The following is a 57,671-nucleotide window of genomic DNA, read 5'->3' as shown; positions in this document are numbered from 1 at the left end:
GACGAAGCCGGAGGAGCTGTACCGGGCGCTGCTCGAGGCGACGGCATACGGAACCCGTGCGATCGTCGAAGCGTTCGAGCGAAGCGGCGTGGAGATCGACGAGCTCTACGCGTGCGGCGGGCTGCCGCAGCGGAACCGGCTGCTGATGCAGATTTACGCGGATGTCACGGGGCGGGAAATCCGCATCGCCGCATCGACCCAGACGGCGGCGCTCGGAGCGGCGATGTTTGGGGCGGTGGCGGCGGGAGCGGAAGCCGGAGGCTTCGACTCGATCGTGGAAGCGGCGCGGCGAATGGCCAGAGTCCGAGACGAGACGTTCCGGCCGAATCCCGGGAACGCCGCGATCTACGATTCGCTCTACCGCGACTACAAGGAATTGCACGACTACTTCGGCAAAGGCGGCAGCGACGTCATGAAGCGGCTGAAGGCTTTCAAAGGCCGGTAAGCGACGAGACGAAAAGCCGATCAAGAAGAACATGGAACGATGAGCGTCGCAAACCTGCGAAAGAAGCGCAATGACGGGGAGCGACGCAAGCCTTCGAAAGAAACACGAAGACACCCAAGCGAGGCAAACCTGCAAAAATGCAGTTATTTTCGCTCGAAAGCGGCAGGTACGCATGAATTCCTGCAAAAGTGCAGGCTTTGGATGGCTGGACAGCCGAATTGGGGGCATGGAGCGGTAAAAGGATGTATATTTGCAGTTATTTGGCCCCGATAGCCGTCTCGCCCCTCCCAAACCTGCAAAATTGCAGGTTTCAGACAGACGGCCACCATTTAGCGGGCTGTGAACAGAAGGCAGTACCGCCCCGACCTAGGACTCGTAAAGCACAATCGTTTTCAACCATCTGCAATCGATTGCAGTTTTGTACATTTTTCGACAGCAAAGGAGCCTGACCATGAACCCAACCTCGACCTTAGCATCCCTGAGCCTGGCCAGAGCCGGCAAGCGCAAACGCGAATCGAGCTACGACCGAAGCGGCGGCAACAAAGACTACTTCTCGGTCCGTCCGGGCGACCTCGTCGATATCTGCCGGATCGAAGGCGCGGGCGCGATCACCCACATCTGGATGACGATGGCGACTGACGCGCCGCTGGAGGAACCGCATCTCCCCCGCAAAATCGTGCTCCGCATGTATTGGGACGGAGAGGCGGAACCGAGCGTCGAGGCTCCGATCGGCGATTTTTTCGGCATGGGCCACGGGTTGACCCGGAACTACGCGTCCGCCGCGCTGATGATGAGCCCGGAGGACGGGAAGGCGTTCAACAGCTTCTTCCGGATGCCGTTCGCGGAAGGGGCCCGCATCTCCGTGGAGAGCGAGGCGGAGCGGCCGATCAAGTTCTACTTCTACATCGACTATGAGCAGTACGATCGGCTTGCGGACGAAGAGCTGAGGTTCCATGCCCAGTGGAACCGGGAAAACCCGACCGACGGCATTCCCGAAGCCGGCACGGACAACGCGTTCTTCGAATTCGGCGGCAAAAACACGACCGGCGACGGCAATTACGTCATTCTCGACGCGGTCGGCCGCGGCCATTACGTCGGCTGCAACTTCAACGTTCACAACCTGCGGGAAACGCGCGAATGGAACTGGTACGGCGAAGGAGACGACATGATCTTCATCGACGGGGAGCCGTGGCCGCCGACGCTGCACGGCACCGGCATGGAGGATTACTTCAACACCGCCTGGTGCCCGCAGCAGGAAGTATGCACCCCGTATCACGGCATCATCCTGGGCGGCGGCCCGAACTGGAGCGGCAAAATCTCGACGTACCGCTACCACATTCTCGACCCGATCATGTTCGAGAAGAGCATTCGGGTGACGATCGAGCACGGGCACAACAACCATCGCAGCGACGACGTCTCGTCTACCGCCTATTGGTACCAGGCCGAGCCGCACCGCCCGTTCCCGGCTTTGCCGAAGGTGGGGAAGCGGCTGCCGCTGCCCGACGTCAAGCCATTCGATTCGGCATCCTTGGACCGGATTTTCGGTCATTCCAATCCATAATTCGAAGAAGCCAAGGAGGTCAACCATTGATTCGAAAAACGGCATGGCTCGCGGCGGGACTCGCGCTGCTGCTCGCCGGCTGTTCAGGGGGAGGCGGCAAGGTGAACCCGCAATTGGACGCAGAGGGCAAATCGTTCGTGCTCAAGGGAGTGTCGGCGGCCGAGAAGGTGTCCCAGATCACCGGCGCGGACTCGCCGAACAAGACGGACCGCTTCGCCGTCTACGGCACCGACCTCGGGTCGATGATCAACGACGGCGACAAGACGTACTTCGTGTTCGGCGATACGTTCGGCGAACGCGCGGCGGACCAGATCGGGGGCGGCGGCAGCTTCTGGCGGTCGAACACGATCGGCTACACGACCGACAGCAACCCGGCGGACGGTATCGCGCTGGACGGCATGATCGCCGACGACATCGGCCTGGCGAAGGAGCTGCTTCCTTCCAAAAAGGTCGACTATGACGAGATGACGAAAATTCCGACGTACGGCATCGCCGCGAACGGCGCGCTGTACTTGTACTACATGTCGGTGAACCACTGGGGCGATCCGGGCAAGTGGGACGCCAATTACGCCAGCGTCGCCAAGTCGACGGACGGCGGACAGAACTGGACGCTGCTGGACGGCGTGAAATGGCCGGGAGACAGCAACTTCATTCAGGTGAGCCCCTATAAGGTCCAGACCGGCGAAGACCAGGCCGACATTTATTTCTGGTGCATTCCGTCCGGGCGCTTCGGCGGCGTCCAGCTGATGAAGGTGGCGGAGTCGGACATCGAGAAGGCGGACGCTTACCGATACTTCGCGGGCATCGACGCGAAGGGGCAGCCGATCTGGAGCGCGGACCTCGCGCAGGCGAAGACGGTGGTGGACGATACGGTCGGCGAGCTGTCCGTCGTCTGGAACCCTTACCTCGAGAGATGGCTGATGACCTATCTCAAGGAAGGGGACGGCGTCGTCATCCGCGAGGGCTTGGCGCCTTGGGGGCCGTGGGGAGATCCCATCGACCTGGTGACGGCGGGCGAGCAGCCCGGCCTGTACGCTCCGTTCATGAACGAGCGGTATACCGAGGACGGCGGACGAACGATCTACTTCACGCTGTCGCTGTGGGACCCGTATAACGTCTATTGGTTCAAGACCTCGCTTGAGAAATGAAAGCGAATTCATCTCGGCGGTTCAGCCGCGTCTGAACGGCCCGGCCCTCGGTTTAAACGCGCAGCGTTTAAATAGTTTATCGAATAAAAAGGGAGGATTCCACATGCAAGCCAAAAGCAGAAAAAGCTTGACAGCCCTCGCGGCGGCCCCGATCATCCTGTCGCTCGCTCTGACGGGATGCGGAGGTTCGAACAATGGCGGCAACGCCGGCTCTTCGCAAAGCGCCGGCTCCTCGCCGAGCGCATCCGCCAGCCCATCGGGAAGCGCGAGCGCGAGCGCCGGCGCCTCGGCGTCTCCCAGCGCCGCCTCCGGGGCTCCGGTAACCATCGATGTCTGGGCCAACAAGTTCGAGGACACGACAACCACATGGTTCAAGAAGTGGACGGACGAGTTCAACAAATCGCAAAGCAACATCAAAGTAAACCTTACGATCGTGCCGGGAGACGCCTGGGATCAGAAGATGAAGGCCGCGCAGGCGGCCGGCAAGGCGCCCGACGTCTGGACGGTCAGCTACAATCAGGTGGCGAACGACGCCAAGCTGGGGCAGATCCAAGCGCTCAACGATCTGATGGACCCATCCGTATTTGACGACCTGTATCCGAACATGAAGGACTTCGTCGCGGTCGGCGACAAGTTTTACGCTTACCCGTGGCTGGTGGAGCCGTCCACCGTGCTGTATTACCGCAAGGACCTGTTTAAGGCGGCGGGCCTCGATCCGGAGAAGCCGCCGACCACATGGGACGAATTGCTCGCGGATGGCAAAGCGCTGACCAAGAAAGGGGTCTTCGGCTTCTCCACCGCGCAGGTTGCCGGCGATCTCGGCTGGTCGAGCTGGGGGCTGCAATATAACGCCGCCGGACACCTGCCGATTACCGACGACTGGTCCAAGGCCGATGTGCAGAACGACGGCTACAAGAAGCTGCTCACCTTCTATCAGCAAGCTTACCAATCCGGCATCATGCCGAAGCAGCAGTTGTCCGGCTACACCGACGCTGCCCCGTTCGGCCAAGGCAAGATTGCCATGGAGGCCAACGGCTCGTGGGCGATCGGCCAACTTCGCAACAGCTTCAAGGATATGGTGAATAACGTCGGCGTCGCGCCGATGCCGACGATTGACGGCAATCCGAACAACACGACCGCCACGCTTGGCGGCTGGGCGCTCGCCGTCGACGGCAAGTCGGAACATGCGAAGGAAGCGGCCGCTTATATCTCTTATATGCTCGCAGACGATCCGAACGTCGTGCTCGACTATTTCCGCGGGGCGCAGTTCTCCAAGTTCACGCCTCGCAAATCCGTCGACCAGGCGATGCAGAGCGATCCGGTCGCTTCGAAGGACGAAGTGCGGGCGATGATCGCCGAGAAGATCGTGCCGTATTCCAAGCCGGAGCCGATCTATCCGTGGGATATCAGCATGGCGTTCTCGACCGCGATCGAGTCGGCGATGAAGGGGACGGACGTGGACAAGGCGCTGTCCAAAGCGGAGAAAGACATCAACGACTATATCGCCAAGAACAAGCTGGCCGGCACCAATCCCAAGATGCAATGACCGGATGCGTTCCGGGGGCGGCGAGCCGCTCCCGGACGCTTATGCCGCATCCCCAAAAACGGAGATGAGCGAGAATGTTCAAGAAAAATTTCCGTCAGGACAACGCCACGGCGTACACGATGCTGCTTCCGATTCTGGTGCTGCTGACCGTGTTCGTGGTCATTCCTTTCGTCTACGCGATTCGCGTCAGCTTCTATAATTGGAGCTTCTACCAGGACTCGACGTTCGTCGGCTTCCGCAACTTCTACCTGGTGCTGACGGACCGCCTGTTCGGCAAGTCGGTCTGGATCGGAATCAAGTTCGCCCTCATGGTCGTCCCGACCACTTTGATTCTGGCTTTTCTGTTCGCCAACGTCGTCAAGAACATCAGCCCGAAGCTGTCCGGCTTCGTCAAGACGTCCATCTACATCCCGACGATTATCTCCGGCATCGTGGCTTCCGTCATCTTCGTGTTCATCTACGATTATACGGGCGGCCTTGCCAACTATGTGCTCGGGCTGTTCGGACAGGAGCCGAAAGCCTGGCTGGCCGAGGTCGGTTCGGCGCTGCCGAGCATCGCCGCCCCTGCCGTCTGGCTGGGCTTCGGCCTCACGGCGCTCATCATGCTGGCCGGATTGCACGACATTCCGGAGAGCTACTACGAAGCGGCCGACCTGGAGGGAGCGGGCGCGTTCCAGAAGATGTGGTACATCACGATCCCGCTTATGCGCAACGTCATCCTGTACCTGCTCGTCACCGGCTTCACGGCGCAGATCTCCCAGTACGAGCTGTCGCTGGTCATGACGAACGGAGGCCCGCTGAACGAGACGACGACGCCCAACCTGTACATCTTCCTTCACTTCCGCAACGACGTGATGGTCGGCAATTCGATCGCCGCTTCGCTGCTGTTGTTCGTCGTGCTGGGCGGCATTTCGGCGATCATCTTCAGGGTGCTCAATTCGGAAAAAGCGGTGGACGGCTGACCGAAGCCGCGAGGGAGGTTACGAATATGCGCAATAGAGGCTTGCTTACGCGCGCTGTGCTGGCCGTCGTCGGCGCGGCGGTGGCGGTAGTGGCGCTGTTCCCGCTGCTGTGGGTGGTCATCGCCGGATTCAAGGGCAAGACCGAGGTGCTGGCGACGCCGTTCAAGTTTTTTCCCAAGCAATGGCTTGTAGAAAATTATACCGACATCCTGGGCGATCCGTTGTTCCGCAAGACGATGCTGGTGACGTTCGGCGGCGCGATCCTGTTCGCCGTCCTCGCCCTGTTCGTCAATGCGAGCGCGGCTTACGTGTTCGCCCGGCTGGAGTTCCGCTTCAAGCGCATTCTGTGGGTGTACGTCATCATGACGATGTTCATTCCCGGGATGGCGATTCTGCTGACGTCCTTTATCGTCGTCAACAAGCTGGGCATGCTCGATACGCTCGCGGTGCTGGTGCTGCCGGGCGTCGCCTCCGCGGGAAGCATGTTCTTTATCCGGCAGTTCTACCTGAACATCCCGCTCGCGCTGGAGGAAGCGGCGCTGATCGACGGAGCGGGGCGCTTCCGGATCTTCACCGGCATCTTCGTGCCGATGTCGTTTCCGGTCTTCGTCATCGTCGGGATCGGCGCTTATCTGGGCTATTGGAACTCGTTCGTCTGGCCGACGATGACGATCACGAACCCGAACCTGTTCCAGATCATGCAGTATCTGTACAATTTCCGTTCCGAACGCTCGTCCGAGATGGGCATGCTGATGGCCGGCTCGGCGCTGGCCGCCGCGCCGACGCTGGTGCTGTTCCTCGTCTTCCAGAAGTACATCATCTCGGGCATCAAAATATCCGGCTTGAAGTAACGACGGCCAAACGGGGAGGCTGATAGAATGTTCGCGCTGGACAACGGGAGAATCCGGCTGGAGTGGAACGAGGCGGACGGCACGGTCCGCAGGCTTCGGGATGCGGGCAAGGACATCGACTTTATCGCGGAGCCGGACGGCGGCGAGCCGTTTCGGCTGGAGACGGATGCGGGCGTCTCCGGCGCGTTCGAGACGTTCGAATGGTCCGTGTCCGAAGAGCGGGACGGCCGGCCTGCGGAGGCGTCGCTTAGGTGGCGGACGGCGGCTGGTTTTACCGTGCGGGCGCGGGCGGCGCTGGACGAAGACGGGGTCTCGTTCCGCTGCGAGGCGGAGAACGGCTCGGGCGAACGGCTGCACAGCCTGGAATATCCGGTGTTCGCGGGCTTAAACGCGATTACGGACGAAGGGCGGGACGACTATCTGGCGCATCCGTTCGCGACGGGGGTTTTGGTCCGCCGGCCGTCGGAGCGATTCGCGGCGCCGGGTTCGGGCCTGCGGTACATGCCGTACCCGGAGAGCTTCTCGGGCGCCTCGATGCAGTTTTTCGCCTATTACGGCTTGAGCAGAGGCGGGCTTTATTTCGGCGCGGCGGACGGCGAAGGGCATCCGAAGTGGCTGAATTTCTATCGGAACGAGGGAGGGACCCTGGAGGCTTCGTTCATCCACGGCTGCGAGGACATCGGCCCCGGCAAAGGCTTGGCACCCTCATACCCGGTTAGGGTAGCGCTGCTCGAAGGACGAGGGTGGCACGAGGCGGCGGACCTCTACAAGGCATGGGCCGTGCGGCAAAAATGGTGCGCGAAAGGGCTCGCGTCGGATCGGGCGGCGGCGGAAGGGTTCCGGTGGCTGTACGAGGAGATGGGCGTCGCGACGTTCGGCATCAACGCCGGCTCCGACCGGACGCCGTGGCTGCGCGCCTATCACGACCACGTCGGAACGCCGATGTTCCACGTGCTCGGGCCCGACTGGACGAACGCGCCGCAGACTTTCGGCAGGGGCGTTCCCGGAGGCTTCGACGACTGGTTCCCGACGCGCTTCAACAAGGACAATCTGGCCTGCATGAAGGAGTACGGCGACCGGTTCGCGCCGTTCGAGTTCGACTATCTGTACAACTTCAAGGGCGCGGACGGAGAGCTCGGCCGCGCTGCCGCGCAGAAATTCCCCGACAACAAGAAGAGCGTCGACGCCTACAAATTCCCGTTCCTCTGCCCCGCCCACCCGTACGCGCACGATTTTCACGTCAAGCGGGACGAGGAGCTGGCGCGGACGGACGACGTGGACGCGATCTACTACGATATTTCGGCCAACAACATCCTGAAGGTGTGCATGGACGACTCGCACGGCCACCCGGTCGGCGCGGGGCGGCAGATCGAGGAGGCTTACCGCCGCAACTACGCCGACACGAAGGCGGCGATGGGCTCAGTTGCCGGCCGCTACGTGCCGATGGGCACGGAGATGATGAACGAGACGATGCTGGACGTCATCGACTTCTATCAGGCGCGCGCAGGCGGACAGCCGGCGGCGCCGCTGGAGCTGTGGCCGCTGCGCGACCTGCTGAAATCGGGGGAGGCGGAGCTGATCCCGCTGTTCGCCTACGTCTACCACGAATACGGAGCGCTGCGGATGGACGGCTGGGGCAAGCTGACCGAAGAGATCGGCAGCTTGTACTTCTACACGGTGGCGCGAACGTATTTGTGGGGCGGCTTGTACGAGCTCAATTACGAGTACAGCCCGATGGAGGCGCTGCCGCCGGACGGCCGCGAGAACGCTCCGGAGGAGCACTACTATACGTTCGAGCCGCGAGGCTATGCTTTCTCTCCCGAGCGCGCGGCCTACCTGGGCTTGTACGCGAAGCTGCGCATCGGGGCGGCGAACAAATATTGGGCGTACGGCCGGATGCTGCCGCCGCTCAAATTCGAGCGCGACCGGATGCGTGCCGAATGGTTCCACTACAACCACGGCAAGGAGACGCCGGAGTACAACGATTCCGGCGAGCTGGAGATCGATGCCGTGGTGCACAGCGCCTGGCAGAGCATGGACGGGAGCGTCGGGTTGTTTTTCGCCAACGCGAGCGATGCGCCGCAGCGCTTGCGGGTGCGGCTGGAGCCGGCGGTGCCGGGCAAGCTCGGCGTCGCTACGGGAGCCCTTTTGTTCGCAGCGGACGGCGCGGCGTCGACGCTTGCGCTCGGCCGATCGGAGACGGGCGAGACCGAATTCGAGCTGCCCGCCCGCAGCGTCGCGATGCTGGAGCTGCCGCCGCTTTAGCAGCACGGCTCCCCAGAGCCGGCAGCCAGCCGCACGCCCGAGTGCATAGCGGCACACGGTGCCGGCTGGCGGTGAGCCCGAGTGCATAGCGGCACACGATGCCGCTATGGGTGTCGGCTGGCGGTTCGCCCAAGTGCATAGCGGCACACGATGCCGCTATGGGCGCGAACGGACCGTTCTCCGTCTCTCTCCCCCTTTTCCATCTTGCACCCGGTCAGACAGACTCTGTTTGTTTTCAACCAAACATCCGGTCAGTCCTCCGCGATTCCAATCCCATTTGGCGAAGGATGGTGCTATGATGAAGAGGAATAAAATGTTAACGGCGATGCTTGCGGCAGCTCTGGCATTCGGAACGATGGAGCTCGGCGGCGCCGCGGCGCTGACGCCGACGGGAACGACGATGATCGCCCGCGTTACCGGAGCGACTCCGGCGGGCGAGACGCTGCCCAATCCGAACCAGACGGCCGTTAACTACAACGTAGGCGGGACGGATCTGGGCATTATCTGGGACAAGGGAGGCGGACAGTACTTCGTCGCTTTCGGCGATACGAACGACAGCGCGGGCAACTGGTCGCGCAGCAACGTGCTGGCGATCTCGTCGGACACGAACCTGGCGAACGGACTTTCTTTCGACACCATGATTCAGAGCTCGCCCGGCTACGCCAAGGAGATTCTGTCTTCCAAAAAAATCAACAACGACGAGATGACGGTCATTCCGACTGCAGGAGTGACGGTCGGCAGCCGCAGCTACATCCATTACATGTCGGTCAACCATTGGGGCTCGTCGGGCCGGTGGTACACGAACTATTCCGGCATCGCCTATTCGGACGACAACGGCCAGAACTGGACCAAGAGCCCGACGGTCAAATGGAACAACAACACGTCGACATGGGACAGTCATTTCCAGATGGCGGCGTTCCTGAAAGACAGCGGCTTCGTCTACATGTACGCGACGCCGAACGGCCGTTTCGGCGACGTTTACCTGGCCCGCGTGCCGGAGAACGGCATGCTGAACATCGGGGATTACCGGTATTGGGACGGCAACGGGTGGCAGGCGAGCGAATCCGCGGCGCGGCCGGTGTCGATCGGCGTGACGGGCGAGCTCTCGGTCGCTTACAATTCGTATTTTCATCGTTATATCATGACTTATCTGAACGAAGACCGCCAAGCGATCGTCATGCGAGACGCGGCGACGCCCGTCGGTCCGTGGAGCGGCGAGAAGATTCTCGTTCCGGGCAACTTCACCGGGCTGGGACAGTACAACGCCTTCATGCACCCGCTGTCGAACGGCGGGCCGGACTTGTATTTCATCATGTCGACGTGGTATCCCGATTACAACACGCATCTGATGAAGGCAACGCTGACGAGCGACATGCTCGGCGACAATCCGATCTCCGATCCGAGCTTCGAGACGCAGACCGCCACGCCGGTCATGGCGCCGTGGTATGTGACGGGCGAAGGCGGCATCGACCGGAATCTCGGCTACGCCCGCACGGGAGCGAACAACGGCTACGTTCGCAACGGCAGCGGCTGGAACGCGATCAAGCAGCGGATCGTCGTGCAGCCGAACACCAATTATACGCTCAAAGGCTGGGTCAAAACGTCCGCAAACAACACCGAAGGCTACTTCGGAGCCCGGCTGCCGAACGACGGCGCGGTCATCGGCGAGACACATTTCGCCAGCTTGTCCGGCTATACCGAGCTGGCCGTCCCGTTCAACTCGGGCAGCAATTCGGTCGTCGAACTGTACGCCGGCCTGTGGGCGAACGGGGGTACGTGGCTGCAGCTTGACGACGTCAGCGTGACGAGAGACGACAATCTCGTCGGCCATGCCGGGTTCGAATCGCAGCCGACCGCCAGCCTGACGTCGCCGTGGTACGCGAACGGCAACGCCGGGGTCGACCGCAATCTCGGATTCTCGCATACCGGCGCGAACAACGGATACGCACGCTACGACAGCGGTTGGAACGCGATCAAGCAAGAGGTTTTCGTCGAGCCGAACACCGACTACACGCTGACGGGGTGGGTCCGCACTTCCTCCAATAACAATGACGGCTACTTCGGGGCCAGGCTGCCGAACGGGGGAGCGGTTCTGAACGAGACGCATTTCGCCGGCCTGCCGAACTATACGCAGCTGACGGTCGCATTCAACTCGGGCAACCATCATAGCGTCGAGATTTACGCAGGGATGTGGGCGACGGGAGACACCTGGATTCAAGCGGACGACTTCCGGCTGACGAAGACTTGAGCACGGAGAATCCCCGCCCGAAGATGGCAGAAAACCTGCAAAAATGCATGTTTACAGGGACGCGATAGCGGAAAGTTCTCTATAACTTGCAAAAATGCAGGAATTTGAAGAGAATCGGGAGTACCATCCTGAAATTACTTTGAAAAAGATGTATTTTTGCAGGAATCTGCGCTTGCAGCCTGCGGTACGGGCTTAAAAGATGCAGAAACGCAGGTTTTCGCTGCCGGCACCGGTTGCTTCAACCGGCTTGCGCGTTGCCGGCGGCGGGAATGAGGATATTCATAACGGGAAAAAGAGGTGGAGCAGCATGAGAGCTCTGGTCATGGAGAAGCCGCGCCAAGCGGTCGTCAAGGAAGTGCCGGATCCGGTCCCCAAGCCGGGGGAGGTCGTCATCGAGGTCGAGCGGGTCGGCATCTGCGGGACGGACTTTCATATTTATGAAGGGGAGTTTCTGTCCCCTTATCCGATCATTCCGGGTCACGAGTTCTCGGGCACGATTCGCCGGCTCGGCGAAGGGGTAACGGACCTGAACGCCGGGGATCGCGTAACGGCCGATCCGTCGCTGTTCTGCGGAAGCTGCCGATATTGCCTGACGCATCGCGGGAATCAATGCGAGAAGTGGGGCGCGCTCGGCAACACGGTGGACGGAAGCATGGCCGAATACGTCGCCGTTCCGGCCCGCAACGTCGTGAAGATTCCGGACGGGATGACGTTCGGGACGGCCGCTTTTATCGAGCCGATGGCTTGCGTCGTGCATGCGATGAACCGGCTGCGTCCGCAGGCCGGCCAGTCGGCGCTGCTGTTCGGCGCCGGAGCGATGGGATTGCAGTTGGTCCAGTCGCTATCCCGGCTTGGCGTGTCCGCGCTCGCGGTCGTAGACGTGTCGGAGCGGAAGCTGGAGCTGGCCCGCGCGCTCGGCGCGACGGAGACGATACACGCGCGCAGCCCGGAACGGTTGGCCGGGCGGACGTTCGATATCGTCGTCGACGCCACGGGCATACCGGCCGTTATCGAGCAGGCGATGACGCATCTGGGAAAGACGGCCAAATACCTGCAATTCGGCGTTACGCCGACCGGCGCGCAAATCCGGTTGAACCCGTTCGATCTGTATCACAAGGATTGGACGATTCTGGGCTCGATGGCGATCAACTATACGTTCCTCCCGGCGTTCGAGTGGGTGCGGGAAGGCCGGATCGCGCTGGAGCCGCTCATCTCCAAAGTCATTCCGCTGGAAGAGGTGCCGGACTTTCTGGCGCGTCCGAAGGATCCGGAGCTGCTGAAGGTGCAGATTCAGATTCGTTGATCGAAGGGAAGCCGCGCGGCCGCCGATAGAAGACACGGGAGGTGACATGGCCGAATGAGAAAAGGAACGAGTGCGTCCGTCCTGCCGTCCGAGACGGAATCTCCGATCGGGGCACAACCGTCGGAGAAGCATACGATCTATCATATCGCCGAGCGGGTGGGCATGTCTCCTTCCACCGTATCGCGAGCGCTGTCCGGCCGGGGGTATTGCGGCGAGAAGACGAGGGCGAAGATTTTGAAGGCGGCCCAGGAGATGAATTACGCGCCCGACAGCGCCGCCAAAATGCTGAAGATGAGACGAACGAAGAAGATTCTGTTCGCGGTGCCCGACATTTGCAACCCTTTCTACTTTGATATGATCAACGGAATCAACCAAGTGCTGGAGGAGCACGGGTACTTGATGATCCTGTTTTATACGAAGCACAGCTTGAAGGAAGAACTGAAAGCGATCCAGAACCTGCGCGAAAAAGTCGCCGACGGCATGATTATGGTGTCGTTCCATTTCTGCGAGGAAAACATCCGGGCCATCAACGCGCTCAAGGCGCCCGTCGTGCTGACGAACCAGTACGTCTCCGCGGGAGGCCAGGACCGGTTCGACTATGTCTATGTCGATACGTACGAAGGCATCCGCCTGGGCACCGAGCATCTGGTCGGCCAGGGGATGAGAAGGATCGCCTATGTCGGCGGCAGCTTGGGCGAACAGACCGGACATCAACGCTTCTGCGGCTATCGCGACGCAATGGACGGAGCCGGCTTGCCGGTCGACGATCGCTGGATCGCCGAGTCGGATTACACGGAGCGGGGCGGCTGGCTGGCCGCCCGCAAGTGGCTGGAGAACGCGGAACGGCCCGAAGGAATCGTAGCGGCCAACGACCTGATGGCGATCGGCGTCATGAAGGCGTACGAGGAAGCGGGGCTGCGAATTCCCGATGACGTCGCCGTCGTCGGGATGGACAACCTGGATATCGCATCGCGGGTATACCCGAAGCTGACTTCCGTCGCCTTGAAGCAGGAAGACATCGGCACGCAGTCGGCGCAGCTTCTGATGAGCCGGCTGCTCGGCCGGCCGGTTCCGAATCGCGGAATCAAGCTGCTTCCGAGCCTGGTCGTGCGGAATTCCAGCTTGCGGGCGGTGCGGACATAGAACGGCATTGCGTTCGATCGCCCGAGGCTTCGGCCGCGGGCGATCGGTTTGTCGGGCGCAAACCGATCGTTTTGGGTTGACAGACACGCCGGTTCTCCCTTATCTTAAACGTGTAAACGATTACGTAAACGATTACAGCCAAGGGATTAAACGAATCGAAATTTGCGGGCCTATAGGCCCCATTCGCGGATCGGAGGAGAACGGAAGGATGGACGGGACGAATGCGGATCGGGCCGGCAGGCGCTATCTCGGTTCCGCCCGCGAAGCGGCGTTTCCGCTTGGCGGCATCGGAACCGGCAACGTTTCGGTCGGCAGCCGCGGCGAATGGAGAGACTGGGAGATTTTCAACGCGCCGGCCAAAGGAAACGCGATGCCGAACACCTTTTTCGCGGTGAGGGTTCAACCCGAAGGCGGCGAAGCGTCGGCGAAAGTTCTGGAATCGCGGTTGCAGCCGCCGTATTCGCTATCCCACGGCTTCCATCCGCTCACGGCGGGCGGGCTGCCGCGCATGGACCGCTCGGAGATGCAGGGCACTTACCCGATCGTCCGCGTGGCGCTAGAAGACGACCGATTGCCGATCCGCGCCGAATTGGAAGCGTTCACGCCGATGATTCCGCTCGACGCGGAGAACTCCGGCATTCCGGGCGCGTACTTGACCTACCGGATCACGAACACGGGCGACCGGCCGGCGGAAGTGGTCGTCGCCGGCTCGCTGATGAACCCGGTCGGGGGCATCGAGTACGACCGGTTCGGCAATTTGCGCGGCGACATGCCGTGCGGCCGGAACGTCAACGACTTCCGGCGGGAGGATGCGCTCTCCGGGCTTTACCTGCACTCATTCAAATGGAAGCCGGACGATCTGAAATACGGCAATGTCGCGCTGCTCACGACCGGCCGGAACGTCACGTACAAGAGAGCGTGGCTGCGGGGCGCCTGGTACGATTTCCTCCAGGAATTCTGGGACGACTTCACCGCCGACGGCCGTCTGACCGATCTCGGCTACGAGGAGCCTTCGGCGGAACACGCGACCGATACGGGTTCGATCGGCGTCATCGAGCGGCTGGAGCCGGGAGAGACGAAGGCGTTCGAGTTCGTGCTGGCGTGGTATTTTCCGAATCGGATCAACGGCTGGTACGACCGCGTCCGGGACACGAGGCCGGGCCGGGAGACGGTCCGCAACCGCTACGCGGTCCGGTTCGCCGACTCTTGGGAGGCGGGCGCTTATTTGGCGCGGAATCGGGATCGGCTGCGGGACGAGACGGTCCGTTTCCGGGACGCCCTCTTCGGAAGCACGCTGCCGGAACCGGTCGTCGACGCGCTGGCCGGCAACATGCCGGTTCTGCGAAGCACGACATGCTTCTGGCTGGAGGACGGGGCGTTCTTCGGCTACGAAGGGACGTTCGACGACCTCGGCTCATGCGAAGGCTCATGCACTCATGTCTGGAACTACGCGCAGACGCTTGCATTCCTCTACCCCGAGCTGGAACGAAGCATGAGGCGGATCGAGTTCCTGGAGGAGCTTGAAGACGACGGCAAAATGAACTTCCGGGCGATGAAGCGATTCGGCTGCGAATGGAGATGGGGCGGACAGATCGCGCCCGCGGCCGCAGACGGCCAGCTCGGGACGATCATGCGGCTGTACCGCGAGTGGAAGCTGTCCGGCGACGACGCGTTCTTGCGGGAGCTCTGGCCGCAGGCGAAGCTGGCGCTCGCTTATGCGTTCAAGGAATGGGACCGCGACGGGGACGGCGTTCTCGAAGGGAAGCAGCACAACACGTACGACATCGAATTTTACGGTCCGAACCCGCTGACCGGATTTATGCTGCTGGGCGCGCTGAAGGCCGCGTCCGAGATGGCCGCGTACTTGGGCGAGGAGGATGCGTCCCGGCGTTACGCCGATCAAGCGGCGGCAGGCGCGGAGAAGCTGAACGAGCTGACCTGGAACGGCGAGTATTACGTGCAGCGGCTGGACGATCCGGACGAGCACAAATACCAGCACGGGCTCGGCTGCCTGTCGGACCAGCTGCTCGGACAGGAGCTTGCCCACCTGTACGGCCTGGGCGATCTGACGGACCGGGAGAAGCTCGCTAGCGCGATTCGCTCCGTTTATCGTCATAATTTCCGGACGGACTTTTCCGATCATGCGAACTGTCAGCGGACGTACGCGCTCCACGACGAGAAAGGGCTGCTGCTCTGTTCCTGGCCGAACGGGGGGCGGCCGAAGCTGCCGTTCGTCTACTCGGACGAGGTGTGGACGGGGATCGAGTACCACGTGGCCGCCGAGCTGATTTACCAAGGGGCGGTTGACGAAGGGCTGGAGATCGTTCGGGCGGTGCGGGAGCGGCAGGACGGCTTCCGGCGCAATCCTTGGAACGAAGTGGAATGCGGGCACCATTACGCCCGGTCGATGTCGAGCTGGGGACTGCTCGTCGCGTTCAGCGGCTTCGGCTTCGATATGGCTCGCGGACGGATGAGCTTCGCTCCGGCGGTAAACCGGGAACGCTTCGCCTGCTTCTGGAGCACGGGCAAAGGCTGGGGCGTCTACCGCCAATGGAAAGATGAGGCTTCGGGCCGTTTGCAATTCGAAGTCGATGTGCTGCACGGCGACATGAGCGGCGTGGAAGTGCAGGCATGCGGCGATTCGATCATTTTGTAAGGCGATAACGTTATGAAAAGGAGAGGCTGCAGATGAACGGTTTTAACGGCTTGGATATGGGGCTCGGCAATCTGGCCCGACTGTCGGACGCGAAGACGAGGTCGATCAGCGCGGAGAACTTCGCCGGAGAGAAAGGCAAGGGCGGCATGGCGGCGGAAGGGACGGGCAAGTGGGCATCCCGCGACTTGGGCGTCGGCTGGAAAGTGTCCCCTTCCGTCGAGATCGAGCCGGGCGCTACGTTCACGATGGGCGAAATCCAGGGGCCGGGCGCGATTCAGCATATTTGGATGACGTGCTTCCCGACGTTTTGGCGGAATCTGATCTTCCGGATCTATTGGGACGGCGAGGAGCAGCCGTCCGTCGAAGTGCCGGTCGGAGACTTTTTCTGCAACGGCTGGCAGGAGAGGTGCAACGTCAATTCGCTCCCGATCGCCGTCAATCCGGCCGGGGGCATGAACAGCTACTGGCAGATGCCGTTTCGCCGGTCCGCCAAAGTGACGATGGAGAACCGCTCTCCCGACAAAGCCGTGCTGTACTACCAGATCGATTACACGCTGACGGAGGTGCCGGAAGACGCGGCTTACTTCCACGCCGGCTGGCGGCGGACGAACCCGGTGCCGTACAAGGACGTGTTCACGGTTCTGGACGGAGTAACCGGCAAAGGGCACTACGTCGGCACCTACCTGGCTTGGCAGGTGAACAACACCGGCTGGTGGGGCGAAGGAGAGATCAAGTTCTACCTGGACGGCGACCGCGATTATCCGACGATCTGCGGCACCGGAACCGAGGATTACTTCGGCGGCGCCTGGAACTGGGAGCAGCCGCAGGGTTCGTACGGCCTCTACTCGACGCCGTATCTCGGCATGCACCAGGTCATCAAGCCGGACGGGCTGTATCGGAGCCAGCAGCGGTTCGGCATGTACCGCTGGCATGTCATGGATCCGATCCGGTTCGAGACGGACCTGAGAGTGACGATTCAGGATCTCGGCTGGCGATCCGGCGGCCGCTACCTGCCGCAGCAAAGCGATATCGCCGCCACGGCTTACTGGTACCAATCGGAGCCTCATGCGCCGTTTCCCGCGCTTCCGGACAATGACGAGCGTGAGGTGATCTAGCGGCTTGTCCGGCTGAAAGCGGCATTTTTCTCCCGGTTATGTTATCATGGTAAAGAACTCGAGGGCGGACAGGGAGTCGGCGTTTGCGCTTGCCTGGCAACCGGTGCGATTAAAACCGTCCGCCGAACGACATGATGAACGGGAAGAGGGAGTGCAAGCCGCCCTTTCCGCAAAGGAGGGGAAGTCTTGTTCCTGGAAAATTTGCTGCTGCTGGCGGAGATTCTCCTCATTAATATCGTGCTGAGCGGGGACAATGCCGTCGTCATCGCCATGGCGAGCCGCAATCTGCCGGCGAGCTTGAGGAAACGGGCGATCTGGTGGGGAGCCGGAGGAGCGGTCGGGCTGCGAATCGTGTTGTCGATCGCGGCCGTCGCGCTGCTCGACATTCCCGCCGTCAAGATCGTGGGCGCGTTGCTGCTGCTCTATATTGCCGTGCATTTGCTGACCGAAGAAGGCGAGTCCAAGGAAGTGAAGGGCGTCGCTTCGCTCGGCAAGGCGGTCGGAATCATTCTGCTGTCGGACTTGATCATGAGCCTCGACAACGTGCTGGCCATCGCCTCCATCGCGGAGAGCAACCTTTGGCTGATGGCCGCGGGCATCGCGCTGAGCATCCCGCTCATCGTCTGGGGCAGCCAGCTCATTCTGAAGGTGCTGGAACGGTTCCCGATCGTCGTGTGGATCGGCTCGGCCATTCTCGGCTATACGTCCGGCGAGATGCTGGAGAGCGTACAGGCGGTCCGGAACTGGTTCCCGGACTGGGGAGATCTCGAAGACGACTGGATTCCGTTCTCGACTGCGCTGATCGTGCTTATTGCGGGCTTCGTCTGGCGCAAGCTGGCCGCCGCCGCGCGCCACGGAGAAGCGTCGCGGGGAACGAAGGGCGAGAGGTAGCCCGCCGGGAGCCGGAGGATCTGAACGGATTCATAGAACAGCCCGCGAGGAAGCGCCGCTTCCCGCGGGTTGTTCGCGTTTGAACGCGGCGACGAAGGAGGCAGTCCGATTGCGCGCAGAGGAAGAGCGAGCTGTAAGTGCTTGAAGCCGAGTTAGCGTTGCGGAAGACGGGGAATAGCGAGCTGTAAGTGCATGAAGTGGAGTTAGAGCATCGTAAGTCGGAGAAGAGCGAGACGTAAGTGCACGAAGTGAAGTCGGAGTGTCGGAAGTTGAAGAAGAGCGGGACGTAAGTGCACGAAGTGGAGTTAGAGCGCCGGAAGTCGAAGTAGTGCGAGCTGTAAGCGTACGAAGTGGAGTTAGCGTTGCGAAAGACGAGGAAGAGCGAGTAGTAAGTGCACGAAGTGAAGTTAGAGCGGCCCCCGATTCGGGCTGGGGGAAGAGACGACGAGGAAGAAGCCGCTCCGTCTCCGAAACGACAAAAGAAGCCATCCCGTTAAAAAAGGGATGGCTCGTTTGGATCCGCTATGTCATCAAACAGACGACTCTCCGTCGCGAGCGTGCCCGGACGCTTGCTCCTGCTCGCGGTGCCGGGTCATCTGCTGCCAGACGGAGCCGGCCGCCTCCTCGCCGCTGCGAATGCGGGCGACGGCCATCTCGGCCTGGAGCTTCACTTCGAATTCGGGCTCGGTAGCGGCGACGCGCTCGAGCGCCTCCAAGGCCGTATCGTCGCCGGCCTCGTAAAGAAAGCGGGCCGCTCGCCAGCGAACGAGCTTGTTCGCGTCCGCGAGCGCCTCCACCATCGGTCCGATCGCGGCGGGGTCGCCCAGATCGGACAGCGTGTCGCCGGCGGTACGCCGCACGGCCGGCGACGAATCCTTAAGCGCGCCGAACAGGTGCGGCAGCGCCTCCGGGATGCGCAGGTCGCCGAGGTACACCACGGCGAGCCTGCGCACCGATACGTGCGCGTCGCGCACGGCCAGCGCCAGCAGCGGGAGCTGCCCGGCGTCGGGCTTCATGCGCGCCAGCGCCGCGTAGCGCTCCTGCCAGTCGGGCGCGCGCAGCCGCTCTTCGAGCTCCTCGCGCGCCAGCGGCGCCGGCGCCTCCGGAGGCGCGGCCGCAGCCTCGCCTCCCGCCGCCGTCGCTTGCGCCTGCGCGACCAGCTCGCGCAGGCGCTCCTCGGTGTACGCGGCGTCCAGCTCGCGCGCCACCTCGTCCAAGATCTCCTGCGGCTCGCCGTACCGGACGCCGAGCTCCTCCAGCTTGCGCTCGCGGATCATCGTCGCTCCCGCCGCTTCGCTCACCGCGGCCGCGAACTTTTCCGGCAGCGCCGCGCGAGCCTCCTGGCTTCCCGTGCGCACCCGGATCTGCATCGGAATGCCCCGGAACATCTGCACGAGCACGAACGACTCCCCGTACCCTCCGGCTTCCACGCCGCCCGCCGCGGCGCCGGCCGCGCCGCCTTCTCCGAACAGCTCGCGGACGGCGCCCAGGATGACCGCCCAATCCTTGTTCGGACGGCGGTCGACGGCGGCGAAGTCGGCGGCGCGGAACACGCTTTTGACTCCGTCGATCTCCAGCAGCTTCCGATAAAAAGCCGGAGCCTGATCCTTGCGGTCCTGCGTATACGTATGACGCTCCCCGAGCGGCAGCTTCTCGTCCAAGTTCAGCTTCATCGAGTTCGGGCTCGGCGTCGGTTCGATCGACAACAGCTTCAACGTGATCCCCTCCCTTATGGTGTGAAGGCGTTTATCCTCACTTCTTACATTAACTCAACCGGAGCCGAAGTGCCAAATGTTCGGGAAGTTCTCGCGGTCCGAAGACCGCCGGATCCCGGATGGGCACGGTTTTCCGCGAATCGGGCTTCTCCATGCATTGGTACAATCGCTCGTTTCCTGCTATATTAGAGGGGAACACATCACCCGGAGGGATCTCATGCGCAAAAATCGCTTCGGCAACCTGGACTCCGCCGGAGCCGTCCGCGCGGGAAGGCACAGGTTCGCCCGGTGGCGGCAGGACCGACTAAGCAAGATGCGTTCGAAAGATTATGCCGATTGCATTCCGAATACGAGACCGGACCTGGCTTTTCTCCAACATAACCGCACCGAGCCGTCGATTACCTGGATCGGGCACTCCACGTTCCTGATTCAGATAGGCGGCCTGAATATTGTGACCGATCCGGTGTGGGCGCGCCGAATGGCGCTTCAGAAGCGGCTGGCCCCGCCCGGCGTCAAGCTCGCGGATATGCCGCCCGTCGATGTCGTCTTGGTCTCCCACTCCCATTACGATCATCTGCACGTCTCTTCCCTGCGCAGGCTGCGGGGGACCAAGAGGCTGATGGTGCCGGCGGGCCTTCGCAAGAAAATGCTGCTCAAAGGCTTCCGCCAAGTCGAAGAGAAGCACTGGTGGGAAGATTGCGTCTTCCACGGCGTCAAGTTCACCTTCGTCCCCGCCCAGCATTGGGCCCGGCGCAACCCCTGGGACATGAACAATTCCCACTGGGGAGGCTGGGTGATCGAATGCCGGCACGGCCCTACCGTCTACTTCGCCGGAGACAGCGGCTACTTCCGAGGCTTCGAGGAGATCGGACGCCGCTTCGAGATCGACGTGGCTTTGCTGCCGATCGGGGCCTATGACCCGGAATGGTTTATGGCCGAGGAGCACGTCAGTCCCGAGGAGGCGCTGCAGGCTTACCTCGACGTAGGAGCGAAGTATTTCGTGCCGATGCATTACGGCTCGTTCAAGCTGGCCGACGACACGCCGAAGGAGGCGCTCGAGCGGCTGGAGGCTGCGAGGCTGCGGATGGATATTCCCGAAGACAGGATGTTCCTGCTGCATCACGGCGAGACCATGCGGTTTCAAGCCCATGCGGCGACCGAATAACCAAAAGCAAAGGATGATCTTAATTCATGATTAGCGCAAGCGGCATCAGTCTCAGGTACGGCAAGCGTCCGTTGTTCGAGGACGTCAACATCAAGTTTACCCCCGGCAACTGCTACGGCTTGATCGGAGCGAACGGGGCGGGCAAATCGACGTTCCTCAAAATTTTGTCCGGCGAAGTGGAGCCCTCGTCGGGCGAAGTGCACATCACGCCGGGAGAGCGTCTCGCGGTGCTCAAGCAGAACCACTTCGAGTACGACGAATTCGGCGTGCTCGAGACGGTCATCATGGGTTACGACCGCCTGTACAAAGTGATGAAGGAAAAAGACGCGATCTACGCCAAGGCCGACTTCACCGACGAAGACGGCATGAGGGCCGGCGAGCTGGAAGCCGAATTCGCCGAGATGAACGGCTGGGAAGCCGAGAGCGACGCGGCGGAGATGCTGAACGGTCTCGGCATTACGACCGAGCTCCATGACAAGAAGATGGCGGAGCTCGGCGGCAACGAGAAAGTTCGCGTGCTGCTCGCCCAGGCGCTGTTCGGCCGTCCGAACATCCTTCTGCTCGACGAGCCGACGAACCACTTGGACATCGAGTCGATCAACTGGCTGGAAGATTTCCTGTCCGGCTACGAAGGCACCGTCATCGTCGTTTCCCACGACCGTCACTTCCTGAACCAGGTTTGTACCCATATCGCGGATATCGACTTCGGCAAGATCCAGCTGTATGTCGGCAACTACGATTTCTGGTACGAGTCGAGCCAGCTGGCGCTCCAGCTCGCGCGCGACCAGAACAAGAAGAAGGAAGACAAGATCAAGGAACTGCAGGCGTTCATCCAACGCTTCTCCGCGAACAAGTCGAAGGCGAAGCAAGCGACAAGCCGCCGCAAGATGCTCGATAAGATCAGTCTCGACGACATCCGGCCGTCGAACCGGAAGTATCCGTTCATCAACTTCAAGCCGGAGCGCGAGGCGGGCAAGCAGATCGTCACCGTCGACAACGTCTCTCTGACGATCGAAGGGGAGAAGGTGCTGGACGGCGTCTCGTTCGTCGTGAACAAGGGCGACAAGATCGCGCTCGTCGGTCCGAACGGCATCGCCAAGTCCGCGCTGTTCCAGGTGCTGGCCGGCGAGCTGACGCCGGATTCCGGCTCGGTCACTTGGGGCGTGACGATTACCCAGGCGTACTTCCCGAAAGACAATGCCGAATACTTCGAAGGCGTCGAGCTGTCGATCGTCGACTGGCTGCGCCAATACTCGAAGGACCAGGACGAATCGTTCATCCGCGGCTTCCTCGGACGGATGCTGTTCTCCGGCGACGAGGCGCTCAAGAAGGCTTCCGTGCTGTCCGGGGGCGAGAAGGTCCGCTGCATGCTGGCGAAGATGATGTTGACCGGCGCGAACGTGCTGCTGCTCGACGAGCCGACGAACCACCTCGATCTCGAATCGATCACGGCGCTCAACAACGGGCTCGTCGATACCGAGGAGACGATCATCTTCACGTCGCATGACCATCAGTTCATCCAGACGATCGCCAACCGCATCATCGAGATTACGCCGAACGGCCTTATCGATCGGATGACGACGTACGACGAATATTTGGAGAGCCCGGAAATCAAAGAGCTTCGCGCTCGCATGCTTCCGGCGTAATCTCCCAGTTATTCCTAATTATTTGAAACACAAATGTAATCTGCGATTCATGTTTCATTCAGGGTCGATTTGTACAATGTATCTATGACCCCCCTTTTGATAAATAAATTGGCCTGCGGCGCTTGTTGCCGCAGGTTCTTTTTTTGTGCCGGCCGGGCGCGCGGCTAAGCGAATATCCGAAGGGTTCGCCCATACTTATGAGAATAGCCGGAGAACTCGCGGCATGATCGAAGGGAGGACTCGATATTTCCGATAAACAGTCCGGGCGAGGCCCGATCTCATCTGCCGCGGGCGGGCTTCTGTCGATTGCGCAGGAAGAATCGGTGCTTGCCCTTCAGGTTCGGGCCGAAGCCGACAAGACGAGAGCCATGACCGGTCAGGGACTTGCGGACGGTTCTCGGATCGGGATTCAAGCCGCCAACCGGCTCGACGCGATCGTCCGGACGGAAGGACTGCTGCTGAAGAAGCTGGCCCGCGCGGTTGCCGGTCAAGAGATGGTCCGATGGCGGGAAAGCGGCGCGGATGAACGGCCGGAAGGAAAGCCGCGCAATCGCGAGGCCGCTGCGATCCGCGAAGTTTTCGTGCCGGCGTTGATTCGGCTCGACGGGGCTCTCTATCGGTATTTGGAAGAGCTGCTTCGTCTGGAGGAAAGAGCAGCGGCGGCCGGAACCGTACGCTTGGAAGCGGGCCCGATCTTGCAGTCGTTCGCCCATTTGGCGGAGCTGAACGAGTGGAAGTGGGAGCTCGTTCTCGACGTAATGGAGGAATGGGACGGCGCAGCCGACCCCGCCGAGGTCCGGAAGTGGCAGAGCGATCACCGCAAGCTGGCCGACAGGATCGACGGGCTTCTGGAAGCGCGGCTGGAGGCCGAAGAATCGTCTGCCTCTTCGGACCTTCCGCACCGCGGTTCGGAAAGTCCGTGCGACGAATGACCTAATCCGGCCGGAGTCAGGAGAAGAAAAGGGATGGCGAAGACCCGCGCGACGGCCGCCCGGGTCTTTTCTTTCTGGGAATCTCTAGCCGGTTATACCGTTATCTGCTCTCATTTTCCAAAAGGTGGTTCGGATAGAGGAGGTATTTTTTTGTAAACGGAATGGTAAATGCAGGGATGAAAAAAACAGAAAACCGCAAGGTCAGCGTGATCCTGTTCTTTGTGCCTAGAAGAGAGTTGGATCTATTTTCCCATGAAAGAAACGGCCGCTATGATATCCGTCTCATGGAACCCCTACCCAGTCCCCCTATAATGAGGGAGGAATACCGCCCAGAGGAAGACATCTGGAGATTGGCAGAAACCGGAGGGTGTACATTGAGAAGGAATTTGTTGATCGCTTTGACGGCTGCGGCTCTCGCGGCTTCGATTCCCGTAACGGCAAGCGCGTCCGCGAATGCGGGACAAGCTTCCGTCGTAGCAACTGTGAGTTTTCGGACGGCGCCCAGCACTTTGTCCGGCATGGTCCGGTATTTGAAGCCCGGCGAAACGGTAGAACTGTTGGAAAAGACGAATAATTACTGGTGGAAAGTGCAGGATTCCAGCGGACGAGTCGGATATGTATCTTCCAGCGATAAATACGTGAAGCAAGTCTCAAGCCCGTCTGCCAATCCGGCTCCCGGCACGAGCGCGGGCACAAACGCCGTCATTGTCTCGACAGTATCGCTGCGCGAAGCCCCTTCCACGTCCGGCAAGCTGATCCGCTACTTGAAGAAAGCCGAGGCCGTAACCGTTACCGGACAGGTCAACTCCTACTGGTACGCGGTTACCGCACCGGACGGACAAACCGGGTACGTCAGCACATCCTCCAAATACATATCTTTGACCGGAGCGGTCTCGACTCCGACGACGGGAGGCAGCTCCAATAACGGCAGCTCCGGCAGCGGCACCGGCCAGGCGGATGCTTCCGCGCAGGTCGAAGCGGTGATCGCGGCCGGCATGAAATATCTCGGCACGCCGTACGAATACGGTTCTAGCCGCAGCACGACGACGACCTTCGATTGCTCGGACTTCGTGCGCCAGGCGTTCAAAGACGCGCTGGGCATTACGCTTCCCGCCGATTCCAGAGGCCAGGGCGACTATGTGCGCAGCCATTCGCAGGTCACGACCGACTGGAAGCAGCTGAAACGCGGCGATTTGATGTTTTTCATGGACTACAAAGGGACAAGCGCATCCAGCTACACCTCTAAACAGCCGTTCAGCACGCGGATTTCCCATGTCGGCATTTATCTGGGCGACGGAAAGATCCTGCAGACCTATTCGAAGGAATCCGGCGGCGTCCGCGTCGATTCGATCGCGGGCAAGCATTGGGAATACCGGTTCCTGTTCGGAGGCAGCGCCCTGTAATCTGTCCGCTTTATCCGTCAGACGAAGGAGAGTTTCGGCCCGCGCCGAGACTCTTCTTTTTTTGCATGAAATTATCGGCGGTCCGGCTCCTTCAGAAGGCTGTCCAAATGGAGGGAGACGATGGACATCAGCTCTTCGCTCCGAATCCGTTCGGGGAACGCGATCCGGTGCAGAACGAGTCCGTCGACCAGCGCATGAAGCCGTTTGGTCTCCCGGTCGGCGTCGATTCCGTCCTTCGCCAGCTTCAACGAGACGAGCGGGTCGACCATGCTTCGAAAACCTTCGTAGAGCTCGTCATGAACCTCGCGGCTGAGTGCTCCGATGGCCGGATCGGAGAGAGCCTTGCCGACGAACGCGAACCAAACTTCGGCTTCCGCGGTGCGGACCCCGTCGAGCGGCAGCAGCTCCGCGATGATTCTCTCGATTCGCTCGCGCGGTTCCCCGGTGTCCGGCAGATTGCGGATTCGCTCGTTCGCCCGATGGGAGATGAGCCTCATGGAATAGGCGAGAAGCTCGTCCTGGGCATCGAAGTAATACCGCAGCGCCCCGAGAGAGAGACCGGCTTCGTCCGCCACCCTTCGGACGGATACGCCGTCGAGCCCGTCTTTTCGGATGACGCGCCAGACGGCTTCGGCGATATGTTCTTTTCTTTCCTCGTGATTGACGATTTTAGGCATGGACTTATTATAGCACGGTTGTTTTTTAATACAATCGTGCTATAATGGCTTAAATCATACATTTGTATTAAAAAGAAGGTGAAACGATGTTTGCGGCGATCGTCGCGTGCGAACTGGCTTTCTGGGTATTCGTGCTGGCGGGCCTGGCTTGCCGCTACTTGCTGCCGCTCAAGAAGACGGGAGCCGTTCTGCTGATCTGCACGCCCGCCATCGACGCCGCGCTGCTCGCCGCCGCGGCGATCGATTTGCGCCATGGCGCAGAAGCCGGAGCGGTTCACGGCTTGTCGGCCATTTACATCGGCGTCTCCATCGCCTATGGACATTCGATGATCCGCTGGGCCGACGTCCGTTTCGCCCACCGGTTCGCGGGCGGGCCCGCCCCCGTCAAGCCGCCTAAGGCTGGGGAAGAGCACGCCAGACGCGAGCGGAGTCTCTGGTACCGCCATGGACTGGCTTGGGCGATCGGCAGCGCCATTCTGCTAGGAATGGTCGCGCTGATCGGCGACGAGGAGCGCACCCGCGCATTGGTTGAGACCGTCAAGCTGTGGTCGTTCGTGCTGGGCATCGACTTCCTTATCAGCTTCAGCTACACGTTGTTCCCCCGCAAGCCGAAACGGCCTCGCGACTCCTCCTCTCGATGACTCCTTAACGGAAGCGGCCGCCCGAAGGTTGCGGACCGGCTTCCGCTATTCCGGGCGCAATGCCGGATTCGGCCGAGACAGAGTTTGAACCGTTCCGCCCCCTAACAAAAAACCTCCGGCTCCCTCATGCAAGAGGGACCGGAGGTTCTTCCACATCGTCGCCAAGCGACTGCAGCAGCTTCAGCACCGCTTCGGAACAGCGCGCCGGATTGTACTCGGCGTTCCTCAGGGCGAGCAGGCCGTCGCGGTGCTGCCCGGCCAAGTACGGCTCCTGAATGAGACGGAACCAGCGGTCGATCGTCTCCGTGGAGGTGAGCAGCTCGCCGAACCCTTGCGCGACGAAGTATTCGAGATTCTCTTCTTCCTGGCCGGGAATCGGCTCGTAGAAAAGCATCGGGATTCCCTTCGCCATTCCTTCCGTACAGGTCATGCCGCCGGGCTTCGTCACGAGCAGCTCCGACACGTCCATCAGCTTGCTCACTTCCTTGGTGAAGCCGAGCACTTTGATGTTCGGATGCCGAAACTTGGGATCGGCCAGCAGCTTCTCCCGGGCCTTGTCGTTGCTGCCCATGCACAGGATGAGCTGCACCTTGTCGGCGTAGGAGGTCATGTACTCCACGTGCTGGTCCGAGTACAGGAGCCCCCAGCCGCCGCCCATGATCAGTACGGTAGGCATGTCCGAGAGTTCGAATTGCGCGAGAATCTCGGCCCGGTCGTGGGGATACCAGAAGTTCGGATGCACGGGAATGCCGGTCACTTCGATCTGCGAAGGCGAGATGCCCCGCGCGATCAGCTTGTTCCGCACGCTGGAGGTACTGACCAGATACTTGTCCACCTCGGGAGTCGTCCACGTCGCGTGCGCGTCGTAATCCGTAATCAATGTATAGAGAGGCACGTCTACCCCAAGCCTTTTCAACCGGCTGACGACCGCGTTCGGAAAAGGATGGGTGCAAACGATCATATCCGGCTTCAACTGCTGGACGACGTCCGAGACGTGATTGTAGAACAGCTTGTGGAGCGCGAACGTCTTGATGCGGCTCAAGCCTTTATCGTAATAACTCCGATACAGCTTGCCGAACAACTGCGGCTGCTTGCTGACCGTCTTCCGATAAGCGGATAGGAGCAGGGGCCCAATAATGGGATTCAAGAACGTCCCGAGCTCGATGACCCGCGTTTGCAGATGGGGGGACAACTGCCGCAGCCCGACCGCCAAGGCGTATGCCGCTTGGGTATGTCCGGTGCCGAATCCTTCGGATAGCAGCAGCACTCGTTTTTTTCGCATGGGTTACAGTCCTCCACTTTACCTTTCTCCATATTACTTCCTTCTCGAACTTGGGACAAGTGTCGGGCCGATTTTGAAGGAAGGCCGTGCATCCCGGAGACGGCTGAGGTACAATTCGTCTGACGGCTTCATTCTAGGAGATACGGACAAGGAGGACGAAAGGATGAATCAAGAACTCGATACGCCGGGTCGGATCGTCATGGCGGCCTACAAAACGGGCGAGTACGTCGCGGAAGTGGCGGAGTCGGACGGGAGAAGGGCGCTTGTCAAAGTGTTGGCGGTACTGCGCCATCCGACCCAGGGCGATCTTCATCACCCGTATGATCCGGACGTTCCGCTGTTCCATGAGCGCAAGGCTTCCGCTTACCAGGAGAAAGTATGGGTTCCGATCCGCGAGCTTAAAGCCTACGCGGGGGAAGTTCCCTCTTATCGGGAATCGCTGATCGCGGCCCTGCAGGCCGAGACGGAGCGGTCGGACAAGCTTCGGCGTTGGGCCGAGCGGAGCCGGGAGTGCCTGGACGCTCTGCAGCGGGAGTACGGCGTTTAACCGGGAGGCATGTCGGCGACCGGTACCGCTCCGGCCGCTCGGCGCCTCGCGCGCCATGAATGGATCATAGGCGTAGACTATGGAGTTGATATTTTTTATATATTTAACCTTTCGTCGCGCAAGGGCTACAATTGGGAAAAAACACCCGATAGGAGGGTGCCCATGGCCGCCTATGTCGCGCAATTCGCCAACGTGAGCGTTCCGATCCTGCTCGCTTGCCTGCTCGGCTTTTTGTTCCAGAAGTATAAGGCGCCGGACACGCGCCAGCTTGCGGAGATCAGCCTGTTCGTCCTGTCTCCTTGCCTGATCGTATCGGCCTTATCGACCAGCGATCTGGACGGTTCCGTCTTCGGTCATATCGCGGCGTTCACGCTGATTCAGACCGCCTTCTGCTGGGCGGCATCGACGGCGGCCGGACGGCTGTTCCGGTTCGACGCGCCTTCCCGGAGGGCGATGGACTTAACGACGATCTTCGCCAATTCGAACAATTACGGGCTGCCGCTGCTGCTGCTTGCCTTCGGCGAGGGCGGATTCGCGATCGGGGTCACGAACGTGATTACGCACATTATTCTCGTCAATACGCTCGGCATGTATCTGGCGACGCGTTCGACCTTCAGCGCGGGCGGAGCTCTTCGCCAGGTGGCGAAGACGCCGCTCATCTACGCGGCGATCGCCGGGACCGTGTTGTTCTTGTTCCGGATCCCGCTGCCGGACAGTCTCGGACAGGGGCTGAAGCTGGTGGGGGACGCTTATCCGGCCGTCGTGCTTCTGCTGCTCGGCGTTCAGCTCGGCAAGACGAATTGGAGGAACGGCTGGCGCAAGGAGACGTGGGTCTCCTTCGGGATGAGAGTCGTCATCGTGCCGCTGCTCTCCTGGCTGACGATCCGGCTGCTCGGCCTGCACGGTCTGGAAGCGTCCGTCCTGTTCGTCCAATCGAGCATGCCGGCGGCGATCAATTCGCTCGTGCTGATGGAGAAGTACGGCGGAGACAAGGAACTGGTGGCGGTCAACGTGGCGTTCACGACGCTGGCGAGCTTCCTTTATTTACCGCTGCTGATCCATTGGTCGTCCGGTTTTTGACCGATCGGAACTGCCGAATCCGCTTTTCAAGACCGCTTCCATCGCACGAATGCCCTCGAATTCGGTCGACAAAGCGTTGACAGCCCCCTTTCCAACTGCTTACAATCGAAAGAGCGGCAATCGCACGCGGAAAGGGGCCGAGTATGAGTTATTTTCTCGCTTTCGCGACTTCATTCGTTCTTGTGGTCTTATTGATTCCTCCCTTACGGAAATTCGCGCTTCGCATCGGTTTCGTGGACAAGCCCCGGGCGGACAGCGCCCGCAAAATACACCGTGAGCCGATTCCGCTGACGGCCGGCATCGCCATCTTCGTCGGATTCGCAGCCGTCTACCTGATCTTCATGAGGGACGTGTGGTACCAGACGGCGGCGATTCTCGGCGGCGGGCTGCTCGTGCTGCTGATCGGCATCGTCGACGATTGGTACAAGACGAACGGCAGAGAGTTTCCCGCGCTGCCCAAGTTCCTCGTGCAGATCGGCGCGGCCGTTCTCGTCTACGCGTCGGGCATCCAGTTCGTCGGATTCGAGAATCCGTTCAACGGCGTCTACGTCGTGCTGCCGGAGTGGCTGTCGTTTATTTTTACGATTCTATGGATTTTCGGCGTCACGACGGTCATCAACTTCTCCGACGGCATGGACGGGCTGGCGGGCGGACTTTCGGCCATCTCCGGCGGCACCCTGCTCGTCGTCGCGCTCGTCATGGGCCAGCATAATTCGGCGATGATGGCGGTCATCACGGTCGGCGTCTCCGTCGGCTATCTTCTGTTCAACCGCCCGCCGGCCAAAGTGTTCATGGGCGACGCCGGCGCGACGTTCCTCGGTTTCATGCTGGGCGTCGTGGCGCTCGACGGCGCCTTCAAGCAGGCGACGCTGCTGTCCCTGTTCATCCCGATCTTCGCGCTCGGCGTGCCGATCCTGGACAACGTCCGCGTCGTAATCGCCCGGGCCATGAAGGGCGTCCCGGTCTATCAGGCCGACGCTTCGCAGGCCCATTACCGTCTGCTCGCAACGGGCATGAAGCCGGTTCAGGTCGTCTCGTTCCTGTACCTGCTCAACATCTGCTTCGGCCTGTTCTCCATCGTGCTGCTGCTTGCCCAGCAGACTTGACGGTAGCGCTTTTTTTCAGCGGTCTCAGCGCCGTGAAGCTTTTCGCAAACGAATTTGCGTTAGCGGAGACGATTTGCCGATCCGCCCGCAACTGCGAAACGCGGAATTGATCTTGAATGGCCAAAGAACTCCGACCGATGTTGACGGTCGGAGTTCTTTGCGTCTGATGATGAGTTTCCGGGATAGAGTTATTGCTTTCGGGCACTAATTTGGCTCACGATGTCGCGATCCGGCGCGAATTATTGCTTTCGGGCACTAACTCGGCCCGCTTTGTCGCGATCCCGAACGAATGGTTGCTTTCGAACACCAACTTGGCTCCTTAGAGTCCCCGCTTAGCGTCAGCCCCGATCGTCGGAGCAGAGCGCCTGCGTCATCAAATAGGAGAGCGTCGCTTCGGCGCCGCAGTTCAGATTCGGGCCGTTCTCCTGCAGGCCGTCGCAGCAGCAGCCCTCCGAAGGATCGACCATCTGGGCGCACAGGTCGTTGTTGCCGTAGAACCAGGCCAGGCAGGCGTTGCGCTCTTTGCGCAGCGCTTCCGCATGCTCGCTCAAGGTGACGATCCTGCTGTCGCCGATCCGGATTTCTTTCTTCCGCTCCGCGGTCATCGTTCCGTGCCGGGAGTGATGCCGGACATCCGAGGCCGCGGCGTTCGAGACGAGCAAGGAGACTCCTTCGCCTTGGGCGGCCTCCAGCGCGATCGCGCCTTCTTCCAGAGAGAGCGCCAGCTTGAACATCTCGAGCGGCTGCTGGTCCCAGTAGCTGACCGCTTCCTTCGTCCGCCACTTCTCGTTGCCGATCGGCCGGTAGTGTCCGCTCTCGGCCTTCATCGCGGTCAGCAGAGAAGACAGGCAATCCAGCCCGATCTCCAGCGTCTCCGTTCGGCCTGTCACCCGGAATGCCCGCAGCATCGCCCAAGGGAGCACCCCGTTGCTGTAGGTCATCGCCGGCTCGAACCAGTTCCAGTCGCCCTGCGAGAATTGTCGGAACGCATCGCACAGAATGCGCTCATATCGCACGAGATGGTCGCTTAGTTCATCTTTCCAGCCGTCCGGCAGATTGATGACTCCGTTGTTATCCGCTTCGATCAGATGGGCGCAAGCGGCCATGGCGAACGCCCGTCCCCGAAGCGATCCGATCGCGCCGATCGTGCGCATCGACTTCTGGATCAGGACGTACGCCGTCTCCCGTTGGCCGCAGTCCAGGCGAACCCAAGCGTCCGCGCAGCTCCACAGCGCGCGGCCCTGGCAGTCGTGAGAGACCTCTTCCGGTTCGGGGGTCCGGTCGTAAGCGATGTTGTTGTGAAACCAGCCGTCATCTTTCTGAGTCCACAAGAGGAAGGCCAAATAGACGTCGGCGAGAGACCGCAGAACCGCCACATCTTCCTCCCGCACTTTCTTGCGGCGGCGCGGGTCCAGCCATTCCGTGACGGTCCACAGCGCCCTGGCGTTGTCGTCCGTCGTGTAGCCTTCCCGGCGGCGGGGAATGCGGCCCAGCGCGTGCTCCAGCAGCCCGGTATCGTCCGTCAGGCGGCGCAAATGGACAAAAGAAGGCGCGTCGCCGCGCCAGCTCGGGGCATTAGACGACATCCGCCATGCTCCATTCCTTGCGGGCCGCCACCCGCTCCAGCAGTCCCAGGTATTGCGCCCCTACCTGAGGCCACTGCATGCTGCGGCCGATATCCGCCATCCATCGTTCGCATTCGGCGAGCATCTCCGGGAAAGAGAACAATTCGATGATTTTCGCGCTCCAGGCATCCGTATCCCCGAAAGGAAGGAGCAGCTCTTCGCGGCCTTGAACCAAATCTTTGGCGTAGCTATATGGAGTGCTGAGAATCGGCCGCCCGAGGCCCGCGGCATACGCGAGCGTGCCGCTCGTAATTTGCTGCATGCCCGGGTAGGGAGTCACGTAGAGATCGCAAGCCGAGATCAGAGAGACCAGCTCATCTTCCGGCACGTACCGGTCGATCATCTTCACGTGATGCTGCAAGCCGAGCTCCGCGATCATGGCGGTCAATTCCTCGCGATAAGCTTCGCCCTCGTGCTTCTTGACCTCGGGATGGGTTTGGCCCGCGATGACGTACAACAGCTCGGGAACGGCCCGGACGGCTCCCGACAGTGCCTTCAGCAGCGATTCGACCCCTTTGCTTCGGCCGAGCAAACCGAACTGGAACAGCACCTTGCGATGCTCCCACCCGAAGTGCCGTCGGGTCAGATGGCGCTCTTTCCGGTCCGGGACCGGGGAGCCGTGAGGAATGAACGAGATCTTCTCCAGCGGAATCCGGAAATGATCGTGCAGATAGCCGATCGCTTTGCGGTTCATGACGTGGATATGGTCGCTGCGCTGAGCGATGGCGGCTTGAACCGAGGCATAAGGCTCGGCCGGTTTCTCGAATACGGTGTGGAACGTGGTGACGACCGGTTTTTTCAACCGATCCAGCAGCTCGAGCAAATAATCGCCCGCTTCCCCCCCGAATATGCCGAATTCGTGCTGAAGCGACACGACGTCGATGGAGCTTCGGTTCAGCGTGTCCGCCAGCAGCCGGTAATCTTCTCTTTCCTGCTTGAGCAGGGGCAGCTGCCAAGGCTCCTTATACGCGTCGAGCTCGTCGGTGTTGCACATGGCGACGACCGGATCGGACGCATCCCCTTTCGATCGAGAGACAGCCTCTCTCAAATGGTGGGTGTAAGTGGCCAATCCGCATTTTTTCGGTACGTATGTGCTGACGTAAGCAATTTGGAATCCTTGTGGATTCATGGGCGTTGCACCTCCAAAGCGCGGCTAACGAACCGCTTCATGTGTTAATCGGGAGGACCTGCGGCGGTCCCGGGGCCGAAATGGCAATGCGAAAGTCGGGGACCGGAAGAATCCGGATCCCCTGAGCGCGATAGAACCCTTCGTTGGGAATTTGTCGGCGATGCCGGAAGACGGTCTTAGCCGCAGGCCGGACAACCTCCGGCGATCCGTCGCCGCGCATGACGCGCCATGGAGAGGAAAGCTCTCTTTCTCCATGGATACGGTCTTGCGGGAAGGAATATGATACCGTGCTGCGCGATTCGTGATGGAAATTCCCGCTTGTTGCGACAGCTTGGATCAGACTCTGCCGCGACGGCCGAAGATGAGGGAGAGGATGAACAGGATGACGAAGATGAAAAACAGCACTTTGGCGATTCCCGCAGCGGCGGCGACGATGCCTCCGAAACCGAAGATCGCGGCGACAATTGCGACGACTAGAAAAACCATTGCCCAGTACAGCATGAGGGTCATCTCCTTTGCGGTTGTCTGGATTGGACTGGCTTGCCCCTCCCTTACCACGCCCATTCCCGGATGAAACGCGGCGCTGCGGCGGTTTCGTTCCGCGGACGATAGGGTAAGCCCCCCATACATCCGCTGCGGAAGGGGAGAAACCTATGAGCGCGCAAACGTTATTGGCGGCAAGCGCCGCGCTGGCTGCGGTCAGCTTTGCCATTCTGTGCGGCTTTGCCGTGAAAACGCTGCTCGGCGCCGGCCGGACGATGGACTCGTTGCGGACGACGCTGGAGAAGACAAACGGAACGGTGGAATCGATTCGCGACAAGACGATGGAACTGACGGACAACGTCAACGAGCTGTCCCTTCAGGTGAAGGATAAGCTGCATGCGACGGACACGTTGTTCCAGGCGGCCCGCGAAGCCGGGGCGACCATTCAGGAGACGGTTCACGCGGCGAAGGAAGCGGCGGACACGCTGTCGAACGCGGTGCGGGAGGAGGTTCAAGCTCCGAAGAAGCCGTGGATGGCCTGGATCAAGATCGGCCTTCAGGTCGTTTCCGCGTTGCGGCGCAGCGTCCGGGACGAGGTCAGGCCGCTCGCGTCCGAGCCCGGATCCCGGGCATGAAGGAAAGGGCAGGTTTCAATTGGCGGAGGCATGGGTAAGGAAGGGCGAGACAGCATGTCCAATCGATTCACCTTGAGGAGGAGATCGCAATGAGAGCTTACGTCAAATTGGTGAGCAACGGACTGGAAGCGTTCGATGCCGTGAGGGATCTGCGCTCGCAAGGGTACGACGGGAACGAAATCTACGTGCTGGCCCACAGCGAGGTTCGGACGAACCGGCTGGCGGACGCTTCGGATACGAGCACGATCGGCATCACCGAGGAAGGCATGCTGCAGTCGATGGCCAATCTGTTCCGTACGCGGGGAGACGAGCTGCGCAGCAAGATCGAATCGATGGGAGTCGGCTCCGCGGAAGCGGAGCTTTATGAAGCCGAGTTGGATCGGGGCAAGGTTCTCGTGATGGCCCGCCATTAAAAAGCTTCCGGCGGAGGAGGCAAACGGGAATAAGGAATGNNCATTCCTTATTCCCGTTTGCCGCTTGCGAGAAATGCGAAGCTTTACAGGGCGGTGACGCTGCGATACGCTGACTATACATGGGAGCAGAGGAGACTTTGAACCGATGAATATTTTAATCGTTGACGATAATCCGATGAACGTTATGGTCGTACAGGAGATGCTGAGGCGCTCCGGGTACGAGGAAGTGACCGCCGCCCTGTCCGCCGAAGAGATGTTCCGCATCCTTCGTTCGGAGGGCGCGGCCGCGAAGAAAGCCCCTTGCCCGTCGGTCGATTTGATCCTGCTGGACCTGATGATGCCGAACATGGACGGAATCCAGGCTTGCCGAGTGCTGCAGCAGGACGAGAAGCTGAAGGATATCCCGGTCATCATGGTGACGGCGATCGGGGATTCGCGCAAGCTGGCGGAGGCGTTGGACGCGGGAGCGACCGATTACGTGACGAAGCCGATCAACAAGATCGAACTGCTCGCGCGGATTCGATCCGCTCTTCGGTTGAAGCGCGAATTGGACTGGCACCGCGAGCGGGATTTGCGGGTACGGGAAGAGCTGGAGCTCGCCCGCCAGGTTCAGGAAGCGGTGCTGCCGAACGACATGGACGAAGAACGGTTTCGTCTGCGCGCCTTCTTCCGCGCTTCGGAGAAGCTTGCCGGGGATCTGTACGCTTGGCACGCGTTCGACCGGAACCGGTTGATCGTGGCCGTGATGGACGCGATGGGCCATGGCATCTCGTCGTCGCTGATCAGCATGTTCGCCGCTTCCGTGCTGAAGGAGGCGATGCGGACCCAGATTACCCCCCGGCGGGTAGCGGCGGAGATGAACCGCCGGCTTCTTCAACTGCAGTACGAGAACGAACTCGTTCAATATTATTGTACGGGCATTTGCGCTTGGATCGATCTGGAGCACGGCGTCATGGAATACGTCAATGCCGGACATCCTCCCGGCGTCATCCTGAGAGGAGACGGATCGGCGGACCGGACGCTGACGGTGACCGCGCCGCCGATCGGACTGTTCGAAGAGATGGACATCCGGACGGAGTCGCTGGAGATCCATCCCGGAGACGCGCTGCATCTTTATACGGACGGCTTGCTCGACCTTTTCCCCGGGGACATGGACGACAAACGGGAGGGCTTGACGAGGAGCATCGAGCGGTCGGGCGGCCGCGAGCAGGAGCTTCTCGAGCTGTTGGACCGGCCGTCGCTCGAGGGGAGGTCCGACGACCGCTGCCTCGTTCGGCTCGACGTCAAGCCAGGGGGGCCTGAAGCATGAAGATCAAGACGAGGCTGATGCTCGGCTTTATCATCCTTCTGGCGCTGATGGCCGGCATCACGACGTTCGGATACGACCGGCTGAGCCGCATGAACGACAGAATGAACCAATTTTACGGCGACCGCTTCGCCAAGGTTCTCGGGGTCATCGATCTGAGGGGGGCGGTCAATTCCGCGGGACGATCCGTCGAAGACGTGCTGAGCGCGTCAAAGGGCGAATCGGCCGACAAGGAGGACATGGATCGGCAGATCGATGAGATCAAGGAGAAGCTCAAGACTTTGTCCGCCATCCGGTTCGATCCCCAGGAGCAGCTGCTGCTGGACCAGGTCAGCCGGGACAGCGAGAGTTACGTCGGTTTTCTCGAACGGTTCAGCTCGCTGGCAGCGGAGGGAAAGAATCAGGAGGCTTCGGAGCTGAATAACGGCGCCGGCCGGACAAGCCAGGATAACATCGTCGGCTCGCTGGACGCCATGGTCACGTTCGAGCAGAAGATGATGGAGCAGGAAGTGGCGCAGACCCGCGAGATGTACGCCGGTTCGATCCGTTGGGTGGCGGTGCTGACCGTGATCGGTCTGTTCCTCGGTCTGGGCGTGATCCTGTGGGTATTCCCGAACATCACGAGCGGACTGAATCTGCTCACGCTGATGGCCCGCAAGTTCAGCCAGGGAAGGCTGAAAGGGTTCCGGCGGCTGGAGATCAAGGCGACCGACGAACTCGGGGAACTGGCGCGGGTTTTCCAGCAGATCGCCCTCGACTTGCAGGAGAAGAACGAACGGGAAGCGCAGTACAACCGGTCCAAGGAGCAGCGGGCATGGATCGATTCGCAGACGGCCCGGACGGCCGAACTGCTGAGGGACGTCTCGGATCTCAAAGCGGTGTCCCAATCGTTCATCGAGGGCTTCTCGCCCGTGCTGGGCGCGGCTTACGGAGCGCTATACTTGCTGGATAACGGCGGAAATTCGATGCCGGGCCGCCTATATCGTTACGGCACTTACGCCTATTCCGGTTCGGAGCGTACCGCGGGCGGGCAAGCGACGATCGAAATCGGGGAAGGGCTCGTCGGCCAATGCGCGCTGAACGGCGAGCCGATGACCGTGGAGCCTTTGCCGCCGGATTATATGCCGATTCGTTCCGGCCTCGGCGAGACGGAGCCGGTCCAGCTCTACCTGCAGCCCGTGAAAGCGGACGGCCGGACGATCGGCATCGTCGAGCTGGCCTATCTGGCGCCGATCGGAGAGCTGCAGCGCGAGCTGTTGGAGCGGATCAGCGAGAAGTTCGCCTACATCGTCATGAACATTCAATCGCGCTACCGGGTGGAGGAACTGCTGAGGGAATCGCAGTCGATGACCGAGGAGCTGCAGGCGCAATCCGAAGAGCTGATCACCCAGCAGGAAGAACTCCGGGAGACGAACGAGAAGCTGGAGCTTCACGCCGAGCGCCTGAAGCGTTCGGAAGAGCGGCTGCAGCGCCAGCAGGAGGAACTGGAGCATACGAACCAGGAGCTGACCGTCAAGACGCTGGCGCTGGAAGAGCAGAACCGCCAGTCGGAACGCAAAAACCACGAGATCGCCAGCGCCAATGCCGAGCTGGAGCGTCGGGCGATGCAGCTGTCTCTGGCGTCCCGATACAAATCGGAGTTTCTCGCCAACATGTCCCACGAGCTGAGGACGCCGCTCAACAGTCTGATTATTCTGTCGCAATTTCTCACGGACAACAGCGAAGGCAATTTGACCGACAAGCAATTGGAGTATGTCTCCACCATCCACTCGTCGGGCAACGATCTGCTGAAGATGATCGACGAGATTCTCGATCTCGCCAAAGTCGACGCCGGCAGGATGGATATCTACGCCGAGCAAATGCTCGTCGAGGATATTACGACCGATCTGGAGCACGTTTACCGTTCCATCGCGGAAAAAAAGGGCGTGGCGTTCGAACTCGACATCGATCCGGAAGCGCCCCGCATTCTGACGACGGACGGGCACCGGCTCAAGCAAATCTTGCGCAATTTGCTCTCGAACGCGGTCAAGTTCACCTCCGAAGGCTCGATCGCGCTCCGGGTCAAGCCGGGAACGGAAGAGACGGCATCGCCCGGCGGCGAAAAGAAGGGAGAGCCGCTGGTCGTCTTCGAAGTCGAAGACACGGGGATCGGCATCCCGAAGGACAAGCGGGAGATCGTCTTCGAGGCGTTTCGCCAGGCGGACGGCACGACGAGCCGGAAATTCGGCGGCACCGGCCTGGGCCTTACGATCAGCCGGGAGCTCGCGAGGCTGCTCGGGGGCCGGATCGAGCTGGACAGCGAGCCGGGCCGGGGCAGCCGGTTCTCCCTGCTGCTTCCGGTGCGCTGTCCGAAGACGGATTCCCTTCCGGACGACGGATCCCCGTTTGCGGGAGGTCCGCCCCCGTCGAGCTTCGGAGACGAGATCTCCGCCGCCGCGCAGGAACCTCCCGGGCTTGCGCCGCCTGAATCGCCGCTCCCCGTTGTCGAGCCTCAGGCGCCGCAGTCCGAACCGGAGAAGCGGTTCCCGTCCGCCAAGCCGCGGTCGGAATCGCCGCTGGCGGGGAAGACCATCTTGCTGGTCGACGACGATCCGCGCAACGTTTTCTCGCTGACCAGCCTGCTCAATCACTACCAGATCGAAGTGGTTCCGGCCGAGAACGGCAGAGAGGCGCTCGAACGTCTGGAAGACCATCCGGGGATCGACCTCGTGCTGATGGATATCATGATGCCGGAGATGGACGGATTCGAGGCGATGACGCTGATCCGGAGCAATCCGAAGTGGAGAAGCTTGCCGGTCATCGCGCTGACGGCCAAAGCGATGAAGGAAGACCGGGACAAGAGCATGCGGGCGGGGGCGTCGGATTACTTGGCCAAGCCCGTCATGGTCGATCAGTTGTTATCTTTGTTGAAAGTGTGGCTATCGCGATGAAGTTCGAGGACGGCGTCTGGCCGGAATACGACGAACAGCTGGAGAAGCTGGAGATTCGGCTTCTTCTCGAAGCGGTATTCAACCGTTACGGCCACGACTTCCGCAATTATTCTTATCCTTCGATGCGGAGAAGAATCTGGCATCGGGCGACGATGGAGCAGCTCGGCACGATCTCGATGCTCCAGCATCTCGTCCTTCACGACCGCGATGCGTTCGAGCGGCTGCTGGGCGATCTGGTCATTCCCGTGACCGAGCTTTTCCGGGACCCCGGCATGTTCCGTTTTTTTCGCGGAAAAGTCGCGCCCGAGCTGGCCAAGCTTCCTTTCGTCCGCATCTGGCACGCGGGCTGCGCCTCCGGGGAGGAAGCGTACTCCAGCGCGATCGTGATGGACGAGAAGGGGCTGCTGGACCATTCGCGCATTTACGCGACCGACATTAGCCGGCAGGCGCTCCAGCGGGCCCGGGAAGGCGTCGTTCCGCCGGACCGGATGGAAGCATACGAGCGGAACTATGAGGACTCCGGCGGCGCTCAGTCCATCGCCGCCTATTACGGGGAGGCAGGCGGCGTCTTCCGGCTGAAGCCGTCGATCGCGGACCGCATCGTCTTCGCCGAGCACAACCTGGTGACGGACCGTTCGTTTAACGAATTCCACGTCATTTTCTGCCGCAACGTCATGATTTACTTCAACTCGGATTTGCGGGACCGCGTTCATGCGCTGCTGTACGAGAGCCTGGCGGACGGGGGATTCCTTATTCTTGGCGGCAAGGAATCGGTGGCGTTCACCCGGCTCGCGGGCCGTTACGAGATCTGGAGCGACGAGCATCGCGTGTACCGCAAAGTCCGCTGACAGACTTGGGGGGTGCGGATCCTTCGCGGTTCAAACCGGCCGCTCAGGGGTATAGTGGATGATAAGGGGCGGGCTTGGCAGCGCCGCCCACTATCGCACCGAGGAGGCCTTGCTATGACACGGACAATCGGTATATTCGAACAGGAAGATCAAGTGCTGGAAGCGATCGATCGGCTTCGGGCGTCCGGCCTGGAAGAGGGACAGCTTCGGGTCATCGTCAAAAACGATGAGGACGCCCCGCTGCTCTCTGCGAAGGCGGAGGTGCCGATGGAGGAAGTGGCCGGGCTGCGGGAGACGGCCGAACGCTCGGAGCGCGACGGTGCGCTCAATGACGAGGCGGTGATCCTTCCCGCCGCGGCCTGGTACGGAACGAGCCAATCGTCGGGAACGACGGGAGGGACCGCGCCGATCGCCGCGTTCGGGTTGGCCTATGCGGATCCCGGGGAGGACTCCGAACGGCTCGTCGAGGAGATGGGCGTGCCGTCGCACTTCGCCGACGAGTGCTCGGAAGCGCTCGGGCAAGGAAAGTACCTGCTGATGGCGGAGTCCGAACATGGCGGTGAGGAATCCCCCATGCGCGACGCCGGCGCGAAGCGCGTGCTTCAATAAGGCAAAGCCGTTAAAAGCCGAACAGGCTGTTCCACCCTTGCGAGGCAGGGGCGGAACAGCCTGTTTCGTTGCGCGGCTTGCAGCATGCCGGGCGGGATCGCCGCTGCCAAGCGCTTGCTCCGCCCGGGCCGCTTACGGATGCTCTGCCCGAGCAAGGATCCGCTTGACTCCCGTGCGAGCGCCTCAACCAAGCGCTTGTTCCGCTTAGTTTCCCTCTGCGAGCGCCCCAATCAAATGCTTGTTCCGCTTAGCTCCCTCTGCGAATGTATTCCCCATCGAAAAACTGCAAAACTGCAGGAATTCGAACCGATGTCGACAATTTCCGGGGAAATACCTGCAAAAATACAGGCTTTTATTTCGGACTCCCTTGAAATGAGCCGATGAGCCGAATAAAGCCTGCACTTTTGCAGTTTTGCGAAGCACTGATCATAAGCAGAGGCCCAAAACCTGCATTTTTGCAGGCTTTGGGCCTGGCCGTGGGGAGAGAAAAGCGGGCTTGAGGGCCATTGGCCGAGAGCTAATGTGGGAGATTCAAGTTCCAAGATTCGGGTTCCAAGATTCGAGGACCAAGGACCGAGACCGCGGTTAGCGCATCTTTAGGACCGCTTTCTTCAAACAGAGTTTGCCGTTGCGGGAACAACGGGACGATCGGGCCGCACGATGGGGGCGATCGGGTTGTCCGCGCCGATCGCCAGATCCCGAATCAGCTGTGCCCCGATCATGCTGTAGACGGTCCCGTTGCCCCCGTAGCCGAGGCAGTAATATTGGCCGGGCCGCTCGGGATCTTCTCCCAGCCAGGGCAGGCCGTCGGCCGATTCCCCGAACGTGGCGCACCATTCGAACTCCAGCTCCGGATTCAGATTCGGGAACAGCTTCCGAATCTCCTCGAGCAGCCGGTCCGAGCGTTGCCTGACTTCGGAAGCTTTGCCGACCGGCTGCCGGATGTTCTCGTCCAATCCGCCGGCAATGATCCTTCCGTCCGCCGTCGTCCGGGCGTACAAGTACGGCCGGGCGGTTTCCCACAGCATGAACCGCTGATGCCACGAGGCCAGCGAGGGCAGCGGCTTCGTCACGATCGCGTACGACCGGTGAAGCTTCGCCCGCAGCCACCGCCCGCCGGCGGCTTCGGGCGTGTAGCCGACGGCGTAGACGATGCGCCCGGCGCGGATCTCGCCTTGACCGGCCCGGACGACGTAGCTTCCTTTCTTCCCCGAGACCGAGACCAGCGGCGTATGCTCGTATATCCGCAAGCCGGCCGCGACGGCGGCTTCGGCCAGCGACGTCACGAACCGGAACGGATTGATCTCCGCGTCTCCGTGGGTGACGATTCCTCCCTCTTTCCGGAATGGAAATGCGGAGGCGATATCGGAAGCGTCCCACCATTCGGTACCGAAGCCGTGGCTGTCCAGCATGTCGAATTCGCGGCGCAGGGCCGGCATATCCTTCTCCGAGCTGGCGAAGTACAAGCTGCTTCTTCGCTTGAGCCCGACGTCTCCGGGCAGCGTCTCCGCGAGCAAAACCAGATGCTCGATCGCATCCTTGCAAGCGCGATAGAAGCGAACGGCATCCGTCTCGCCGATCCGATCCGCCAGTTCCGACAGCATGATGTCGTTGGCGTACTGAATGAGGCCGGTATTGGCGGAAGTGCTTCCGGAAGCGACCGTCTCCCGTTCGATCAGGATGGTGTCGATGCCGCTTTTCGCCAGCGTATAAGCGCAGATGACGCCCGACATGCCTCCGCCCACGACCAGGACGGTACTCTCGTCGGTCCGGGACAAGGGGGGATGGGGGCGCAGGCGGGTCTCCGCCGTGTAAGGCCAGTACAGCGAACCGAATGACAAGCTCAGGGCGGGTTCCTCCTGTTCCGATAATTTCCGAATGCGGCAAAAGCCGACGGCAACCCCGTCCGAACGGACGGGGTTGTCGCGGTCTGATCCAAGTATGCGCCATTTTGCCGAAAAATTACCTTAAACGGCATTCCGGCGGCCGACCGAAGCCGTTAACGAATCATCGGAATGACATACTGCACGAGAAAGTACAAAATGCCGAATAACATAATTAAGTAAGCCGCGTACCGGATCAGCGCCGACCAGATTACGCCGGAATTCGATTTGCGTTCGATTTCGCGGCGTTCGATTTCCACTTGGGCTTGACGCATCGCACATCAGCTCCTCGCATGGTAAATTGGATATGAAGCTGTTGATTATCGTTTACCCGCCGGGCCGTTCGCCGAAACGATTCGCGGCCCGGCGCAGTTTGTTTCAGAACGGGACGAATCGGGTAAAACGGACGGGTAAGCCATTATGGGAAAGGGGTTTCGGGTGCACATGCAAACGGACAAATTGACTTTTCGAACGGAAAATCGAGACGGGGCGACCGTTGTCCATATTGCCGGCGAGCTGGATCTGGAAGTGGCTTCGCAGATGAGAACGGCGATGGAGCCGTTGATGCAGCAGAGCGACCGAAGGCTCGTGCTGAATCTGCGGGACTTGAAGTATATCGACAGCACCGGAATCGGGATTCTGATCGGCGTTCTCAAAGCCCGGCACGCGCGAAGCGCTCCTTTTGCCGTGGAGGAAGTGCCCGATTCGGTGCGCAAGCTGTTCGACATGACGGGCATCTCCCCGTTTCTGTCGGCCGCGGAGCAATCGGGAGAAACGACGAACCCCACCAACAACCAATAGGAAAGGAACGGGATCAACCTATCATGAAAAAAGAAGCGAACGTAACGTTGACGGTACCTGCGAAGCCCGAATACGTGGATTTGGTCCGCCTGACGTTATACGGGATCGCCGCCAAGATGAATTTTTCGTACGAGGAAATCGAGGATATGAAGGTCGCGGTGTCCGAAGCGTGCAATAACGCCGTTCTTCACGCTTACGGGGAAGAGGAGAGCGGCACCGTCGAGATTATATTCGCCGCGGCAGACGACGAGATGCTGCGGATCTCGGTGCGGGATCAGGGCGGAAGCTTCGAACCCGGGCCGCACCGGCATGCTTCGAGCTTGCACGGGAAGTCCATCGAGGAGATCCAGTCGGGCGGATTGGGCCTGTACCTGATGCAGGCTTTGATGGACAGCGTCGAAGTGAACACGGAACAAGGAACGACCGTGGTTCTTACCAAACGACGAATGACGGTCGAAAAAGTATGAGCGTAAAGACGGACCAAGCCGCCCGTCTGCCCGACGACGGCATGGAGATGCTGCTCGCTTACCAAAGGACTCTTTCCAAGGAACTGGCCGAGGAACTGGTGCGCTATTACGAGCCGCTCGTCCGAATGGCTGCCCGCAAAATCTCGCGCAGCAGGCCGGACCTGCAAGAGGATCTGTTCCAGGTCGGCCAGATGTCGCTCTTCCGCTTGCTCGGCCAGTTCGATCCGGAGCTCGGCATGCCTTTCGAGCCCTATGCGATGAAGAGCATCATCGGCCAGATGAAAAATTTTCTGCGCGACAAGTCCTGGTATATTCAAGTTCCGCGAAGGATCAAGGAGAAGGGCTTGACCGTGCAGCAGACGATCGACGAGCTGACCGTTCAGCTGGAGCGTTCGCCGAGCGTGGAAGAGATCGCGCAGCATCTCGAGATGGATCTGGAAGAGACGCTGGAGGTGCTGGCCGGCAGAGAACTGTACCATTACGTGTCGCTGGACACGCCGATCTCCGAGGAAGACAACACCGCGACGCTGGGGGAGCTGATCGGCTCGCAGGCGGACGATTACGAGGGCGTCGACCGAAGAATCGATCTGGAACAGGCGATGGAGCTGCTGAAGCCGGAGGAACGCACCGTGCTGAAGCTGCTTTACGTGGAAGGCTTCTCGCAGAGGAACGTCGCGGACCGCATGGGGGTCTCGCAGATGAGCGTGTCCCGCATCCAGCGAAGAGCCATCGATCAATTGAAGCGGCTGCTGTCCCGCCCGGAACGGGAGTCGTAGCCCATGGAAAAGGAAGAAACGTAAAGTCCGGCCGGCTGCCGTTCAGGCGAAGGCGGACTTTATTTATTTTCGGACGGGCTGTTTCAATCGGCTTCCTCGGGGTAATAATCGGTACGCATCAAATCCCAATGAGTCTAAGGACGGTGGAAAAGATGGGTATCCAATATGAACTCCGTTGCTTCGAGAGCGACATTGTCGTTCGCGAGAACCAGGGCGTCTATAAGCTGAGCATCTCCGTTCGCAGCAATCCGCTAGGTTCCGGCAATCAGCTAGCCGAGTACGAGTCGGAAGAGCGCGCCATCCAGGCGGCCCATCGTTTTTGCCAGTTGTACACGGTTGCACGGGAATACGGCTATCATTTGAACGGCGGAGAGCTGCAGAAGACGGACATGCCGCCGCTGCCGGTCGCCAATATTCTCGAGCTGAGGCTGTCGGAAGCGGAGCTCCGGGCGCTGTTGGATCAGGAAGCCCGCATCTACGACATGTACCTCTCGCTCTAGAGAATCCGTCGCCAAGATCTCCGTCGAAAAATCGGAAATAGAGAGCTTTCCAGGTCCGCCTCTTAGGAGGCGGATTTGTTCGTTTGGGAAAAGGGGCGCGTGCGGGAAGGGGAACTTGCGCCCGCTCTGAGTTCATGGCGTGCACATGCAGCCGCCCTGTGCCACTCGAAAGCGTCCCTAAGTTCATGAGGTACACTTGCAGCCGCACTGTGTCTCTCGAACGCGTCTCTAAGTTCATGAGGTACACATGCAGCCGCACTGTGTCTCTCGAACGCGTCCCTAAGTTCATGACGTACAAATGCAGCCGCACTGTGTCTCTCGAACGCGGCCCTAAGTTCATGACGTACACATGCAGCCGATTTGTGCCACTCGAACGCGGCCCTAAGTTCATTGCGTGCACATGCAGCCGCACTGTGTCACTCGAATGCGTCCCTAAGTTCATGGCGTGCACTTGCAGTCGCCCTGCTCCTCCGGAACGCGTCCCTAAGTTCATGAGGTACACTTGCAGCCGCCCTGTGCCACTCGAACGCGTCTCTAAGTTCATGGCGTGCATATGCAGCAGTCCTGCGCCTTCCGTACGAGTCCCTAAGTTCAATATAAGAACTTGCACGCGTTAGGAAGGGGGAATAAGGGAGCGTATGAAAAGCGTCGAGTAGGGCGCTGAGTCCGTGGCGGATAACGGAGAAACGAACGGAAAGAGCCGGTTGATGGGAAGGGTCCGGCCTCTGACGGAACGAATCCGCAAGGGGGACTTTACGGCAAAACGGCCGGCGTAACGGGCGAGCAGGCGGGCAGCAAAGAGAGTCGCACACGGCCGGCGCGGGTCGAGTAGGAGCAGCCAGAAGAAGCCGTAAGCGGCCGGCCCGGGCGAGCGGGGCAGCAAAAGAGAGAAGTCGCACACGGCCGGCCCGGGCGAGCGGGGCAGCAAAAGAGAGAAGTCGCACACGGCGGCCGGCGCGGGAGAGTAGGGCAGCAAGGAGAACCCGCACGCTTGGCCGGCATGGGCGAGCATGAATTCGCGCGAAGAAGCCCGCGCTTGGCGGCACAAGCGCGGCAGGGAATCGCGCCTGTGCGCGAATCATTCCTGCTGCGGGTCGGGCACGAGCCCTTCCCGGCGCAGCTCGGCGCCGGTTTTGATCCGTTCCATCTCATGCCCCAGACGCTGCAGATCGGCGAAATCCTGCACCATCGAGCCGTTCTCGGCATCCTGAACGGGGCGCGTGGGGAGCGGCCAGGACGGGCGTTCGTCCGATTCGGGAGAGTAGGGCCGAACCGCATGTTCGCCTCCTCCGTCCGACCGTTTGCCGGGTTCGTCCGCTTGCGGCGGTTTGTCCGTCATGCTCAGCACCCTCCTCTTGCGATTTCGCGCAAACAAGGCCAAGCCCCGATCTCTCGGGGCGGCCTTGCACGCCGGTCGCATGAATTAGTTTGGCGTTTGCGACGGGGCGCGGTTTTCGGCTTCGTCCTTGACCGCGCGAACGACGGATTGGGTTTTGTCGGCCACTTCCGAAGCTCTTTGCCCCACATGGCTGACGATCTCCTTCGTCTTCTCGGTCGCGTTAGTCACGAGCGTCTTCGCCTTGTCCGACGTCTGCCGATACTTATCGCGAATATCCTGCCGGAGCTCCCGTCCGGACTTCGGGGCCAGGAGCAGCGCGGCGGCCGCTCCGACGGCGCCCCCGACGAGGACGCCTTTGAGCATGCTTTTGGATTCTGCCATATCCATTACCTCCTTGCGGCGGGAATTCCGCCGGAATTGGGATTACGCCGACCTGCTCAATGCTTGGCCGAGCAAGCCGAGCAGGAAGACGAACAGAGCGGAGCCGATGATGGCCGGAACGACCGCGAAGCCCGCGATGACCGGTCCCCAAACGCCCAGGAGCAACGTTCCGAGCCAGGCGCCGGCGAATCCGGCGATCATCGATCCGAAGACGCCGCCGGGCATTCGGCTGCGAACGAGCGAATCCCCGATGAAGCCGATCAAGATGGCCATCAGCACGCTGACGACGATTCCCCACATCCGCTTCTCCTCCCTTCGGGAGCGATTAGGCCGCTGATGCTTTGGGATGTGCGGCTATTTTTTCTTTACCCCCGCTGCCCCCGGGTGAACCAGCCGGCGCTTGTCCCGACTGGGACTTTCCGCCAATCGCGCTTTCGACTACAATAGGGACAGACTGTTTGGAGAAGGCGAGGACGAAGATGGACTGGAGAACAGACGGTCGCTCGTACCCGTTCGGATGGGGGACGGGCGAATCGGACGAACGAAGAAGCCGACGCTGGACGAGAATCGACTGGCTTCTCGTCGCGATTTTGACATTGGTATCCGCACTGGCCTCATTTCACGATCTGGGAAATCGGTCCGCGCCGCAGACTTTCTGGAAGCCCGGCGTCTCGGGAGAAGGGTTCGTCGTCGACTTCGGCGAGCTTCGCCAGGTCGACCGGCTCAATCTGTACGAAGGACCCGGCGCGACCGGCAAAAGCAAGATCGAGTATTCTGCGGACGGCATAAACTGGCAAACCTATGAAGACGTGGAACATAAGACGAGCCGCGTGTTCACCTGGATGCTGCAGGACAAGACGGTGGAAGCCCGCTACATGAGGTATACCGTCGTCAGCACCGGGTTCCGGCTGTATGAAGCGGCGTTCTTCGACAAGAGCGCGCAGACGCCGATTCCAATCGCCTCCATTACGCCGCTCGATCTCAAAGGAAGCACTTCCGAAGGAGGCGGGGAGCAGGTATTCGACGAGCAATCCGAAGCGCCTTACCGGCCGGATTACCGGAACAGCATGTACTTCGACGAGATCTACCACGGCCGCACGGCATACGAATTCATCGAGGGCATGGAGCCCTACGAGAATACGCATCCGCCGCTCGGCAAGGACATTCTCGCCCTCGGCGTCAAGTGGTTCGGCATGACCCCGTACGGCTGGCGGTTCATGGCCGCCGTCTGCGGAACCGCAATGGTGCCCGTTTTCTACATGATGCTCAAGGGGATGTTCAGGCGGACGCGTTACGCGTTCGTCGGCACGCTTCTGCTGCTGTTCGAAGGCTTTCATCTCGTGCATTCGCGGATGGCCAACGTCGACATATTCGGCGTCACGTTTACGATCGTCATGTGGTACGCGATGTTCCGGTACGGAGAGGCGAGGTGGCGCGCCGGCGGCTTCGGGCGAGGCCTCGGCTGGCTGGCGCTGTCGGGCTTCTTCTTCGGCTGCGCGTCGGCAGTCAAGTGGAATTACCTGTACGGCGGCGCCGGACTGGCCATTCTGTTCTTCCTGGCGCTCGCGCGGCATATCCGCGAAGCGAAACGCGACGGAGAGAGCGGTCGCGCCCGGCGCGGCATTCTGACGCTGCTGGCGGCGCTGGTGCTGTTCGGGGCCATACCCGTCGCCATCTACGCGACGTCTTACATTCCGTTTCTCAAAGCGACCCAGGCGAACGACAGCTACAAGGATTTGTGGCAGTACCAGAAAAACATGTATGATTACCATAAAGGCGTAAAGGAAAAGCATCCGTATTCGTCCAAATGGTATACGTGGCCGTTCATGATCCGCCCGGTCTGGTATTACGGCGGCAAGGATCTGGCGCCGGGAGACGCGCAGAGCATCGCCGCGATCGGCAACCCGCTCATCTGGTGGGTCGGCTTGCTCGCCATGCTCGCTTCCTGGGTGATCGGGACGATCCGGCGCGACCGGATCGTGCTGACGGTCGCGGTCATGTACTTGTCGTTCTACGTTCCGTGGATGGTGGCGCCGCGAAGCATCACGTTCCTGTACCACTACTTCCCGATGGTTCCGCTTCTCATCCTGTCGATCGTCTGGATGCTGCGGTTCATCGAGGAGAGATGGCGATACGGCCGGGAATTCACCTGGCTCTTCGTCTTCGGGGCCGCCGTCCTTCTCGTCTGGTTCTATCCGGTGCTCACGGGCATGACGATCAGCCGGGAGTGGATGAACTTCGGCATCCGCTGGCTGCCGAGCTGGGGCTTCTGACGGGAGCGGACCATATGCGGCGATCAAGCAAAGGGGATTGAAAATGGGCGAACCCGTATTTTTGTCGGTCGTGGTTCCGATGTTCAACGAAGAAGAGGTCATCGAGGCGACGTACGGCAGGCTGAAGCAAGCGCTGGACCCGATCGGGGAGAAGTACGAGCTCGTCTTCGTCAACGACGGCAGCCGGGACCGGACGGCGAACATCGTCAGGGAGCTCGGCAAGGCCGATCCAAGCGTGAAGATGGTGGATTTCTCGCGCAACTTCGGCCACCAGATCGCGGTTACCGCCGGCATGGACTATTCGTCCGGCCGGGTCGTCGTGCTGATCGACGCGGATTTGCAGGACCCGCCGGAGCTCATTCCCGAGATGATCGCGAAGTGGCGGGAAGGCTACGACGTCGTTTACGGGCAGCGGATCGCGCGGCGGGGCGAGTCGTTCTTCAAAAAAATGACCGCGGCGGCGTTCTACCGGCTGCTGCGGTCGATGACCTCGGTGAACATCCCGGTCGACACGGGCGACTTCCGGCTCATGGACCGCAAGGTGTGCGACGCGCTCGGCCGGATGCGGGAGCAGAGCCGGTTCATCCGCGGGATGGTCAGCTGGGCCGGCTTCCGTCAGACGTCGGTCGAATACGTACGGGACGAGAGGTTTGCGGGCGAGACGAAATACCCGCTTCGCAAAATGGTCCGGCTGTCGCTCGACGCGATCACGTCGTTCTCCACGAAGCCGCTTAAATTCGCGGGCGTGCTCGGATTTCTGATGTCGGCGGCCGGGTTCGTCTATTTGCTCGTCGTGCTGTACGAGCGGCTGTTCACGCACCATACGCTGCAAGGCTGGGCGTCGATGATCGTCATCAGCCTGCTGTTTCACGGTCTGACGCTCACGCTGCTCGGCGTGCTGGGCGAATATATCGGACGCACCTACGAGGAAGCGAAGCGCCGCCCGCTATATCTGGTGTCGGACGAGCTCAACTTCGCGGAGGAGCCGGACGATGCCCTGGACCGCCGCAAACGGGAGCGGACCGTCGGCTTGGTCCGGTCGGATCGTTAATGCGGCAGGCAGCCGCCAAAAGCAAGAGGCCGGCCCCTTCATCATTTAGGGGCACGGCCTCTTGTCGTCCGACGCGGCTTCCGTCAACAGCTCAATGAGATGGCGGGTCGCGGGGTTTTTCCATTTTTTGCGGTGGATCACGATTTGGGTATGGAAGACGAATTCCTCGGCCGGGAACGGAAGCTCGATCAGCCTGCCTTCGGCCAGCTCGCGCCGGACGGCGATCCGGGGCAGCAAGCCGATCCCGAATCCGTATCCGACGAACTGCTTGATCGCCTCCACGCTGCCGAATTCGTGATGAATCCGGTACTCGACCCCGCGTTCCGCCAGCAGCTTCTCGAACGCGGCCCGGTACGTGCACGTGCTCTCGGTCGCCACATAGGATTGATGGTGAAGGTCTTCGATCCGGATCGCCGTTCCGCCCGCAAGCGGATGTCCCGGCTCCGCGATCAGCACGAGCGGTTCCCGGCGCAGCGCGATCGCTTCGATATCCTCATCGCGGACCGGCCGGTCCATAATGACGCCGAGGTCGAGCTCGCCCGTCCGGATCTGCTGCAGAATGGTCGTCTCCGGCAGCGACAGCGCCTGCAGGCTGAGCTGCGGGAACGACTCGCGGAACCTGTGGAATACCGGCGGCAGGAAAAAACCGATGAGCGACTCGATCGTTCCGATATGGAGATGGCCGGTCACTTGCCGCGAGATCAAATGCTTGGAATCGTCGTACAACGACAGAATTTGGGAGAAAATGTGATGGAGCTGTTCGCCGGCGGACGTCAGCCGCATCGATCGTCCGTATCTCTCGAACAGAACGACGCCGTACTCGTTCTCCAGCTTCTGAATGTGGGCCGTAACGCTCGATTGTACGTAGCCGAGATTCTCGGCTGCCTTCGTGAAGCTTTGACACCGTGCGATCTCCATAAAGCTTCTAAGATAGGTCAAATCCAAACGGGCTCACCCCCGGGGCCGATCGGGTCACTTGCGCTTGAGGGCGCGGAGAAACGAGAGAAGAGAGTAGGGGCGCGCGGCGCGGGCGGCGCCGTTCTCGGCCAGGCGCTGAAGCTCCAGCTTCCGTTCCAGCTCCCGATTACGGGTTTTCCATATTGTAAAGGCGGCGTAGTCGTGAATCAACATGTTTTTCGTCCTCCCGTCTGCTTGGGTTGGCAATCATCTTACCATCGGGCGGACAGGAAGAGTTAGCCAAGGATTCGAATGGCGGCGATCGGGAAAACCGATGGAAACGCCTAACAAGCGGAGGAATGCGATAATGAGCGAATGGACGGCGATGCCGGACGACGTCCCTCTGGTCGTCGCGACGAGAGGCGAATTGGCGGAAAATGAGCACAAGGGGCGCTGGTGCGTCGTGGCCGCGGACGGCGGCGGGGTGCTGCAGTCCGGCGGCGACGTTCGGGCGCTGACGTACTTGCGCTCCGCCGGCAAGCCGCTGCAGGCGATCGAGCCGCTGCTCGGAGGCGTCGCGGAAGCGTTCCGCTGGGAGGAGCGCCATCTCGCGATGCTGGGCGCTTCCCAGCGCGGCCTGCCGGAGCAGGTGGCGGCGGTGGAGGAGATGCGGGAGCGGGCAGGCATTCCCGAGGACGCGTTCGTGTTCCGGGCCGTCGCGCCGACGAACGCGAAATCTCGCGACGAGTGGGCGAGAGCCGGGGAGGTTCCTCGGCGAATCTATCATACGTGCGCGGGCAAGCATCTTGGCATGATGGCCTGGTGCAAGCTGGAGGGCTGGCCGCTGCAAGGGTACGCCGAGCCGGATCACCCGGCGCAGCGGCGGATTACGGCCCGTGTTCGCGAATGGGCCGGCGCGTCGGACGGCGCGCTCGGCCTCGACGGCTGCGGGCTGCCGGTGGCGGCCGTGCCTCTGTCCGGCATCGCGCTGGCTTATGCGCGGCTCGCCTGTCCGGACGACGCGCCCGATCCGCGGGCGGCGGCCGCGGCCGCGCGAGTGACGGCGGCGATGGGGCGCTATCCGGAGCTGGTGGAGGGCCCGGGCCGGCTGGCGAGCCTGCTGCTGGCCGACCCGAACATTGTGGCGAAGAGCGGCGCGCAGGGGCTGTTCGCCTTCGGGCTGCGCCGCGAGCGGCTGGGCGTCGCGGTACACCTGTCCGATGGCACGGAAGCCGCCTGGGGGCCGGTCGTCATCGCTCTGCTGGAGCGGATCGGCGGGGCTTCGGAAGAGACGCTGGCCGCGCTTCGCGCCCGCTTTCCGCGCATCTATCGCAACGACGCTGGCGCGGAGGCCGGAGCTTGGGAAGCGGTGTTCTAGCGTCCGCGCTCACCTGAGCACGGACTGCCGGTAATCGGTCGGCGTCTCGCCGTAGCGGCGGCGGAACAGCTTCGAGAAGTAGAGCGCGTCCTGGAAGCCGACGGACGAGGCGATCTGCTCGACGGTCAGCTCCGGACGCTCGCGGAGCAGCCGCCGCCCGTGATCGATTCGCGCCTGCGTCAGGAAGGCGATCGGCGTCATTCCGGTCTGCCGCTTGAACAGCCGCGACAGATAGGCGCGGTTGTAGCCGAGCGATTCGGCCATCGACTCGATGGTGACCGGCTCTGCGTACTGGGTGGACAAGTAGCCGATCACTTGGCGGACGAGCTCCTCGCTGTGCGACTCGGGCCTCAGCGCTGCGGTGTCCGCTTCCGCCGCCGCCTGCTGGAGATCGGCCAGCAGCAGATGCAGATGGCCGGCCGCTTGCAGGGACGCCGAGCGGCTGCGGGTGCGGAACGTTTCGAAGATGCTTTTGCACCGTTCGGCCGGCCCCCGCTCCGCTCCCGTATCGACGACCGGCCGCTCGGTTCCCAGCCCCGCTTGGGCCACCAGCTCCGCCGCCTGCGTGCCGGTAAACGCCACCCAGCGGTAGCGCCAAGGGTCCCGCGGATCCGAGACGTAGCTGACGAGCCGGCGCGGGTGAATGAGGAAGCTGTGTCCGGCATGAAGCTCGATTCTTAGATCGCCGGCCGCGAACGTTCCGTGCCCGGAGATGACATGGTGCAGCAGGAAATAATCGACCACCTTGGGCCCTACCCGGTGCTCGGGGCCGGTCTGGCTTTCCCCCGCGAACAGCACGGTCAGTCCATCCGGCTCTCCGGTCTCCGAATGGATCGGATTCGAAGCCATCCGGTACGTCGGCGCTTTGGGCATGCGGTTGCTTCCTCCTCTTCGTTCGCGCACGGTCCGTCGGCCGGACAGGGCTGTCCGGACGTACGCTTTTTCCCATTGTAACACGTCCTCCCGGCTCCCGCCGCTTGCGAAAGTCACATTTCTCCATACGAAAAACACATCCCGCCATTTTCCGAAATCGTCCGCGATCGTTATACTGGAGATACCAAAATCAGCTTGCCACAAGGAGAGAACATCAACCTTATGCCGCAAATTACGGAACTTACGCAAGAATTCGTTCGCCGCTTCGGCGGCGCGGAGGCGGACGTCCGCGTCTTTCATGCGCCGGGCCGCGTCAACCTGATCGGAGAGCATACCGACTATAACGGAGGGGCCGTTTTTCCGGCGGCGCTGACGTTCGGCACCACGCTGCTCATCCGCCCCAGAAGCGACCGGAAGCTGGGCCTGGCGTCGACGAACTTCCCGCTGTCCCGGGAAGTGTCGCTCGAAGGGCTCGCCTTCGACGAGAAAGACGATTGGACGAACTATCCCAAAGGCGTGGCGTGGGAGCTGGAGCAGCGCGGAATCCGCTTGACCGCCGGCTACGACATGCTGTTCCACGGAGAAATTCCGAACGGCGCGGGCCTGTCCTCCTCGGCTTCGATCGAAGTCGTTACGGCCTTCGGCCTGCTGACGATGGAAGGCAAGCCGACCGACACGGTGCAGATCGCTCTCTGGTCGCAGCACGCCGAGAACGAGTTCGTCGGCGTCAAATGCGGCATCATGGACCAGTTCGCCGTCGCCAACGGCAAGAAGGACCATGCGATTCACCTCGATTGCGACACCTTGAAGTACGAACTCATTCCTTTCCGTTCCGGAGATTACAAGCTGGTCATCGGGAATACGAATAAGCGCCGCGGACTGGTCGACTCGAAGTACAACGAGCGCCGGGCGCAGTGCGAGCAAGCGGTTCAGGATCTGAAGCAGGCGTTCCCCGAGCTGACGCTGCTCGGCCAGCTCACGCTCGCCGAGTTCGAAGCGAACGAGCATTTGATCCCGGACGAGACGGTCCGCCGCCGCGCGCGCCACGTCGCGTGCGAGATCGACCGCGTGAAGCGCTCGATCGAAGTGCTGGAACGGGACGACCTGGCCGCCTTCGGCTTGCTGATGAACGCTTCGCACGACTCGCTGCGCGATCTTTATGAAGTGACCGGCGCCGAGCTCGACGCGATGGTCGACGCGGCCCGCCAAGTGCCGGGCGTGCTCGGCTCCCGCATGACGGGCGCGGGCTTCGGCGGCTGCACGATCTCGCTCGTGCACCAGGATTCGGTCGAGCGTTTTATCTCGGAAGTGGGGGAGAAGTACGGGGCGGCAACCGGCCTGAAGGCCGATTTCTACGTGTGCGACATCGGAGACGGCGTGCGCGAATGGAAAGGGGAGGCGTAACATGGCGGTATTGGTAACGGGCGGCGCGGGCTACATCGGTTCCCATGCGGTGGCGGCGCTGCTCGAGAAGGGCGAGGACGTCGTTGTCGTCGACAACCTGTATCAAGGGCATCGCGAGGCGGTGCTCGGCGGCAAGCTGTATGTCGGCGATCTGCGGGACGAAGCGTTCCTGAACCAGGTGTTCGCGGAGAACGACATCGACGGCGTCATCCACTTCGCGGCGAATTCGCTGGTCGGGGAGAGCATGCAGAATCCGGGAAAATATTACCATAACAACGTCTACGGAACGCTGTGCCTGCTGGAGGCGATGAAGAAGGCGAACGTGAAGCGGATCGTGTTCTCGTCGACGGCTGCCACGTACGGCGAACCGGAGAAGGTGCCGATCGGCGAATTCGACCGGACGCTGCCGACGAACGCTTACGGCGAGACGAAGCTGGCCATGGAGAAAATGATCCGCTGGTTCGACCATGCCCACGGCGTCAAGTTCGTCTCGCTGCGGTACTTCAACGCGGCGGGCGCGCACGCGAGCGGCAGGATCGGCGAAGACCACAGTCCGGAGTCGCACCTCATTCCGCTGGTGCTTCAAGTGGCGCTCGGCCAGCGCGAGTTCATCTCCGTATTCGGCGAAGACTATCCGACGGAGGACGGCACTTGCATCCGCGACTACATCCACGTCAGCGACTTGTCCGACGCCCACGTGCTGGCGCTGGACCGGCTGCGCCAAGGCGGCGAGAGCGCCATTTATAACCTGGGCAACGGGACCGGCTTCTCCGTCAAGCAAGTAATCGAGCTGTCGCGGGAAGTGACCGGCCACCCGATCCCGGCGAAAATAGAGCCGCGCCGCGCCGGCGACCCGGCCGTGCTCGTCGCCTCGTCGGACCGAGCCCGCACGGAGCTCGGCTGGAAGCCGAGCCGCGACAAGCTGAAGGACATCATCTCCAGCGCTTGGGAGTGGCATCGGAACCATCCGCACGGCTACGGCAAGTAAAACGGGAGGCATCATCGATATGAACGCATCATTGACAGACCCGGCTTTCGTCGCGGGACAGCTTCGGCGGCTCGTCGACTTCGGCTTGCGGGCCGGGCTCTTGGAGCCGCTCGACGAGGACGCGGCGCTGAACGCCCTGCTCGATCTGTTCCGGTTGGCCGAACCGGACGCCGCCGGGGCGAATGAGAGCGAAGCCGTGCCGGACAGCGCGCCTCCGCTGCTGGAGCCGCTGCTGGACGCCGCCGCGGCGCTCGGCCTCATCGAGGACGATACCGTGACGTCCCGCGACCTGTTCGACGCCCGCATCATGGGGCTGCTCATGCCGCGCCCCTCGGAGACGGCTTCGCGCTTCCGCTCGCTGGCGGCCGAGAAAGGCATCGCCGCCGCGACGGATTGGTTTTACAAGCTGAACATCGACTCGAACTATATCCGGATGGACCGCATCCGGAAGAACGGCTACTGGCTTCATTCGACCGATTACGGCGATCTGGAGATCACGATCAACCTGTCCAAGCCGGAGAAGGATCCGCGCGAGATCGCCAAGCTGAAGACGCTGGGCCAGCAGGCGCACTATCCGAAGTGCCTGCTGTGCAAAGAGAACGTCGGCTACGCGGGCCGCATCGACCATCCGGCGCGGCAGAACCATCGCGTGCTTCCGGTGACGCTGCAGGGCAAGCCGTGGTTTTTCCAGTACTCGCCTTACGTTTACTATAACGAGCACTGCATCGTCCTGAGCGGCGAGCACGAGCCGATGCGCATCTCGCACGAGACATTCGCGCGGCTGCTCGACTTCGTCGAGGGCTTTCCGCACTACTTCGTCGGCTCGAACGCGGACTTGCCGATCGTCGGCGGCTCGATTCTGAACCACGACCACTTCCAGGGCGGACGGCACGTTTTCCCGATGGAAAAGGCGGCGGCCGACGGCTGGCGCACGAACGAGGAAGGCGTGAAGGCGGGCATCGTCAAATGGCCGATGTCCGTCATTCGCCTGCAGGCGACCGATCGGGCGGCACTGCTGGGCACGGCGTGCCGCATTCTGGACGCTTGGCGCGAGTACGGCGACGCGTCGGCGGATATCTTCGCTTATTCGGGCGATACGCCGCACAATACGATTACGCCGATCGCCCGCATGAAGGACGACGGCTCGTATGAACTGGATCTGGTGCTGCGCAACAACCGCACGAGCGAGGAGCATCCGGACGGGATTTTTCACCCGCATCAGGAGCTTCACCACATCAAGAAGGAAAACATCGGCCTGATCGAAGTGATGGGCCTGGCCGTGCTGCCCGGCCGCCTGCAGCAGGAGCTGGCGCAGATCGCCGACCTGCTGACGGGGCGCGCCGCCTATGACGCGGCCGCTCTCGCGGCGCCGTCGCATCCGCTGGCCAAACACGCGGACTGGATCGCGGAGCTTGTCCGGGCCCACGGCACGGGCGTCCCGGCGGCCGATGCCGACAAGCTGCTTCAGGCGGCGGTCGGCGACAAGTTTCGCGCCGTGCTGCTCGACTCGGGCGTCTACAAGGACACCGACGCCGGCCGCGCCGCATTCGAGCGCTTTCTCGCGAGCGTGGGCTTCCAGTAAGCTACGCACTCGGGTTGCGGCTTTCGCGGCTCGCATTTAGCCCGCTTTTCCCGTTCGGTTCGCTCGGGGAGCGGGCTTTTTTGGGCTGCGGCGCGCAGACGTAAGTGCGATTCCGCTTCTTCCGGGTCCGGAGAAGATGCCCTCTTCCATAACACGGAAAAATCGAGTTACTGGACGAGCTAGATGGACTGGAAGCGAAATAACGAGGAAAAATCGAGCTACTGGGCGGACGAGGCAGGTCGGAAGCGGAATAAGGCGGAAAAATCGAGTTACTGGACGAGCTAGATGGACTGGAAGCGAAATAACGCGGAAAAATCGAGTTACTGGGCGGATGAGGCAGGGTAGAGGCGAAATAACGCGGAAAAATCGAGTTACTGGGCGGGCGAGATGGGTCGGAAGCGGAATAACGCGGAAAAATCGCGTTGGCGGGAGGGTTCGCAGCAAAGCAAGCAAACGCGCTGAAATCGCCCGGCCGTGGCACCGGGCGATTCTGGCGGATCTGCGCTAATTCCGAAGCCTGCCGAGCTCGGAGACGAGCGCCTCGACTTCGCTGATGCTGAAGCGATCCTTCGAGACGACCATGTCGTAGATGTCCTTGATATCCTCGTAACGGTCGACAGAGAAGTGCGACGCTTGCATGGCCGCGCCGGAAGCCATGCGCAGCTTGGTCTTGATTTCTTCGATCATGAATTCGACGTTTTCCCGGGATGGGCGAGACAGATCCATTCGCATTCTTCCTCTCTGCAAGTACCGGCCGAATAGCGCGGGCAAC

At 61.3% G+C, this 57,671-nt stretch carries 52 protein-coding genes (1 of these 52 only partly in view); 37 read left to right on the top strand and 15 right to left on the bottom strand.

All coding sequences use genetic code 11. The features are described 5' to 3' along the window. The 13 genes from H7C18_RS13890 to H7C18_RS13830 all read left to right on the top strand — a co-directional run. Positions 1-445, top strand: partial view of a ribulokinase gene (locus H7C18_RS13890; RefSeq protein ID WP_185129673.1) — the 3' end only. 1,226 nt of this gene lie to the left of the window's left edge; the window shows 445 of its 1,671 coding nt (coding positions 1,227-1,671); the start codon falls outside the window, past its left edge; it ends in the stop codon at positions 443-445. A gap of 451 nt (positions 446-896) precedes the next feature. Further along, positions 897-2,006: a glycoside hydrolase family 172 protein gene (locus H7C18_RS13885; RefSeq protein WP_185129672.1), complete on the top strand. Its 1,110-nt coding sequence runs from the start codon at positions 897-899 to the stop codon at positions 2,004-2,006. Between the two features lie 26 nt (positions 2,007-2,032). Next, positions 2,033-3,154 carry a DUF4185 domain-containing protein gene (locus H7C18_RS13880; RefSeq protein ID WP_202887062.1) on the top strand — a complete coding sequence of 374 codons (1,122 nt, stop codon included), beginning with the start codon at positions 2,033-2,035 and terminating at the stop codon, positions 3,152-3,154. A 103-nt stretch (positions 3,155-3,257) separates the two neighbouring features. After that, positions 3,258-4,700, top strand: coding sequence for an ABC transporter substrate-binding protein (locus H7C18_RS13875; protein ID WP_185129671.1), 1,443 nt, complete (start codon positions 3,258-3,260; stop codon positions 4,698-4,700). Positions 4,701-4,774: 74 nt separating this feature from the next. Beyond that, positions 4,775-5,662 (top strand): carbohydrate ABC transporter permease, encoded by an 888-nt coding sequence (locus H7C18_RS13870; protein WP_185129670.1) that lies wholly within the window; start codon positions 4,775-4,777, stop codon positions 5,660-5,662. A 26-nt stretch (positions 5,663-5,688) separates the two neighbouring features. Beyond that, positions 5,689-6,513 carry a carbohydrate ABC transporter permease gene (locus tag H7C18_RS13865; RefSeq protein ID WP_185129669.1) on the top strand — a complete coding sequence of 275 codons (825 nt, stop codon included), beginning with the start codon at positions 5,689-5,691 and terminating at the stop codon, positions 6,511-6,513. 27 nt (positions 6,514-6,540) lie between these two features. After that, a complete protein-coding gene (locus H7C18_RS13860; protein ID WP_185129668.1) occupies positions 6,541-8,778 on the top strand; it encodes a DUF6259 domain-containing protein in 2,238 nt (745 codons plus the stop codon). Between the two features lie 298 nt (positions 8,779-9,076). Then, positions 9,077-11,026, top strand: coding sequence for a DUF4185 domain-containing protein (locus H7C18_RS13855; RefSeq protein ID WP_202887061.1), 1,950 nt, complete (start codon positions 9,077-9,079; stop codon positions 11,024-11,026). A gap of 307 nt (positions 11,027-11,333) precedes the next feature. After that, the gene (locus tag H7C18_RS13850) at positions 11,334-12,329 is read left to right on the top strand and encodes a zinc-dependent alcohol dehydrogenase family protein (protein WP_185129666.1); all 996 of its coding nucleotides are present in this window, start codon (positions 11,334-11,336) and stop codon (positions 12,327-12,329) included. Positions 12,330-12,383: 54 nt separating this feature from the next. Continuing rightward, on the top strand, positions 12,384-13,472 hold the full coding sequence (locus tag H7C18_RS13845; RefSeq protein ID WP_185129665.1) for a LacI family DNA-binding transcriptional regulator: 1,089 nt from the start codon (positions 12,384-12,386) through the stop codon (positions 13,470-13,472). 208 nt (positions 13,473-13,680) lie between these two features. Further along, positions 13,681-16,128 (top strand): GH116 family glycosyl-hydrolase, encoded by a 2,448-nt coding sequence (locus H7C18_RS13840; protein WP_185129664.1) that lies wholly within the window; start codon positions 13,681-13,683, stop codon positions 16,126-16,128. 32 nt (positions 16,129-16,160) lie between these two features. Next, entirely contained in the window at positions 16,161-17,243 is a 1,083-nt protein-coding gene (locus H7C18_RS13835) for a glycoside hydrolase family 172 protein (protein ID WP_185129663.1), read from the top strand. A 186-nt stretch (positions 17,244-17,429) separates the two neighbouring features. Then, positions 17,430-18,134: a TerC family protein gene (locus H7C18_RS13830; RefSeq protein ID WP_238357678.1), complete on the top strand. Its 705-nt coding sequence runs from the start codon at positions 17,430-17,432 to the stop codon at positions 18,132-18,134. A 530-nt stretch (positions 18,135-18,664) separates the two neighbouring features. Here H7C18_RS13830 and H7C18_RS13825 read toward each other — a convergent pair. Next, positions 18,665-19,849 carry a virulence factor gene (locus tag H7C18_RS13825; RefSeq protein WP_185129662.1) on the bottom strand — a complete coding sequence of 395 codons (1,185 nt, stop codon included), beginning with the start codon at positions 19,847-19,849 and terminating at the stop codon, positions 18,665-18,667. 217 nt (positions 19,850-20,066) lie between these two features. On the opposite strand from H7C18_RS13825, the gene H7C18_RS13820 reads away from it, so the two are divergent. From H7C18_RS13820 to H7C18_RS13805, 4 genes are all read left to right on the top strand, one after another. Then, positions 20,067-21,014 (top strand): MBL fold metallo-hydrolase, encoded by a 948-nt coding sequence (locus H7C18_RS13820; RefSeq protein ID WP_185129661.1) that lies wholly within the window; start codon positions 20,067-20,069, stop codon positions 21,012-21,014. A gap of 26 nt (positions 21,015-21,040) precedes the next feature. Further along, positions 21,041-22,660: an ABC-F family ATP-binding cassette domain-containing protein gene (locus H7C18_RS13815; RefSeq protein ID WP_185129660.1), complete on the top strand. Its 1,620-nt coding sequence runs from the start codon at positions 21,041-21,043 to the stop codon at positions 22,658-22,660. A 323-nt stretch (positions 22,661-22,983) separates the two neighbouring features. After that, positions 22,984-23,592: a hypothetical protein gene (locus tag H7C18_RS13810; RefSeq protein ID WP_185129659.1), complete on the top strand. Its 609-nt coding sequence runs from the start codon at positions 22,984-22,986 to the stop codon at positions 23,590-23,592. 374 nt (positions 23,593-23,966) lie between these two features. Next, a complete protein-coding gene (locus H7C18_RS13805; protein WP_238357677.1) occupies positions 23,967-24,995 on the top strand; it encodes a C40 family peptidase in 1,029 nt (342 codons plus the stop codon). A gap of 71 nt (positions 24,996-25,066) precedes the next feature. Here H7C18_RS13805 and H7C18_RS13800 read toward each other — a convergent pair whose 3' ends face one another. Then, positions 25,067-25,672: a TetR/AcrR family transcriptional regulator gene (locus H7C18_RS13800; protein WP_185129657.1), complete on the bottom strand. Its 606-nt coding sequence runs from the start codon at positions 25,670-25,672 to the stop codon at positions 25,067-25,069. A gap of 86 nt (positions 25,673-25,758) precedes the next feature. Between H7C18_RS13800 and H7C18_RS13795 the strand changes: the two genes are divergently transcribed. Further along, a complete protein-coding gene (locus H7C18_RS13795; protein WP_185129656.1) occupies positions 25,759-26,313 on the top strand; it encodes a hypothetical protein in 555 nt (184 codons plus the stop codon). 124 nt (positions 26,314-26,437) lie between these two features. On the opposite strand, the gene H7C18_RS13790 is transcribed toward H7C18_RS13795, so the two are convergent. Continuing rightward, the gene (locus tag H7C18_RS13790; protein WP_185129655.1) at positions 26,438-27,595 is read right to left on the bottom strand and encodes an MGDG synthase family glycosyltransferase; all 1,158 of its coding nucleotides are present in this window, start codon (positions 27,593-27,595) and stop codon (positions 26,438-26,440) included. 163 nt (positions 27,596-27,758) lie between these two features. Here H7C18_RS13790 and kapB point away from each other — a divergent pair, with 163 nt between their 5' ends. The 3 genes from kapB to H7C18_RS13775 all read left to right on the top strand — a co-directional run bounded on the left by kapB (position 27,759) and on the right by H7C18_RS13775 (position 30,328). After that, a complete protein-coding gene (gene kapB / locus H7C18_RS13785) occupies positions 27,759-28,142 on the top strand; it encodes a kinase-associated lipoprotein KapB (protein WP_185129654.1) in 384 nt (127 codons plus the stop codon). Positions 28,143-28,304: 162 nt separating this feature from the next. Continuing rightward, entirely contained in the window at positions 28,305-29,222 is a 918-nt protein-coding gene (locus H7C18_RS13780) for an AEC family transporter (protein ID WP_185129653.1), read from the top strand. A 143-nt stretch (positions 29,223-29,365) separates the two neighbouring features. Then, a complete protein-coding gene (locus H7C18_RS13775) occupies positions 29,366-30,328 on the top strand; it encodes a glycosyltransferase family 4 protein (protein WP_185129652.1) in 963 nt (320 codons plus the stop codon). A gap of 338 nt (positions 30,329-30,666) precedes the next feature. Here the strand turns inward: H7C18_RS13775 and H7C18_RS13770 are convergent, their stop codons facing one another. The 3 genes from H7C18_RS13770 to H7C18_RS13760 form a co-directional block, all read right to left on the bottom strand. Further along, complete coding sequence (locus H7C18_RS13770) at positions 30,667-31,914, bottom strand: hypothetical protein (RefSeq protein ID WP_185129651.1); 1,248 nt, start codon at positions 31,912-31,914, stop codon at positions 30,667-30,669. Further along, positions 31,904-33,082 carry a glycosyltransferase family 4 protein gene (locus H7C18_RS13765; protein ID WP_185129650.1) on the bottom strand — a complete coding sequence of 393 codons (1,179 nt, stop codon included), beginning with the start codon at positions 33,080-33,082 and terminating at the stop codon, positions 31,904-31,906. Before H7C18_RS13765 ends, H7C18_RS13770 begins: the two co-directional genes overlap by 11 nt. A 336-nt stretch (positions 33,083-33,418) precedes the next feature. Then, positions 33,419-33,583 carry a DUF1328 domain-containing protein gene (locus H7C18_RS13760; protein WP_185129649.1) on the bottom strand — a complete coding sequence of 55 codons (165 nt, stop codon included), beginning with the start codon at positions 33,581-33,583 and terminating at the stop codon, positions 33,419-33,421. Between the two features lie 152 nt (positions 33,584-33,735). Between H7C18_RS13760 and H7C18_RS13755 the strand changes: the two genes are divergently transcribed. The 6 genes from H7C18_RS13755 (at position 33,736) to H7C18_RS13730 (ending at position 40,306) form a co-directional block, all read left to right on the top strand. Further along, positions 33,736-34,200, top strand: coding sequence for a DUF948 domain-containing protein (locus H7C18_RS13755; RefSeq protein WP_185129648.1), 465 nt, complete (start codon positions 33,736-33,738; stop codon positions 34,198-34,200). Positions 34,201-34,289: 89 nt separating this feature from the next. Further along, the gene (locus H7C18_RS13750; RefSeq protein ID WP_185129647.1) at positions 34,290-34,613 is read left to right on the top strand and encodes a YflT domain-containing protein; all 324 of its coding nucleotides are present in this window, start codon (positions 34,290-34,292) and stop codon (positions 34,611-34,613) included. 145 nt (positions 34,614-34,758) lie between these two features. Next, the gene (locus H7C18_RS13745) at positions 34,759-35,922 is read left to right on the top strand and encodes a PP2C family protein-serine/threonine phosphatase (protein ID WP_185129646.1); all 1,164 of its coding nucleotides are present in this window, start codon (positions 34,759-34,761) and stop codon (positions 35,920-35,922) included. After that, on the top strand, positions 35,919-38,849 hold the full coding sequence (locus tag H7C18_RS13740; protein ID WP_185129645.1) for an ATP-binding protein: 2,931 nt from the start codon (positions 35,919-35,921) through the stop codon (positions 38,847-38,849). The genes H7C18_RS13745 and H7C18_RS13740 overlap by 4 nt, the downstream gene beginning before the upstream one ends. Beyond that, on the top strand, positions 38,846-39,697 hold the full coding sequence (locus H7C18_RS13735) for a CheR family methyltransferase (protein WP_185129644.1): 852 nt from the start codon (positions 38,846-38,848) through the stop codon (positions 39,695-39,697). The genes H7C18_RS13740 and H7C18_RS13735 overlap by 4 nt, the downstream gene beginning before the upstream one ends. 114 nt (positions 39,698-39,811) lie before the next feature. After that, a complete protein-coding gene (locus H7C18_RS13730; RefSeq protein WP_185129643.1) occupies positions 39,812-40,306 on the top strand; it encodes a hypothetical protein in 495 nt (164 codons plus the stop codon). A gap of 611 nt (positions 40,307-40,917) precedes the next feature. On the opposite strand, the gene H7C18_RS13725 is transcribed toward H7C18_RS13730, so the two are convergent. Together H7C18_RS13725 and H7C18_RS13720 are read right to left on the bottom strand one after the other, a co-directional pair. Further along, positions 40,918-42,147, bottom strand: coding sequence for an NAD(P)/FAD-dependent oxidoreductase (locus H7C18_RS13725; RefSeq protein WP_238357676.1), 1,230 nt, complete (start codon positions 42,145-42,147; stop codon positions 40,918-40,920). 158 nt (positions 42,148-42,305) lie between these two features. Beyond that, the gene (locus H7C18_RS13720; RefSeq protein ID WP_185129642.1) at positions 42,306-42,464 is read right to left on the bottom strand and encodes a hypothetical protein; all 159 of its coding nucleotides are present in this window, start codon (positions 42,462-42,464) and stop codon (positions 42,306-42,308) included. 169 nt (positions 42,465-42,633) lie between these two features. On the opposite strand from H7C18_RS13720, the gene H7C18_RS13715 reads away from it, so the two are divergent. The 4 genes from H7C18_RS13715 to H7C18_RS13700 all read left to right on the top strand — a co-directional run bounded on the left by H7C18_RS13715 (position 42,634) and on the right by H7C18_RS13700 (position 44,733). After that, the gene (locus H7C18_RS13715; RefSeq protein WP_185129641.1) at positions 42,634-42,990 is read left to right on the top strand and encodes an STAS domain-containing protein; all 357 of its coding nucleotides are present in this window, start codon (positions 42,634-42,636) and stop codon (positions 42,988-42,990) included. 23 nt (positions 42,991-43,013) lie between these two features. After that, the gene (gene rsbW, locus H7C18_RS13710; RefSeq protein WP_185129640.1) at positions 43,014-43,457 is read left to right on the top strand and encodes an anti-sigma B factor RsbW; all 444 of its coding nucleotides are present in this window, start codon (positions 43,014-43,016) and stop codon (positions 43,455-43,457) included. After that, positions 43,454-44,233 (top strand): sigma-70 family RNA polymerase sigma factor, encoded by a 780-nt coding sequence (locus H7C18_RS13705; protein WP_185129639.1) that lies wholly within the window; start codon positions 43,454-43,456, stop codon positions 44,231-44,233. The genes rsbW and H7C18_RS13705 overlap by 4 nt, the downstream gene beginning before the upstream one ends. Before the next feature lie 152 nt (positions 44,234-44,385). Then, positions 44,386-44,733: a hypothetical protein gene (locus tag H7C18_RS13700; protein ID WP_185129638.1), complete on the top strand. Its 348-nt coding sequence runs from the start codon at positions 44,386-44,388 to the stop codon at positions 44,731-44,733. A gap of 1,078 nt (positions 44,734-45,811) precedes the next feature. Here the strand turns inward: H7C18_RS13700 and H7C18_RS13695 are convergent. The 3 genes from H7C18_RS13695 to H7C18_RS13685 all read right to left on the bottom strand — a co-directional run bounded on the left by H7C18_RS13695 (position 45,812) and on the right by H7C18_RS13685 (position 46,753). Then, the gene (locus H7C18_RS13695; RefSeq protein WP_185129637.1) at positions 45,812-46,072 is read right to left on the bottom strand and encodes a hypothetical protein; all 261 of its coding nucleotides are present in this window, start codon (positions 46,070-46,072) and stop codon (positions 45,812-45,814) included. Between the two features lie 84 nt (positions 46,073-46,156). After that, positions 46,157-46,453 (bottom strand): YtxH domain-containing protein, encoded by a 297-nt coding sequence (locus H7C18_RS13690; protein ID WP_238357675.1) that lies wholly within the window; start codon positions 46,451-46,453, stop codon positions 46,157-46,159. 42 nt (positions 46,454-46,495) lie between these two features. After that, positions 46,496-46,753 carry a GlsB/YeaQ/YmgE family stress response membrane protein gene (locus H7C18_RS13685; protein WP_185129635.1) on the bottom strand — a complete coding sequence of 86 codons (258 nt, stop codon included), beginning with the start codon at positions 46,751-46,753 and terminating at the stop codon, positions 46,496-46,498. A gap of 179 nt (positions 46,754-46,932) precedes the next feature. Between H7C18_RS13685 and H7C18_RS13680 the strand changes: the two genes are divergently transcribed. Further along, entirely contained in the window at positions 46,933-48,726 is a 1,794-nt protein-coding gene (locus H7C18_RS13680) for a phospholipid carrier-dependent glycosyltransferase (protein ID WP_185129634.1), read from the top strand. Between the two features lie 43 nt (positions 48,727-48,769). Next, the gene (locus H7C18_RS13675; RefSeq protein WP_185129633.1) at positions 48,770-49,777 is read left to right on the top strand and encodes a glycosyltransferase family 2 protein; all 1,008 of its coding nucleotides are present in this window, start codon (positions 48,770-48,772) and stop codon (positions 49,775-49,777) included. Between the two features lie 45 nt (positions 49,778-49,822). On the opposite strand, the gene H7C18_RS13670 is transcribed toward H7C18_RS13675, so the two are convergent. Both H7C18_RS13670 and H7C18_RS13665 read right to left on the bottom strand, forming a co-directional pair. Then, a complete protein-coding gene (locus H7C18_RS13670; RefSeq protein WP_185129632.1) occupies positions 49,823-50,722 on the bottom strand; it encodes a LysR family transcriptional regulator in 900 nt (299 codons plus the stop codon). Positions 50,723-50,749: 27 nt separating this feature from the next. Continuing rightward, a complete protein-coding gene (locus tag H7C18_RS13665; RefSeq protein ID WP_185129631.1) occupies positions 50,750-50,908 on the bottom strand; it encodes a hypothetical protein in 159 nt (52 codons plus the stop codon). A gap of 133 nt (positions 50,909-51,041) precedes the next feature. Between H7C18_RS13665 and H7C18_RS13660 the strand changes: the two genes are divergently transcribed. Then, on the top strand, positions 51,042-52,052 hold the full coding sequence (locus H7C18_RS13660) for an asparaginase (RefSeq protein WP_185129630.1): 1,011 nt from the start codon (positions 51,042-51,044) through the stop codon (positions 52,050-52,052). 9 nt (positions 52,053-52,061) lie between these two features. Here H7C18_RS13660 and H7C18_RS13655 read toward each other — a convergent pair whose 3' ends face one another. Next, a complete protein-coding gene (locus H7C18_RS13655; RefSeq protein WP_185129629.1) occupies positions 52,062-52,925 on the bottom strand; it encodes an AraC family transcriptional regulator in 864 nt (287 codons plus the stop codon). A gap of 222 nt (positions 52,926-53,147) precedes the next feature. On the opposite strand from H7C18_RS13655, the gene H7C18_RS13650 reads away from it, so the two are divergent. The 3 genes from H7C18_RS13650 to H7C18_RS13640 are packed head-to-tail and all read left to right on the top strand — an operon-like array spanning position 53,148 to position 56,899. Further along, the gene (locus H7C18_RS13650; RefSeq protein WP_185129628.1) at positions 53,148-54,329 is read left to right on the top strand and encodes a galactokinase; all 1,182 of its coding nucleotides are present in this window, start codon (positions 53,148-53,150) and stop codon (positions 54,327-54,329) included. 1 nt (position 54,330) lies between these two features. Continuing rightward, complete coding sequence (gene galE, locus H7C18_RS13645; protein WP_185129627.1) at positions 54,331-55,317, top strand: UDP-glucose 4-epimerase GalE; 987 nt, start codon at positions 54,331-54,333, stop codon at positions 55,315-55,317. 19 nt (positions 55,318-55,336) lie between these two features. Beyond that, positions 55,337-56,899, top strand: coding sequence for a UDP-glucose--hexose-1-phosphate uridylyltransferase (locus tag H7C18_RS13640; protein ID WP_185129626.1), 1,563 nt, complete (start codon positions 55,337-55,339; stop codon positions 56,897-56,899). A gap of 504 nt (positions 56,900-57,403) precedes the next feature. Here the strand turns inward: H7C18_RS13640 and H7C18_RS13635 are convergent. Further along, positions 57,404-57,625 (bottom strand): DUF1128 domain-containing protein, encoded by a 222-nt coding sequence (locus H7C18_RS13635; protein WP_185129625.1) that lies wholly within the window; start codon positions 57,623-57,625, stop codon positions 57,404-57,406. Between the last annotated feature and the right edge of the window lie 46 nt (positions 57,626-57,671).

This window comes from Cohnella zeiphila (genome assembly GCF_014212055.1).
Lineage (GTDB): Bacteria > Bacillota > Bacilli > Paenibacillales > Paenibacillaceae > Cohnella > Cohnella zeiphila.
This window is presented reverse-complemented; position numbering and strand designations above follow the sequence as displayed.

Coding starts and splice junctions, on each gene's coding strand:
- H7C18_RS13660 (WP_185129630.1), top strand. CDS start 51,042: ATGAGCGAATGGACGGCGATGCCGGACGACGTCCCTCTGGTCGTCGCG.
- H7C18_RS13795 (WP_185129656.1), top strand. CDS start 25,759: ATGTTTGCGGCGATCGTCGCGTGCGAACTGGCTTTCTGGGTATTCGTG.
- H7C18_RS13675 (WP_185129633.1), top strand. CDS start 48,770: ATGGGCGAACCCGTATTTTTGTCGGTCGTGGTTCCGATGTTCAACGAA.
- H7C18_RS13860 (WP_185129668.1), top strand. CDS start 6,541: ATGTTCGCGCTGGACAACGGGAGAATCCGGCTGGAGTGGAACGAGGCG.
- H7C18_RS13885 (WP_185129672.1), top strand. CDS start 897: ATGAACCCAACCTCGACCTTAGCATCCCTGAGCCTGGCCAGAGCCGGC.
- H7C18_RS13815 (WP_185129660.1), top strand. CDS start 21,041: ATGATTAGCGCAAGCGGCATCAGTCTCAGGTACGGCAAGCGTCCGTTG.
- H7C18_RS13765 (WP_185129650.1), bottom strand. CDS start 33,082: ATGAATCCACAAGGATTCCAAATTGCTTACGTCAGCACATACGTACCG.
- H7C18_RS13775 (WP_185129652.1), top strand. CDS start 29,366: ATGAGTTATTTTCTCGCTTTCGCGACTTCATTCGTTCTTGTGGTCTTA.
- H7C18_RS13850 (WP_185129666.1), top strand. CDS start 11,334: ATGAGAGCTCTGGTCATGGAGAAGCCGCGCCAAGCGGTCGTCAAGGAA.
- H7C18_RS13800 (WP_185129657.1), bottom strand. CDS start 25,672: ATGCCTAAAATCGTCAATCACGAGGAAAGAAAAGAACATATCGCCGAA.
- H7C18_RS13780 (WP_185129653.1), top strand. CDS start 28,305: ATGGCCGCCTATGTCGCGCAATTCGCCAACGTGAGCGTTCCGATCCTG.
- H7C18_RS13820 (WP_185129661.1), top strand. CDS start 20,067: ATGCGCAAAAATCGCTTCGGCAACCTGGACTCCGCCGGAGCCGTCCGC.
- H7C18_RS13705 (WP_185129639.1), top strand. CDS start 43,454: ATGAGCGTAAAGACGGACCAAGCCGCCCGTCTGCCCGACGACGGCATG.
- H7C18_RS13685 (WP_185129635.1), bottom strand. CDS start 46,753: ATGTGGGGAATCGTCGTCAGCGTGCTGATGGCCATCTTGATCGGCTTC.
- H7C18_RS13700 (WP_185129638.1), top strand. CDS start 44,386: ATGGGTATCCAATATGAACTCCGTTGCTTCGAGAGCGACATTGTCGTT.
- H7C18_RS13835 (WP_185129663.1), top strand. CDS start 16,161: ATGAACGGTTTTAACGGCTTGGATATGGGGCTCGGCAATCTGGCCCGA.
- kapB (WP_185129654.1), top strand. CDS start 27,759: ATGAATCAAGAACTCGATACGCCGGGTCGGATCGTCATGGCGGCCTAC.
- H7C18_RS13760 (WP_185129649.1), bottom strand. CDS start 33,583: ATGCTGTACTGGGCAATGGTTTTTCTAGTCGTCGCAATTGTCGCCGCG.
- H7C18_RS13870 (WP_185129670.1), top strand. CDS start 4,775: ATGTTCAAGAAAAATTTCCGTCAGGACAACGCCACGGCGTACACGATG.
- H7C18_RS13640 (WP_185129626.1), top strand. CDS start 55,337: ATGAACGCATCATTGACAGACCCGGCTTTCGTCGCGGGACAGCTTCGG.
- H7C18_RS13840 (WP_185129664.1), top strand. CDS start 13,681: ATGGACGGGACGAATGCGGATCGGGCCGGCAGGCGCTATCTCGGTTCC.
- H7C18_RS13635 (WP_185129625.1), bottom strand. CDS start 57,625: ATGGATCTGTCTCGCCCATCCCGGGAAAACGTCGAATTCATGATCGAA.
- rsbW (WP_185129640.1), top strand. CDS start 43,014: ATGAAAAAAGAAGCGAACGTAACGTTGACGGTACCTGCGAAGCCCGAA.
- H7C18_RS13770 (WP_185129651.1), bottom strand. CDS start 31,914: ATGTCGTCTAATGCCCCGAGCTGGCGCGGCGACGCGCCTTCTTTTGTC.
- H7C18_RS13855 (WP_202887061.1), top strand. CDS start 9,077: ATGAAGAGGAATAAAATGTTAACGGCGATGCTTGCGGCAGCTCTGGCA.
- H7C18_RS13680 (WP_185129634.1), top strand. CDS start 46,933: ATGGACTGGAGAACAGACGGTCGCTCGTACCCGTTCGGATGGGGGACG.
- H7C18_RS13730 (WP_185129643.1), top strand. CDS start 39,812: ATGACACGGACAATCGGTATATTCGAACAGGAAGATCAAGTGCTGGAA.
- H7C18_RS13865 (WP_185129669.1), top strand. CDS start 5,689: ATGCGCAATAGAGGCTTGCTTACGCGCGCTGTGCTGGCCGTCGTCGGC.
- H7C18_RS13715 (WP_185129641.1), top strand. CDS start 42,634: ATGCAAACGGACAAATTGACTTTTCGAACGGAAAATCGAGACGGGGCG.
- galE (WP_185129627.1), top strand. CDS start 54,331: ATGGCGGTATTGGTAACGGGCGGCGCGGGCTACATCGGTTCCCATGCG.
- H7C18_RS13735 (WP_185129644.1), top strand. CDS start 38,846: ATGAAGTTCGAGGACGGCGTCTGGCCGGAATACGACGAACAGCTGGAG.
- H7C18_RS13845 (WP_185129665.1), top strand. CDS start 12,384: ATGAGAAAAGGAACGAGTGCGTCCGTCCTGCCGTCCGAGACGGAATCT.
- H7C18_RS13750 (WP_185129647.1), top strand. CDS start 34,290: ATGAGAGCTTACGTCAAATTGGTGAGCAACGGACTGGAAGCGTTCGAT.
- H7C18_RS13745 (WP_185129646.1), top strand. CDS start 34,759: ATGAATATTTTAATCGTTGACGATAATCCGATGAACGTTATGGTCGTA.
- H7C18_RS13875 (WP_185129671.1), top strand. CDS start 3,258: ATGCAAGCCAAAAGCAGAAAAAGCTTGACAGCCCTCGCGGCGGCCCCG.
- H7C18_RS13720 (WP_185129642.1), bottom strand. CDS start 42,464: ATGCGTCAAGCCCAAGTGGAAATCGAACGCCGCGAAATCGAACGCAAA.
- H7C18_RS13665 (WP_185129631.1), bottom strand. CDS start 50,908: ATGTTGATTCACGACTACGCCGCCTTTACAATATGGAAAACCCGTAAT.
- H7C18_RS13740 (WP_185129645.1), top strand. CDS start 35,919: ATGAAGATCAAGACGAGGCTGATGCTCGGCTTTATCATCCTTCTGGCG.
- H7C18_RS13650 (WP_185129628.1), top strand. CDS start 53,148: ATGCCGCAAATTACGGAACTTACGCAAGAATTCGTTCGCCGCTTCGGC.
- H7C18_RS13755 (WP_185129648.1), top strand. CDS start 33,736: ATGAGCGCGCAAACGTTATTGGCGGCAAGCGCCGCGCTGGCTGCGGTC.
- H7C18_RS13790 (WP_185129655.1), bottom strand. CDS start 27,595: ATGCGAAAAAAACGAGTGCTGCTGCTATCCGAAGGATTCGGCACCGGA.
- H7C18_RS13655 (WP_185129629.1), bottom strand. CDS start 52,925: ATGCCCAAAGCGCCGACGTACCGGATGGCTTCGAATCCGATCCATTCG.
- H7C18_RS13690 (WP_238357675.1), bottom strand. CDS start 46,453: ATGGCAGAATCCAAAAGCATGCTCAAAGGCGTCCTCGTCGGGGGCGCC.
- H7C18_RS13695 (WP_185129637.1), bottom strand. CDS start 46,072: ATGACGGACAAACCGCCGCAAGCGGACGAACCCGGCAAACGGTCGGAC.